The sequence below is a fragment of the Thermodesulfobacterium thermophilum DSM 1276 genome (genome assembly GCF_000421605.1).
Taxonomy (GTDB): Bacteria; Desulfobacterota; Thermodesulfobacteria; order Thermodesulfobacteriales; family Thermodesulfobacteriaceae; genus Thermodesulfobacterium; species Thermodesulfobacterium thermophilum.
Genome location: NZ_ATXI01000010.1, coordinates 1 through 55,488 on the forward strand (window position 1 = coordinate 1; position 55,488 = coordinate 55,488).

Annotated in this window: 57 protein-coding genes, 2 tRNA genes and 1 pseudogene (1 of these 60 only partly in view); 26 read left to right on the forward strand and 34 right to left on the reverse strand. The window is 41.6% G+C overall.

What is annotated here, in order from left to right:
* On the forward strand, positions 1–675 hold a 675-nt coding region (locus H529_RS0105755), incomplete at its 5' end, for a nickel-dependent hydrogenase large subunit (RefSeq protein WP_028843085.1).
* A gap of 81 nt (positions 676–756) precedes the next feature.
* The gene (locus H529_RS0105760; protein ID WP_022855581.1) at positions 757–1,206 is read left to right on the forward strand and encodes a hydrogenase maturation protease; all 450 of its coding nucleotides are present in this window, start codon (positions 757–759) and stop codon (positions 1,204–1,206) included.
* Here H529_RS0105760 and H529_RS0105765 read toward each other — a convergent pair.
* The 4 genes from H529_RS0105765 to H529_RS0105780 form a co-directional block, all read right to left on the reverse strand.
* The gene (locus H529_RS0105765) at positions 1,181–2,122 is read right to left on the reverse strand and encodes an inorganic phosphate transporter (RefSeq protein WP_022855582.1); all 942 of its coding nucleotides are present in this window, start codon (positions 2,120–2,122) and stop codon (positions 1,181–1,183) included. The genes H529_RS0105760 and H529_RS0105765 overlap by 26 nt on opposite strands.
* Positions 2,123–2,135: 13 nt before the next feature.
* Complete coding sequence (locus tag H529_RS0105770; RefSeq protein WP_022855583.1) at positions 2,136–2,792, reverse strand: DUF47 family protein; 657 nt, start codon at positions 2,790–2,792, stop codon at positions 2,136–2,138.
* 15 nt (positions 2,793–2,807) lie between these two features.
* The gene (locus tag H529_RS0105775; RefSeq protein WP_022855584.1) at positions 2,808–3,209 is read right to left on the reverse strand and encodes a CBS domain-containing protein; all 402 of its coding nucleotides are present in this window, start codon (positions 3,207–3,209) and stop codon (positions 2,808–2,810) included.
* 136 nt (positions 3,210–3,345) lie between these two features.
* Positions 3,346–3,417: transfer RNA gene (locus tag H529_RS0105780), tRNA-Val, on the reverse strand.
* 141 nt (positions 3,418–3,558) lie between these two features.
* On the opposite strand from H529_RS0105780, the gene H529_RS10335 reads away from it, so the two are divergent.
* A complete protein-coding gene (locus H529_RS10335; RefSeq protein ID WP_022855585.1) occupies positions 3,559–4,065 on the forward strand; it encodes a hypothetical protein in 507 nt (168 codons plus the stop codon).
* Between the two features lie 79 nt (positions 4,066–4,144).
* Here the strand turns inward: H529_RS10335 and H529_RS0105790 are convergent, their stop codons facing one another.
* From H529_RS0105790 to H529_RS0105830, 8 genes are all read right to left on the reverse strand, one after another.
* Complete coding sequence (locus H529_RS0105790; protein ID WP_028843086.1) at positions 4,145–4,897, reverse strand: rhodanese-like domain-containing protein; 753 nt, start codon at positions 4,895–4,897, stop codon at positions 4,145–4,147.
* A 24-nt stretch (positions 4,898–4,921) separates the two neighbouring features.
* On the reverse strand, positions 4,922–5,443 hold the full coding sequence (locus tag H529_RS11250; protein WP_051132413.1) for a rhodanese-like domain-containing protein: 522 nt from the start codon (positions 5,441–5,443) through the stop codon (positions 4,922–4,924).
* Between the two features lie 116 nt (positions 5,444–5,559).
* Entirely contained in the window at positions 5,560–7,089 is a 1,530-nt protein-coding gene (locus tag H529_RS0105800) for a YifB family Mg chelatase-like AAA ATPase (protein WP_022855586.1), read from the reverse strand.
* A 79-nt stretch (positions 7,090–7,168) separates the two neighbouring features.
* A complete protein-coding gene (gene atpE, locus H529_RS0105810; protein ID WP_022855588.1) occupies positions 7,169–7,543 on the reverse strand; it encodes an ATP synthase F0 subunit C in 375 nt (124 codons plus the stop codon).
* A gap of 83 nt (positions 7,544–7,626) precedes the next feature.
* The gene (atpB, locus tag H529_RS0105815) at positions 7,627–8,379 is read right to left on the reverse strand and encodes a F0F1 ATP synthase subunit A (protein WP_022855589.1); all 753 of its coding nucleotides are present in this window, start codon (positions 8,377–8,379) and stop codon (positions 7,627–7,629) included.
* Positions 8,380–8,390: 11 nt separating this feature from the next.
* Positions 8,391–8,834 (reverse strand): hypothetical protein, encoded by a 444-nt coding sequence (locus H529_RS0105820; RefSeq protein ID WP_022855590.1) that lies wholly within the window; start codon positions 8,832–8,834, stop codon positions 8,391–8,393.
* Entirely contained in the window at positions 8,812–9,081 is a 270-nt protein-coding gene (locus H529_RS0105825; protein WP_000660063.1) for an AtpZ/AtpI family protein, read from the reverse strand. The genes H529_RS0105820 and H529_RS0105825 overlap by 23 nt, the downstream gene beginning before the upstream one ends.
* A gap of 125 nt (positions 9,082–9,206) precedes the next feature.
* Entirely contained in the window at positions 9,207–13,406 is a 4,200-nt protein-coding gene (locus H529_RS0105830) for an acyl-CoA dehydratase activase (protein ID WP_022855592.1), read from the reverse strand.
* Positions 13,407–13,620: 214 nt separating this feature from the next.
* On the opposite strand from H529_RS0105830, the gene H529_RS11255 reads away from it, so the two are divergent.
* Positions 13,621–14,916 carry a class I SAM-dependent RNA methyltransferase gene (locus tag H529_RS11255; protein ID WP_162138238.1) on the forward strand — a complete coding sequence of 432 codons (1,296 nt, stop codon included), beginning with the start codon at positions 13,621–13,623 and terminating at the stop codon, positions 14,914–14,916.
* On the opposite strand, the gene H529_RS0105840 is transcribed toward H529_RS11255, so the two are convergent.
* Together H529_RS0105840 and H529_RS0105845 are read right to left on the reverse strand one after the other, a co-directional pair.
* The gene (locus tag H529_RS0105840) at positions 14,837–15,661 is read right to left on the reverse strand and encodes an RNA methyltransferase (RefSeq protein ID WP_028843087.1); all 825 of its coding nucleotides are present in this window, start codon (positions 15,659–15,661) and stop codon (positions 14,837–14,839) included. The two genes, H529_RS11255 and H529_RS0105840, sit on opposite strands and share 80 nt — an antisense overlap.
* A gap of 30 nt (positions 15,662–15,691) precedes the next feature.
* Positions 15,692–15,764 (reverse strand) — tRNA-Phe (locus tag H529_RS0105845).
* Positions 15,765–16,117: 353 nt separating this feature from the next.
* Here H529_RS0105845 and H529_RS0105855 point away from each other — a divergent pair.
* The 4 genes from H529_RS0105855 to H529_RS11260 all read left to right on the forward strand — a co-directional run bounded on the left by H529_RS0105855 (position 16,118) and on the right by H529_RS11260 (position 19,772).
* On the forward strand, positions 16,118–16,573 hold the full coding sequence (locus H529_RS0105855; RefSeq protein WP_022855595.1) for an RrF2 family transcriptional regulator: 456 nt from the start codon (positions 16,118–16,120) through the stop codon (positions 16,571–16,573).
* Between the two features lie 110 nt (positions 16,574–16,683).
* A complete protein-coding gene (locus H529_RS0105860) occupies positions 16,684–17,241 on the forward strand; it encodes a fumarate hydratase C-terminal domain-containing protein (protein ID WP_022855596.1) in 558 nt (185 codons plus the stop codon).
* Between the two features lie 108 nt (positions 17,242–17,349).
* The gene (locus H529_RS0105865; RefSeq protein WP_022855597.1) at positions 17,350–18,135 is read left to right on the forward strand and encodes a UPF0280 family protein; all 786 of its coding nucleotides are present in this window, start codon (positions 17,350–17,352) and stop codon (positions 18,133–18,135) included.
* Positions 18,136–18,467: 332 nt separating this feature from the next.
* Positions 18,468–19,772 carry a hypothetical protein gene (locus H529_RS11260; protein ID WP_022855598.1) on the forward strand — a complete coding sequence of 435 codons (1,305 nt, stop codon included), beginning with the start codon at positions 18,468–18,470 and terminating at the stop codon, positions 19,770–19,772.
* Between the two features lie 119 nt (positions 19,773–19,891).
* Here the strand turns inward: H529_RS11260 and H529_RS0105875 are convergent, their stop codons facing one another.
* Together H529_RS0105875 and hemW are read right to left on the reverse strand one after the other, a co-directional pair.
* Positions 19,892–20,626, reverse strand: a complete 735-nt coding sequence (locus H529_RS0105875) for a tRNA1(Val) (adenine(37)-N6)-methyltransferase (protein WP_022855599.1) — start codon at positions 20,624–20,626, stop codon at positions 19,892–19,894.
* Positions 20,602–21,744, reverse strand: coding sequence for a radical SAM family heme chaperone HemW (hemW, locus tag H529_RS0105880; RefSeq protein ID WP_022855600.1), 1,143 nt, complete (start codon positions 21,742–21,744; stop codon positions 20,602–20,604). Before hemW ends, H529_RS0105875 begins: the two co-directional genes overlap by 25 nt.
* Before the next feature lie 122 nt (positions 21,745–21,866).
* Between hemW and H529_RS0105885 the strand changes: the two genes are divergently transcribed.
* From H529_RS0105885 to H529_RS0105925, 9 genes are read left to right on the forward strand one after another with little or no spacing between them, the layout of a single operon-like run.
* On the forward strand, positions 21,867–22,967 hold the full coding sequence (locus H529_RS0105885) for an LptF/LptG family permease (RefSeq protein WP_022855601.1): 1,101 nt from the start codon (positions 21,867–21,869) through the stop codon (positions 22,965–22,967).
* Entirely contained in the window at positions 22,964–24,067 is a 1,104-nt protein-coding gene (locus tag H529_RS0105890; RefSeq protein ID WP_022855602.1) for an LptF/LptG family permease, read from the forward strand. Before H529_RS0105885 ends, H529_RS0105890 begins: the two co-directional genes overlap by 4 nt.
* A gap of 28 nt (positions 24,068–24,095) precedes the next feature.
* Complete coding sequence (gene acpP / locus H529_RS0105895; RefSeq protein ID WP_022855603.1) at positions 24,096–24,332, forward strand: acyl carrier protein; 237 nt, start codon at positions 24,096–24,098, stop codon at positions 24,330–24,332.
* A 19-nt stretch (positions 24,333–24,351) separates the two neighbouring features.
* A complete protein-coding gene (gene fabF / locus H529_RS0105900) occupies positions 24,352–25,593 on the forward strand; it encodes a beta-ketoacyl-ACP synthase II (protein WP_022855604.1) in 1,242 nt (413 codons plus the stop codon).
* A gap of 4 nt (positions 25,594–25,597) precedes the next feature.
* Positions 25,598–26,041: a ribose 5-phosphate isomerase B gene (gene rpiB, locus H529_RS0105905; RefSeq protein ID WP_022855605.1), complete on the forward strand. Its 444-nt coding sequence runs from the start codon at positions 25,598–25,600 to the stop codon at positions 26,039–26,041.
* Entirely contained in the window at positions 26,038–26,418 is a 381-nt protein-coding gene (acpS, locus tag H529_RS0105910; protein ID WP_022855606.1) for a holo-ACP synthase, read from the forward strand. Before rpiB ends, acpS begins: the two co-directional genes overlap by 4 nt.
* A gap of 23 nt (positions 26,419–26,441) precedes the next feature.
* Positions 26,442–28,010, forward strand: coding sequence for a bifunctional ADP-dependent NAD(P)H-hydrate dehydratase/NAD(P)H-hydrate epimerase (locus H529_RS0105915; protein WP_022855607.1), 1,569 nt, complete (start codon positions 26,442–26,444; stop codon positions 28,008–28,010).
* Complete coding sequence (locus H529_RS0105920) at positions 27,997–28,377, forward strand: PilZ domain-containing protein (RefSeq protein WP_022855608.1); 381 nt, start codon at positions 27,997–27,999, stop codon at positions 28,375–28,377. The genes H529_RS0105915 and H529_RS0105920 overlap by 14 nt, the downstream gene beginning before the upstream one ends.
* A 6-nt stretch (positions 28,378–28,383) precedes the next feature.
* Entirely contained in the window at positions 28,384–29,184 is an 801-nt protein-coding gene (locus H529_RS0105925) for a prepilin peptidase (protein ID WP_022855609.1), read from the forward strand.
* Here the strand turns inward: H529_RS0105925 and H529_RS0105930 are convergent.
* Genes H529_RS0105930 through ahbB form a run of 3 tightly spaced genes read right to left on the reverse strand, consistent with a single transcriptional unit; the run spans position 29,181 to position 32,291 of the window.
* Entirely contained in the window at positions 29,181–31,283 is a 2,103-nt protein-coding gene (locus H529_RS0105930; RefSeq protein ID WP_022855610.1) for a sensor histidine kinase, read from the reverse strand. The two genes, H529_RS0105925 and H529_RS0105930, sit on opposite strands and share 4 nt — an antisense overlap.
* On the reverse strand, positions 31,261–31,809 hold the full coding sequence (locus tag H529_RS0105935) for a hypothetical protein (RefSeq protein WP_022855611.1): 549 nt from the start codon (positions 31,807–31,809) through the stop codon (positions 31,261–31,263). Before H529_RS0105935 ends, H529_RS0105930 begins: the two co-directional genes overlap by 23 nt.
* Positions 31,806–32,291, reverse strand: a complete 486-nt coding sequence (ahbB, locus tag H529_RS0105940; RefSeq protein ID WP_022855612.1) for a siroheme decarboxylase subunit beta — start codon at positions 32,289–32,291, stop codon at positions 31,806–31,808. Before ahbB ends, H529_RS0105935 begins: the two co-directional genes overlap by 4 nt.
* Before the next feature lie 340 nt (positions 32,292–32,631).
* On the opposite strand from ahbB, the gene exbB reads away from it, so the two are divergent.
* The 4 genes from exbB to H529_RS0105965 are packed head-to-tail and all read left to right on the forward strand — an operon-like array spanning position 32,632 to position 34,941.
* Entirely contained in the window at positions 32,632–33,057 is a 426-nt protein-coding gene (gene exbB / locus H529_RS0105950; protein WP_022855614.1) for a TonB-system energizer ExbB, read from the forward strand.
* 15 nt (positions 33,058–33,072) lie between these two features.
* Positions 33,073–33,453, forward strand: coding sequence for an ExbD/TolR family protein (locus tag H529_RS0105955; RefSeq protein ID WP_022855615.1), 381 nt, complete (start codon positions 33,073–33,075; stop codon positions 33,451–33,453).
* Positions 33,454–34,206, forward strand: a complete 753-nt coding sequence (locus H529_RS0105960; RefSeq protein WP_022855616.1) for an energy transducer TonB — start codon at positions 33,454–33,456, stop codon at positions 34,204–34,206.
* A 39-nt stretch (positions 34,207–34,245) separates the two neighbouring features.
* Positions 34,246–34,941, forward strand: a complete 696-nt coding sequence (locus tag H529_RS0105965) for a thermonuclease family protein (protein ID WP_022855617.1) — start codon at positions 34,246–34,248, stop codon at positions 34,939–34,941.
* On the opposite strand, the gene serS is transcribed toward H529_RS0105965, so the two are convergent.
* Together serS and H529_RS0105975 are read right to left on the reverse strand one after the other, a co-directional pair.
* Entirely contained in the window at positions 34,938–36,227 is a 1,290-nt protein-coding gene (gene serS / locus H529_RS0105970; protein ID WP_022855618.1) for a serine--tRNA ligase, read from the reverse strand. The two genes, H529_RS0105965 and serS, sit on opposite strands and share 4 nt — an antisense overlap.
* Positions 36,228–36,249: 22 nt before the next feature.
* Positions 36,250–37,452 carry a bifunctional 3,4-dihydroxy-2-butanone-4-phosphate synthase/GTP cyclohydrolase II gene (locus H529_RS0105975; RefSeq protein ID WP_022855619.1) on the reverse strand — a complete coding sequence of 401 codons (1,203 nt, stop codon included), beginning with the start codon at positions 37,450–37,452 and terminating at the stop codon, positions 36,250–36,252.
* A gap of 111 nt (positions 37,453–37,563) precedes the next feature.
* Here H529_RS0105975 and murJ point away from each other — a divergent pair, with 111 nt between their 5' ends.
* Genes murJ through H529_RS0105990 form a run of 3 tightly spaced genes read left to right on the forward strand, consistent with a single transcriptional unit; the run spans position 37,564 to position 40,999 of the window.
* Positions 37,564–39,111 carry a murein biosynthesis integral membrane protein MurJ gene (gene murJ, locus H529_RS10355; RefSeq protein ID WP_022855620.1) on the forward strand — a complete coding sequence of 516 codons (1,548 nt, stop codon included), beginning with the start codon at positions 37,564–37,566 and terminating at the stop codon, positions 39,109–39,111.
* Positions 39,112–39,134: 23 nt separating this feature from the next.
* Complete coding sequence (locus H529_RS0105985; protein ID WP_022855621.1) at positions 39,135–40,505, forward strand: phosphomannomutase/phosphoglucomutase; 1,371 nt, start codon at positions 39,135–39,137, stop codon at positions 40,503–40,505.
* Between the two features lie 11 nt (positions 40,506–40,516).
* Complete coding sequence (locus H529_RS0105990) at positions 40,517–40,999, forward strand: DciA family protein (protein WP_022855622.1); 483 nt, start codon at positions 40,517–40,519, stop codon at positions 40,997–40,999.
* Between the two features lie 84 nt (positions 41,000–41,083).
* Here H529_RS0105990 and H529_RS0105995 read toward each other — a convergent pair whose 3' ends face one another.
* The 10 genes and pseudogenes from H529_RS0105995 to ispD form a co-directional block, all read right to left on the reverse strand.
* On the reverse strand, positions 41,084–41,269 hold the full coding sequence (locus tag H529_RS0105995; RefSeq protein WP_022855623.1) for a hypothetical protein: 186 nt from the start codon (positions 41,267–41,269) through the stop codon (positions 41,084–41,086).
* Between the two features lie 174 nt (positions 41,270–41,443).
* Positions 41,444–42,556: pseudogene (locus tag H529_RS11000) on the reverse strand (NAD(P)H-dependent flavin oxidoreductase).
* A 28-nt stretch (positions 42,557–42,584) separates the two neighbouring features.
* Positions 42,585–43,499, reverse strand: a complete 915-nt coding sequence (gene nadA / locus H529_RS0106005) for a quinolinate synthase NadA (protein ID WP_022855624.1) — start codon at positions 43,497–43,499, stop codon at positions 42,585–42,587.
* 50 nt (positions 43,500–43,549) lie between these two features.
* Complete coding sequence (locus H529_RS0106010) at positions 43,550–44,395, reverse strand: PHP domain-containing protein (protein ID WP_022855625.1); 846 nt, start codon at positions 44,393–44,395, stop codon at positions 43,550–43,552.
* A 3-nt stretch (positions 44,396–44,398) separates the two neighbouring features.
* Complete coding sequence (locus H529_RS0106015; RefSeq protein ID WP_022855626.1) at positions 44,399–46,069, reverse strand: CTP synthase; 1,671 nt, start codon at positions 46,067–46,069, stop codon at positions 44,399–44,401.
* A 5-nt stretch (positions 46,070–46,074) separates the two neighbouring features.
* Positions 46,075–47,247 (reverse strand): M24 family metallopeptidase, encoded by a 1,173-nt coding sequence (locus tag H529_RS0106020; RefSeq protein WP_022855627.1) that lies wholly within the window; start codon positions 47,245–47,247, stop codon positions 46,075–46,077.
* Positions 47,228–48,232: a lytic murein transglycosylase gene (locus H529_RS10365; RefSeq protein WP_022855628.1), complete on the reverse strand. Its 1,005-nt coding sequence runs from the start codon at positions 48,230–48,232 to the stop codon at positions 47,228–47,230. Before H529_RS10365 ends, H529_RS0106020 begins: the two co-directional genes overlap by 20 nt.
* On the reverse strand, positions 48,187–50,127 hold the full coding sequence (locus tag H529_RS0106030) for an aconitate hydratase (protein WP_022855629.1): 1,941 nt from the start codon (positions 50,125–50,127) through the stop codon (positions 48,187–48,189). Before H529_RS0106030 ends, H529_RS10365 begins: the two co-directional genes overlap by 46 nt.
* Positions 50,128–50,160: 33 nt before the next feature.
* Positions 50,161–50,838, reverse strand: a complete 678-nt coding sequence (locus tag H529_RS0106035) for a hypothetical protein (RefSeq protein ID WP_022855630.1) — start codon at positions 50,836–50,838, stop codon at positions 50,161–50,163.
* Between the two features lie 29 nt (positions 50,839–50,867).
* Positions 50,868–51,560 (reverse strand): 2-C-methyl-D-erythritol 4-phosphate cytidylyltransferase, encoded by a 693-nt coding sequence (ispD, locus tag H529_RS10370; RefSeq protein WP_162138239.1) that lies wholly within the window; start codon positions 51,558–51,560, stop codon positions 50,868–50,870.
* A 70-nt stretch (positions 51,561–51,630) separates the two neighbouring features.
* On the opposite strand from ispD, the gene aroC reads away from it, so the two are divergent.
* Positions 51,631–52,725, forward strand: a complete 1,095-nt coding sequence (gene aroC, locus H529_RS0106045; protein WP_022855632.1) for a chorismate synthase — start codon at positions 51,631–51,633, stop codon at positions 52,723–52,725.
* A gap of 17 nt (positions 52,726–52,742) precedes the next feature.
* On the opposite strand, the gene ppcA is transcribed toward aroC, so the two are convergent.
* Genes ppcA through H529_RS0106060 form a run of 3 tightly spaced genes read right to left on the reverse strand, consistent with a single transcriptional unit; the run spans position 52,743 to position 54,790 of the window.
* The gene (gene ppcA, locus H529_RS0106050) at positions 52,743–54,224 is read right to left on the reverse strand and encodes a phosphoenolpyruvate carboxylase (RefSeq protein ID WP_022855633.1); all 1,482 of its coding nucleotides are present in this window, start codon (positions 54,222–54,224) and stop codon (positions 52,743–52,745) included.
* A gap of 39 nt (positions 54,225–54,263) precedes the next feature.
* Positions 54,264–54,494 carry a DUF4911 domain-containing protein gene (locus tag H529_RS10375; RefSeq protein ID WP_022855634.1) on the reverse strand — a complete coding sequence of 77 codons (231 nt, stop codon included), beginning with the start codon at positions 54,492–54,494 and terminating at the stop codon, positions 54,264–54,266.
* A gap of 59 nt (positions 54,495–54,553) precedes the next feature.
* Positions 54,554–54,790 (reverse strand): cold-shock protein, encoded by a 237-nt coding sequence (locus H529_RS0106060; RefSeq protein WP_022855635.1) that lies wholly within the window; start codon positions 54,788–54,790, stop codon positions 54,554–54,556.
* 252 nt (positions 54,791–55,042) lie between these two features.
* On the opposite strand from H529_RS0106060, the gene H529_RS0106065 reads away from it, so the two are divergent.
* Positions 55,043–55,488 carry the 5' portion of an MFS transporter gene (locus tag H529_RS0106065; RefSeq protein WP_022855636.1) on the forward strand. 769 nt of this gene lie beyond the right edge of the window, so 446 of the gene's 1,215 nt are visible here — the first part of the coding sequence; the start codon lies at positions 55,043–55,045; the stop codon falls past the right edge of the window.

A 55,488-nucleotide genomic window follows, 5' to 3' on the forward strand; every position in this document is an offset into this window, starting at 1 on the left:
TTGGAGTGGATAGCAGAGAGGACGTTGCCGTGGAGTTATCAGAAGGCACCGTACATTAAGAAGTTAGGTTGGAAGGGGATAGTGGATGGAGAGGGGACGAGTTTATACAGTGTGGGACCGCTTGCGAGGTTTAACGTGGGGAATGGATTTGACACACCTGGTGCGCAGGAGGCGTATGAGGAGATGGTAGAGTTTTTTGGAGGAAAGCCTGTGCATAACATACTGGGTTATCACTGGGCGAGGGCGATAGAGTTGTTGCATTGTGCGGAGAAGGTGAAGGAGCTTGCGTCAGACGAGAGTATCACAGCTCCTGACGTGAGGCAGGAGTTAGGTGAGGCAGTAGGAGAGGGAGTAGGGATTGTTGAGGCAGCGAGAGGAACGCTTATCCATCATTACAAGACAGATAGTAAGGGTATAGTAACTGACGCAAACATCATAGTTGCGACCACCCACAACAAAGGGCCTATGAACATAGCGATCAAGAGGGCGGCAGAGAATTTTATCAAGGAAGGAAAGGTAGATGAGGGAATTTTGAACCTGGTAGAGATAGCTTACAGACCCTATGACCTTTGTTTTGCCTGTTCTACTCACACCTTACCTGGGAAGTTGCCTGTGCAGATAGACATCTACACCAAGGACGGAGAGCTGGTAAAAAGTTTGAGAAACTTTAAATAAGTTGTGTTTCCGTAGGAAGAATTTTTAAAGGGGGCTTTATAGCCCCCTTTTTTATTTTGATAAGTAGTTTATAATTAAACTATGCAGAAAAAGGCCATAGTTATAGGAATAGGCAACCCTAACTTTAAAGACGATGGGGTTGGGTATAAGATAGTAGAACAGCTGGAAGGTTTGGTAGATACTGTTTGTTTGCTTAACACAGACCTAAAGGTAATAGATGCGATGTTAGGGTATGACGTTGCTATCATAGTTGATGGAGTAAAGATAGGAGTTGAACCTGGGACGATAGTTGAGATTGACCCGTTTAAAACCTTTGATAAGGTTTATGCCAGCGGTACTCATAGTCTTACAGTTTTTGAGGTAATAAGGATTGGTTATCAAGTTTTTCAAGAAGAAATGCCTAAGGAGATAAAGATCATCGGGGTAGAGGTAGAAGACATAGATACTTTGGATAGAGATTGTAGCCCTAAGGTTAAGGCAGCCATTCCTAAGGTAGTAGAGATTATCAAAGAATATTTAGGGCTAATTTAGTCAACAGAAACGCAAGGGTTACTGAAGTCGTAAGTGTAAATACCCAGTTGATACCTATTTTTTTGATCAGGTCTAATTTGATGGTTTTAAATCCTTTGGTGAGGCCAACACCAGTTATCCCACCTATGATGCAATAGGTGGTTGAGATAGGCATCCCTAATAAAGTAAAAGAAAAAATACATAATCCTGCCCCAAACTGAGCTACAAAACCTGAAAGAGGGTCTAAAGAGGTAATGCCTTTTCCTACGGTTTCTATTACCCTGTGGCTGAGTAAAACAGCTCCCAGAAAGATAAGGGTTGAGGCGATAAAATAGAGTAATACTTTATTTAAGCTTAATCCTGTATACATCACCGGACCAAGGACTGTTGCCAATTCATTAGCTCCGGTATTATAAGAGATGAGGGAAGAACTTATTAATAAGAAAATCTTTAAAAGGTTTTCTATCCTAAAAAAAGGCAACCTGGAAGTAATCCTGATCACCAGTTTGTATAGAAAAAAGCTTACTAAACAGGCTATTATAGGTGAGATAAGCCAGGAAACCACTATCTTTATTAGAGAAAAAACGTTAACACTGAGGTTTAGAGCCAAACCACTACCGATAAGGCTTCCTATGATAACCTGATGGGTAGATAGAGGAAGTTTTCTCCAGTTGGAAAAAAGTATTAACAATGCCGATAACAGCAGTGAGAGGGTTAAACTAAGAGGAGTGGTTTCTACAAGGGATTTACCTACGGTTTTCATCACTTTATCTCCGTTAAATAAAACCCCAAGAAAAACCAGCACCCCAAAAAGAAGTACAGCCCTTTTAAATCGGATTATCCCTGCTCCGATCGAGATACCAAGAGCGTTTGAAGCGTCGTTTGAACCTATACCAAAGGCAATCAAAAGGCTGGCTATGATGGCAATTTCTATCATAGATAAGGGAGGACTACCTTAAACTAAGGTCTAACAAATAAAGATAATCGCTTGCATCCTCTATGACGTCGCTAACAGACACAAGAGCATCAACAAAGTCAGACATAATCTTTCCTTCCCAGTAGTTAGTAATCTTACATAAGTTGCAATTTCTTATCTTTTCTATAAGTTCCAACTTGATTTCATCTACCTTTTTTTCTAAAATTCTTATGGCAAGATTTCTTTCTCTGATGTTGTCTTTAGTCCAGAGTGCCTCAAAGGATTTTATCAGGATCTGACACATCTCAACGTTGATGTGGGCTATCCTTAAACACTCTTCTTCTATGTTTTTATAGGTGAGTCCATAGAGGTCAGAATTTAAGATGTAGCGATACTCAAAGGCACAAACTTTCATATGGTCAAAGGCTTTTTCGATGATTTCGATAAAGTTGCAAAGGTTAGGTCTTATGTAAGGTAAAAAAGCCCCCTCATAGATGATACCTATGATCTCTCTTTTAAGAGAGTCTGCCTCTCGTTCAAGATTTTCTATACAATAGGTTTGTTCAAAACTCTCTTGAAGCAAGGTCTCTTTTAGACATTCTGTAGCAGCACAAAGGGTTTTAAGGTATTCTTGAATTTTGGTTATGGCTTTTTTTTCTAACTTTCCTCCACCTAAAAGTTTTTCAAGCATATCTTTAACCCTCTCTTATTTTTTAGCCTGTTCTATTAAAACATTGTACAAAACATCAAAAAAAGACACCACCCCTATGATTTTTTTGTTTTCATCAGTGATAAAAACACGCGCTATGTTATGTGAGTTCATGATCTCTAAGATTTTTTCTAAGGGGGTGTCTTGAGAAACACAGAGAACAGGCTTCGAGGCTATGTCACCTATTTTTATCTTATGAGGGTCCAGATTCTTAGCTAATACCTTAAAAATGATATTTCTTACCGTAACTACCCCATAGGAATCATCATGATTTTTAGGTAAGACTAACAACGACCTGATACGTTTGTCAATCAACCTTTCTATAGCATCATAAACCGTAGCGTCTGCAGATATGGTTTCAAGTTTTTTATTCATGATGTCTTTGGCTACTTTTCCCATCTCTCCCCCCATAGTGTTTTAATTGTTTATAAAATACATTATAAATTTGACAAATAAAAAATCAATAAAATACTGAGAAAACTGTGATTTGATAGAAAGGATTTTAAGAGGAAATTAAACAGGAATTTCTAAAGAATGGGCGGAAGAGGATTTGAACCTCTGACCCCCGGCTTGTAAGGCCGATGCTCTCCCCCTGAGCTATCCGCCCGTAAAAAGAATATAGTCTAAAAATAATATAAAATAGGGTTTTGTCAATAGTTTTTTGGTTAAACTATGTATAAGAAACTATTTTTTTGCTTTTGAATAGACCTATAAATGAGAGGATAAAAACTAAAAGAGGTTAGGTTATATGTTTAGAGAAGAGGTTTTTCATCTATTTTTGGTTGAGGCAAGCACCCCTGAGTTAGCCTTCTCTCAGGTTTTAAAATTTCTTTCAACCTATCAGTTAGTAAGATATGATGAAATTAAGGTCCTGGAAAAAGAAACCTTAGGTTTAAGAGACCCTAGTTTTTGGGAAACCTTAGAAAAAGGACTTACAAAAAATTTAGAAGTGTTAAAAAGTTTTGTAGATGATTTAAACCAGGAAGGCTATGTTAATATAAAAGACCTTTTGTTTCTTCCTCAAGGTTATCTTAGCAAGATATTTCACCTGATAGCTCATCTTCTGGACGGGTTTTTTGGGATAGATTTTTATTTTTATAACCTGGTTGAAGACTCTCATTTTATAAGTCATCAACTAAGGCAAAAACTTAAAAAAGAGGAAACAGGCTATTTTCTGGTCCCAGTTAAAGCTTATTTTGACGAAAAAATCTATTCTTTTGAAACTATATCACCTAAGAAATTTTTTAAAATTTAGAGATATGAAAGATAGCTTTTTTATCAGATCTTTTTCCAGGAGAGGTATGTCTAAGAACCTCTCCTGGAAGTTTAGTTTTTTAGTCCTTAGGTTCTATTTTGTATTTTCCGTTTTCAAAACTCACGTTAGCGTTGAGATAATAGGCCTTAAACCCTGCTCTTTTTAAAATATTATAAGCCATTTCAGCCCTAATACCTGTTGCACAATGAATAATTATGGTTTTGTCCTTAGGGATTTCGTTTAATCTTTTTTCAAGTTCTCCCAAGGGGATGTTTACCGCATGGGGGAAGCTACCTTCTTGAGTTTCGTTTACTTCTCTTACGTCAAGGATGAAGTAGTTAGCAGGTAGGGTAGGAGATTTAAGTAGTTTTTTAAACTCTTCCACAGAGAAGGTGCCAGGCCTGGGTTTATGAACATAAACTATCTTAGAGGAGGGTTTCCCTACTTCAACCTTACCTCCTGCTTTTTTCCAGGACTCTAATCCGCCAGGAATGTAGGCTATGTTGGTGTATCCCCAGTTTTTAATGATATTGATAGCTAATAAAGCTCTTTCGTCTTTTTCATCATAAACGAAGATGGGAGCGTTTTTCTGTTTAGGAAATTGCTTTTTAGCAGCTTTAAGTTTTTCAAGAGGAAGGTTTACTGCCCCAGGTATGTAGCCTTTTTCTGCCAAGGTCTTAGGCCTCAGGTCTATAAGCACAAAAGATACTCCCTGAGAAATTTCTGAAAGGATATGTTGAGGTTCTACTGCTACTGGGAGGCCTGCTTTTTTCCAGGCAGGTATACCTTCTACAAAGCCTTTAACGTTTGCATATCCAAGAGAAGCGGCCACACTGACCGCCGCAGGGGTTAACGCTCAGCGTGGACCTTCACAATATACCACAGCTAAAGCTTGCTTATCTTTCAAGACTTCAGGTAGTTTCTTCCCAAACTGAGCCAAAGTAAGGTTGATAGCCCCAGGTATATGTCCTTCAGCATACTTGGCAGGAGGTCTAACATCTATGATCAACGCTGACTTTTGTTCTACCAGTTTCTTGACCTCCTCTAAACCTATTCTTTTTTCTTCTGGAAACTTAACCGGAGGTTTTACTGCTATGATAGAGGCATATCTTTTACCGTCTTTTTCTGTATAGACAACCTTTATAGGGGTGCCTTTGTTAAGTTTGTTTAAAGGTTGGTCCCAGTAAAGCACCTTTACCTTGTCGTCAAAAAACACGTCAAGATTTTGACCGGTATCAAGTTGAAGAAGCCCAGCTTTTTGAGAAATGGAAATAAGATTGCCCCAAAGTTCATTAGGGGCTGAAACCTTGTGACACCCAGGTTGAACACATGAAGGAAGAGCCTGTTTGATCCCTGGCTCTCCTGGAGCAGAAGTCATCTCCTTTATCCCTATACTTAAACTAAAAAATAAAGAGGAGACTCCTAAGGCTACCAGATACTTTTTATTTCATAAAATGGGACCTATAAATGTGGTGTCTATAGAACCAAGAGGTCCTATTCTTGCCAGAGGTTTTTTTCTAAACTGCGGTATTGAATGGCCTCTGTGATGTGATGTTTTAAGATAATCTCAGATTGTTCTAAATCAGCTATCGTTCTTGCTACCTTGAGTATTTTGTGAATGGCCCTTGCAGAGAAACTAAATTTTTCTGCGGCTTTTTCCAAAAACTCCTGAGCCTTAGGTTCTAAGATACAGTATTTTTTGATTTCTTTAGATTTAAGCTTAGCGTTGGTTTTAAGTTGAGTTCCATAGCGTCTTTCTTGGATTTTTCTTGCAGCTAATACCCTTTCTTTTATTTCTGCTGAGCTAATCTGAGGTTTGTCTGCAGTTTTTAGTAGGGCCTTGTAGTCTACAGAGGGGACTTGTAGGTGGATGTCTATTCTATCAAGGATTGGGCCTGAGATTTTGTTTCTATACTTTTTAACCTCCTGAAAGGTGCACTGACAGGGTTTGGTAGGGTGTCCGTAATAACCACACTTACAGGGGTTCATCGCACAAACCAGCATAAACTTAGAAGGATAGGTTACGGTAAAGTTGGCTCTGGTTACGGTAACCTGTCCGTCTTCTAAAGGTTGTCTAAGGGCCTCTATTACGTCTTTTCGAAACTCTGGGAACTCGTCAAGAAAAAGCACTCCATTATGGGCTAAACTTATTTCTCCTGGTTTAGGATGGGTACCTCCTCCTATCATCCCAGCCTCAGAGATACCAAAATGGGGATTTCTAAAAGGACGATGGTTGATAAAAGGTCTTTCAGGGGTTAATAGGCCTGCTACCGAGTAGATCTTGGTGGTTTCAAGTGCTTCTTGATAGGTAATAGGGGGAAGTATGGTAGGGAGCCTTTGGGCAAGCATGGTTTTTCCTGCACCAGGTGGCCCTATCATCAACACGTTGTGCCCACCTGCCGCAGCTACCTCAAGGGCTCTTTTAGCCATCTCCTGACCAAATATTTCTGAGAAATCTTCTTCTAACCTTAGTACCTCAAGGTCAACCTCTTTTTTCGGATGTAAAGGCACAGTTCCTTCTCTTAGGTAATCAACCACCTCTCTTAGGTGGGTTACTCCTACCACCTTAAAATCACGCACCAGAGAAGCTTCTAAATAGTTATCCAGAGGCAACACAATCTCGCAAAACCCCAACTCTTTAGCCTTTAACACAGAGGGTAATATCCCTTTTGTAGCCTTAACCGTTCCGTCAAGGGAAAGCTCTCCTAAAAAGGCTTTGTTAGCTAAAGCCTCCTTAGGGATTATCTCCATACCAGCCAATATCCCCAAGGCCATCGCCAGATCAAATCCACTTCCTTCTTTTTTAAGGTCTGCAGGAGCTAAGTTTATGGTAACCTTTTTTTGAGGAAAACTAAACCCTGAGTTTTTTAAAGCAGACCTGATGCGTTCTCTACTTTCTTTGATAGAGCTGTCTGGAAGCCCTACGATGGTAATCCCTGGAAGGCCTCGCGAAAAATCTACCTCGATGTCTACAGGAAAGGCTTCGATACCTAAAACCGTAAAACTTAAAACCCTGACAAACATCTTAGCCTATCAAAACAAAAAAGAGGACCATAAGGTTTGGCCCTATGGTCCTCTTTTTTATCCTAAACTTATATAGCTGTTAGGCACCCAAACCAAGGATCTGGATGAGTTTGGGTAAAACAGGGTTGGCATAAAGAAGAATAAGAGCGATAACAAGAGCATAAATGGTAAGAGATTCGATAAGAGCGATACCAAGAATCATGGTAACGGTAAGTCTACCGGCAAGCTCAGGGTTTCTGGCGATACCTTCACAAGCACCGCGGGTGGCATGACCCATACCGATACCGCATCCAAGAGCAGCCAAACCAACGCCCACACCAGAGGCTAAAACGATGGCTGCAAAGAAACCAAAACCAGTAACCATCTTAGCAGCGCCAACTTCTTCTGCTAAAGCAGGGTTAGCAGAAAGTAAAGCCACCAAACCTAAAAGCCCTAAAACCATCCACTTTCTCATAAAACCTCCCTCCTTTTAAAAATTTTAATTTTTAAATAAAACACTTGCCAGAAGGCTCAAAAACCCCCTGACAAAGCTTCTTTTTAATGGTGTTCCTCAACAGCACCGGCAAAGTAGGCCAAGCTTAAAAGAACAAAAATCAAAGTCTGAATAAGACTTACCAGCACACCTAATATCATGATCGGAAGAGGAGCAAAAAACTTACCTGCAAGCATCGTAAGAATCCCAAGCAAAAGCTCTTTAGATACTAAGTTTCCAAAAAGTCGGACAGAAAGAGAAATAATCCTTCCCACATGGCTAAAAATTTCAGCAGGAAGCATAAGAGGAGCCAACCAAGGAATAGGACCTAAGAAGGTCTTAAAATAGGCAAGCCCTTTAAACCTTATTCCTAAGAAATGGTAATAAACGATGGTAATTAAGGTTAAACCAAGGGTTACGTTAAGATTAGCGGTGGGAGACATAAACCCAGGTATAAGCCCTAAAAAGTTGCAGAAGAGAATGTAAAGGGCATAAAAAACGATCAAAGGAAAAACCAAAGGCACCAGGTTAGGGCCATGCCCATCACCGTGAGGTACGTTTTCCTTGGTAAAGTTGTAGAGGGTTTCGATCACAAACTCCCAGAAATTCTGAACCCCTTTTGGTATAAACTCCATCTTTCTTGTGCCTATATAGGCTAACACGATAAGCAAAATACACACAAAAAAGCTGTGGACCATGTGAGGAGCAAGCAACTTGGCCAAAGGCCCATAATGGGCTGCCTCTTCATAGTAATGAAACCCAGAAGGAAGACCAAGCTTTTCTAAAATAAGACACAAAAACAGTATAGGATGTTCCATAACCTGACCCCCTAAGTTAATATTTCTTTTTTTTCTTTTTTCATAAACCAGAGGAACTTGATAAAACTATAAACCGTAAGGCTAAGATAAACCAAACCAAACGCAGAAATCAAAAAAACAGGATGAGCCCCAAGATGGGCTATCAAAAAATAAACCACTATGGCAGTTGCCAAAAGTTTAAGATAGATCTTTGCTATGTAGACGTGGCGCTCTTTGTTATAGAGATTTTTCTGGTCTGAAGAAAAGATTTCCTGAATTTTTTTTACAAAGGCAATTCCTTCTTTTTTGGTGGTCCTAAAGTTTAGAAAACCTAAAATCCCACCTGCCAAGAAGGAAAAAGTTTCCACCAGACCACCCCATACTAAATGGATGGAAATCGTCGCAACAACCACCAGCCCAAGGATTAACCTCTCTGCCTCACCAAAAAACCTTTCAGGACTTACTTCCTTTATCATTTTTACCTATATCCTTTGTCCTCTTCTTGGTATACCAGATAAGGTTCTTAATCCCCCCTATCGCCCCAAAAATGATAAAAATAGTCGTAATCCACGGAGAAGTCCTTCCATGTAAAAGCTTCTCCTCTATCAGCCAGCCTACCACCGCTCCTGCTATCACCGAAGAAACTACAGCAATCCCGATGGTAAAACTTTCGGCTAAAACCTCTAACAAAAATTTAAAAGCACTATCCTTCTTCTCTTTCAACTTACATACATTTAAAACATAATTTCTAAAAAATCAACCAGCAAAAAACTACAAAATCAGGCGTATTGTCAAAAATACAATTAATTTTATGTTTTTAATTTTATTTTTTATAAAATTTTTTAAGTTTACTGGGCTGTTCTTTTACTCGCAGAAAATTCCTTTACCTGTTCGGCAAAAGCCTCTATCCTCATCCTGGTGCCAAGGGACTTCTGTCCGTCGCAAGGAACGGTAAGCACAGGCAACCTTTTCCCTTCTCCTTCTTTAATCCTTTTTAACAGGGCAGAAACCACATTCCCTGGCATACAGGCAAAAGGAATAACGTTTACTATTCCCGAAACCCCGTTATGGGAATACTCTACCGCCTTTCCTACAGAAAGCAACACCTCTCCTCCTTCATACCTTATGTCCACATACCTTTGGGTAAGTTTCATCAGCTCCTCAACCGACAACTCTTCAGCCGTATCAAGGATGTCCTTAAAAACAGACACAAACTTTTCTTCTTCCCACCTCAGATATCTGCTTTCAAGCACGTACCTGAAGTAGGTCTTAAAAAGTCCAAGCCTTTTAGCCCAGTTTTTGGAGGTGTAGTTGATAAAATGGATCCACTCGGTGATAGGAGGAAGCCAGACCTCCAAACCTAAGTCCTCTAAAAACCTGTATAGGTCTTCGTTAGCAAACCGGTTGCTTCTAACATAGATCTCTCCTACCACCCCTACCTTGGGCTTTTTCTGGGTATCAACTTCTAAACCGGCAAACCGGTTTTTAAGGTCTAAGAGCACAGAAACCAGGTCTTCTCCTTTTTCTATAGCTTTTTCTATCTGATTAAGACCCTCTTGATATAGCCTTTCTACCTCTTGTTTGTCTTTCGCATATGGTCTTATTTCTCTAAGAAGTTTATTTAGCACGTCTACCGCTACTATCCCTTTCCAGGCAACCTTCATAAAGGTTTTGCCTAAAAGGTCTAAGTCCTGGTAAAAACTCATGTCCTGTTGCAAAGAATAGACAGGAAGTTTAACGTCTAAATCTCGTAAGATCTTCTGGTGAAGTTTGTTATACTGACCAAACCTGCAAGGCCCACCGCTGTTTGGCATAAAAAATACGCTTTTTTCAGGGTCAAACCCTGGTTGATTTATCAGCTTGATGAGGTCCCCTGTGGTAAGGATGGTAGGATAGCACTCCTTGCCTGAGGTATACCTTCTCCCAAGCTCAAGGCTTTGTTCGTCTGGTTCTGGAAGCACCTTGGCCTCAACCCCGCAGGCTCTGAAAGCCGCTGCCAGGGCTACCGCATGGTCGCACATGTAAGGAATGTAGATGGTCCTTTTTTCTTTGGGGGTTGCCTTAAGGAAAGTAAAACTTCTCTTTAGCTCGTAAGGTTTCACCTTATCCCTGATACTGTCTACAAAGGCCTCTAATCTTGTTACCACCCCAGCCTCAGCGCTGTGTTCATCTACCTCTATCTCTATGAAAGGTTTACCTCCCATCAGTTCCTCAAAAAAGTGCTGGATAAAAGAGTCTGGCCCACAAGAGAAGTTGGTAAAAAACACGGGAAAAAGGTTAGGGGTTTCCCTTATAAGATGGGCTGCCAGCAAAAACCTTTGCCCATATTCCCAGTACATCTCCGAAAGAGGTTCAAAGACCTTTGGATTGTCTAACTCTTCTAAAGGTAGCATGTCTACAGGCAGGCCGACTATACCTAATTTTTTAATTTTATAGTGTATGCCTAAGTTAGCACCTGGGTCAAAGGCATTGTAAGGCCTTCCTACGATGACAAGCACCACGTCCTCTTTAAACTGAGACAAAATCTCTTTTCCTCTCTGTTTTAGCCAGTGATGAAACTCTCTCTGGGCTTCCTCTCCTATCTTCCAGGCCCTTTTAGCCTCTTTTTCTGAGACCCCAAGCATCCTTGCCAGGTCTTTAACTTCCTGGTTTATCAAAAAAGCAGGACGCCCTAAGTGCAACACCGGATTTATTACCTTTACCCCAAGGTCTTCGAACCTGAAGGTTGCAGGACTTATCCAAGGAACGCTCTGTACATAGGGACATACCTTGCCTACCTCAAAAGCCGGATGCTCAGGAGGAAGGTCGGTTATCTGCGGAAGAAAAAGGGTTTTAACCCCTTTGTCTAAAAGCTCTTTGATATGCCCTATGGCTATCTTTATAGGAAAACAGGGCTCACCTGGGGTTATCTCACAGCCTACTTTGATGATTTTTTTAGAGGTCTGAGACGAAAGCACCACCTGATAACCTAACTCCTGAAAAAAGGTGGCAAAAAGAGGCAACCACTCATAAAACTGAAGGATAAGAGGAATACCGATGGTTTTGTCCTGGCTTTTTTCTTTTTCCACAGGTTTTACATAGGAGATAAGCTTTTCAAATCGCTCTAAGGTAAGGTTGGGGATGTTTTCCTGAGGTTTTCTCTGGTCAACCTCATACTTTTCGCACCTTCCTCCGTAGTAATAAGGGAGAGACCCATCTATCGTTACCCTGTGGATCTCACACTGGTTAGGACATTCTTTGCACTCAAAGGCCTGGATCTGATAGTTAACCTTGGTTAAGTCAAACCCTTTAAACCGGGTTTGTCCCCGGGTTTCTTCCTTAGCAAGAAGGGCTACTCCAATAGCTCCTGTGACCTCATGGTGAGGAGGCACTATCACCGGTTTGCCAAGCACTTTTTCAAAGGCAGCCACCACCCCCTGGTTAAAAGCCACCGCCCCCTGGAAAAACACCTTTTTCCCTATTCTTCTGTCCTCTACCACCTTATTCAGGTAGTTATGCACTATGGCATAACAAAGCCCTGCAATCAGGTCTTCCTTAGGGAGGCCTTGCTGCTGGTAGTGTAAAAGGTCTGACTGCATAAAAACAGTGCATCTTTCTCCCAGCTTAAGCGGGGCTGAGCTCTTTAAGGCGATTTCTCCAAACTTTTCTATCGGGACCCCAAGCTTTACCGCCTGTTCCTGAAGAAAAGACCCTGTGCCTGCTGCACAGGCTTTGTTCATCGTAAAGTCTGAGATGGTTCCATTTTCTAAGTATATATATTTAGAGTCTTGCCCTCCTATCTCAAAGATGGTGTCAACTTCTGGGTCTATGAAAAGGGCTCCGTAAGCCTGTGCGGTGATCTCATTTCTTACGACATCAGCCCCGATAAAGTCTCCTATCAGGTATCTTCCAGAACCTGTGGTCCCAACACCTTTTACCACCACGTTTTCCGGAAGCTGTTTTTTTAACTCTAAAAGGCCTTTTTTGATGCTTTCAAGAGGTTTTCCCTGATGAAGAAGATAAACCTTGGCTATAAGTTTTCCTTCCTGGTTTATGGCAACAAGCTTGGTGCTTACCGACCCCACATCCACTCCAAGCCATACCTCCTGGGGTTTTCCCGGTGAGGCGGTAGTTTCTATCAAAAACCTCTGTTTAAGCCTTTCTGAGATCTCAAGCGACTTAAAAGGTGTTAACACCTCATACCTTGGCGGAGAATAGGTTCTTTCTTTAAGATAGGCCTTTAAGAGGTCAGACCCTCGATATTCTGACGTAGCTTTACCTTCAAGCCCATAGAGGGCAGCCCCTATCGCCCCCATGATCCTGAAATGCTCGGGGATGATAAGCTCGTTATCTTTTAGCCTTAAGATTTCTTTTATCGCCCTTCTTACCCCTAAGTTTGCCGCAACCCCTCCTTGAAAAACCAAAGGAGGAAGGATCTCCCTTCCCTTGGCCAAGTTGCTTCTCAGGTTTCTGATGATGGCAAAACAAAGCCCTGCGATGATTTCCTGGTCAGGCACCGCTGCCTGCTGAAGGTGTATCATGTCAGACTTGGCAAAAACGGTGCATCTTCCTGCTATTCTTGGCACGTTTTGAGCCTCTACAGCAAGCCTTGAAAACTCCTCTATCGTATACCCAAGCCTTGCAGCCTGTTGCTCTAAAAAAGACCCTGTACCTGCGGCACACAGGGTGTTTAACGCAAAATCTTCTATCTCAGGCACACCCCTTTCATGGGTGATGAAAATAAGCTTTGAGTCTTCCCCTCCGATGTCTATGATCGTCTTTACCTCAGGATGAAAAAAGGTAGCTGCCTTGGCATGGGCCATCACCTCGTTTACAAAGGCACACCCAAGTATCTGAGAGATGGTTTTACCAGCCGTTCCGGTGCAGGTAATCCCAGAGAGACTCTCTTTCCCAAACTCCTTTTCCACCTCGGTTAAAAGCCTTTCTGCCGTTTCTATAGGCTGACCGTGGGTTTTTTCGTACCTCCAGAAAAGAAGGTTTTTATTCTCATCAAGGACTGCTACCTTGGCTGTTCCTGACCCTACGTCAAGCCCTACATATCGTGTCATCAAACACCCCCTTTAAGGGTTTTAAACCTTTTGATTTAAAAATTCTCCCAGTTTAAATTTTAAGTAAAATTTTTTAAGAGTAAAGTTTTAAAAAGTTTGGTCTTTGGGTGGCAAGTTTTTTGATTGTTTATAAGCCTTAGCGTGGTAAAATAAAGATTTTAATAATAAAGATTTAGGCCTTTCGGGGTGAAACCAGAGGGAATTGGGGTTTAAGGTGGAGGCTACAGTTAGGATAGAAAAGGTGGTTTTTGGGGGAGAGGGCTTAGGCAGGCTCTCTGACGGTAAGGTGCTTTTTGTGCCTTATTCCTTGCCTGGGGAACTGGTTAAGGTTCGGGTGGTTAAGGACTTAGGCGATTATGCCGAGGCTGAGATAGTGGATATCTTGGAGCCTTCCCCTGACAGAAGGTCTCCTCTTTGCCCATACTATGGGGTTTGCGGGGGTTGTCAGTTTCAGCATGCAACCTATCAAGCCCAGTTAAGCCTTAAACAGGCCATCCTTTTTGAAACCTTTTCCCGAGCCGGATGGAAGGAGGACATACCTTTAGAAGGAGTGATACCCTCTCCTAAGGAGTTTTTTTACCGCAACAGGCTTAGGCTTCATGTTGAGGCAGATGCCTTTAAGATGGGTTTTGTAAAAAGAAAGTCCCACGAGGTCCTTAAGATAGAAAGGTGCTTTCTTGCAGAAGAGGTGTTAAACAAGGTGCTTTTTGATCTGTATCAAAGTCCTGTCTGGATAAGGCTTTCTGCCTATAGCAAAAGGGTAAAGATAGAGTCTTCTCCTTTAGAAGGCAAGGCTACCCTGATTTTCTGGACGGCTTTAAAGCCAGGTAAAGAGGACCTAAAAGAGCTTGCCTCACTTTCTAGTCTTAAGGCCTGTTTTTACTGGAGGAAAGGGCGTCATCCAGAAGGCCCTTTCCCAGAAGGGGCCTCTTTTGGTGGAAGAAGGCTTTTTAAAGGGTTAGACCACCTGGTTTACTACGTTCAGCCAGGGGTTTTTGTGCAAACCAACTGGGAGATAAACTTAGCCATCATGGACACCATCAGGTCCTGGCGCCTTGATTACGAAACTGTCCTTGACCTACATTGCGGGATGGGAAACTTTATCTTAGCCCTGATATCTTCTGAGACCACCAAAGCCCTCGGGGTAGACACAGACCTGAGGGCCATAGAAGACGGGCTTTACACCGCCGAGAAAAACGGGATAGACGGAAGGCTTGACCTTCGTCAGATGAGCTCAACTGAAGCCCTATATCAGGCGATAAAACAGGGAGAAAGGTTTGACCTCGTTTTAGTTGACCCTCCTCGCGGAGGCTGTAAAGAGATCTTGAGGTTTTTACCTGAGGTAAATAAAAGGTATTTGGTTTATGTTTCTTGCGATGCTCCTACCTTGGTAAGGGACCTTAAGATCTTAAGAGACCTGGGATATCTTCTTAAGAAGGTTTATCTTTTTGACATGTTTCCTCAGACCTATCATTTTGAGGTGCTTTGTCTTCTTGAGAGGAAAGGGTAATCTCTTTTCCCAGCGCCCAGAGGAGTTGTCTGCAAAATCCCTGGATGATTTTTACCTCCTTTGAGGTAAGTTCAAGCCTTGAGAGGAACCTTCGGATGTTTGTGTGCCAGAGCACCTTGTTTTCATGAGGGATGTAGTCTATGGCTTCTAAGGTAGCCTCGATTATTTTATACATGATGGTAAGTTCTTGCTGGGTTGCAAGCTGAGGTTTTGGGAAGATAGGATTGCTTGCATGCTGAAAGATTTCGTAAAGGATGACTACCACAGCCTGGGCTACGTTTAAAGAGGCCTGCTCTGTGGTAGGGATGGTAACCACCTTATCACACAGCCCAAGGTGTTCGTTTGAAAGCCCAAACCTTTCGTTGCCAAAAAGAATGGCGACCCTGTTTTTAACCGAAAGCTCACAGAGATAAGGGGCTATTTCCTTAGGGGTGTGATAGACCATCCTTCTTCTGCCAAGCCTTGCGGTGGTCCCAACCACGTACTGAAAGTCCCTTAACGCTTCTTCAAGGTCCTGAAAGACCTTCATGTTTTCTACTATTGGGAGGCCACCTTTGGTAGCCATGGCTCTTATTTTTTCCTGGTCAAGACTTTCTGGGTTTACCACGATTAGGTTAGGCACCCCGAAGTTGGCACAGGCTCTCGCCGTAGCCCCGATGTTTTCAGGATACATCGGGTTTACCAGCACCACCGCCAAGTTTTCAAGGTTAGCCTTTTCAGGCTTGGCTACAGGACGTACTTGCATCAGGACCTGAGGAAGAAAGAGATTTGGAGGTGCCGGGGCCCGGAATCGAACCAGGGACACGCGGATTTTCAGTCCGCTGCTCTACCGACTGAGCTACCCCGGCGACCTGATATTAAACATACCCTAAAATTGGACTTTTGTCAACTTTTTATCCCCTAAAAACTTACCAAATTTTTGGCAAAAAGTTTTTTTTCTACCCTTGCTCGAGCCTTTCTGTGAAAAATTTTTCCAGATGCCAGCCATCCTATAGATTGAAAGGTTGAAAAACCCTTAGTTTTGCCCTCCCAAAAGTCTTGCTAAAATTTAGTTTAAGAGTATATTTGGCAAGGTTTATTCTGAGTAATTTTTCCAAACATATTTTTTTTAAAAAATATCTTGTAATAACTAAATTTTATATTAAAATAAGCTAAGTATATTTAAATAGATTAAAAACAAACTTAAAAGGGGTGATGGATTATGTTTAAGCTTTCAACCAAGGGCAGGTATGCGGTAAGGGCGATGTATGAGATAGCCAAGGCTTATCCTAACGGGGTGACGTTAGAGGAGATTTCTGCCAGTCAAAACATCTCCCGGGTTTATTTGGCCCAGATTTTAAACCGGTTGCGTCAGTCAAGGCTGATCAAGTCTTCTCGTGGTCCTGGGGGAGGTTATGTTTTAAGAAAGCATCCAGACGAGGTTTCTCTTTATGAGATCCTTGAGCCTCTTGAGGGGCCTGTTTGTATTGCCTCCTGCATCGACCCAGGAGAAGGGTGTGAGGATGTAGAGGAGTGTGTGGCTTATCCCATCTGGAAAAAGATCGGGCAGTACATCGAGTGTTTGCTTAAGCAGGTCAAGCTGGGAGACCTGTTGAGGGTTGAGACTGAGAAGGACAAGAAAAAGCTGGTGGAAACGATTACCGCCGGCTGTTGCTAAGGCCTTGGTTTGGCCCCTGGTTTGTTGAGGTTTTTGAGCCTTAAGTTTTTAAGGTTAGATGTTTTTTTAACCTAAGTAAGGTTGATAGGGGATGTTTTTGAGGGTGAGAGATGGGTAGGTGGTTTAATCAGGTTTTTTCCAGGGCTAAGAGGTTAAGTTTTCCGGTAGAGGATAGAAGGGTTTTGCAGAAACTTTTGCCAGGTGAGCCTGTGGTTATTTCTGGCTGGGTTCTCTGTGGGAGGGATGCTACCCATCGTAGGATTCTTCAGGCTTTACAGGAGGGAAGTTTTCAGTTTGATTTTACCAACCAGGCGATGTATTATGTGGGTCCAACCCCTGCACCAGAGGGAAGGGTGATCGGGGCTTGCGGGCCCACTACCTCAGGCAGGATGGATGCCTACATGGAAGATTTTCTCTCCCTTGGGGTTGCTGCAACCATCGGAAAGGGTAAAAGAAGTCCTCAGGTGGTTGAGCTTATGAAAAGGCATCAAGCGGTTTATCTTGCCACCTTTGGAGGGGCAGGGGCCTTCCTCTCTCAGTTTGTAGAAAAACTGGAGTTTATCGCCTGGGAAGACCTTGGGCCAGAGGCCTTTTTCAGGATAAAGGTAAGGGACTTTCCTGCGGTGGTGATAAACACCGTTTCTGGGGAAGACTTTTATTCTTTTTGAGGGTAAGGTATATTGCTTTGCGCCTTAAAAGAAGAGGTGTCTTTAAGAGGTTTGGAAAAGGTTTTATAAAAAGGTTTAAATCTTTTTGCGAGGTTTTTTTCCCGGGTTATGAGCCAAAGTCAGGAGGAAGAAAAGCAGGCTTCTTTAGACCCTTACGGTCAGGTTCCCTTTTATCGCACCTTAGTTGCCACAGACCTTTGTAAGTTCCGGGTGGTTTACAGGCAGACAGACCTTCTGGTTCTGGCAGAAAGGGACTTGAGCTTAGAGGTGGGAAGGATTGTGAGGGAGGTAAGGCTTCCTCTTGAGTCTTATGTCCTTACTCATCCTGAGTTTTTGGTGAGTCTGAGTCCTTTGCCTGTTGACCCTGAGGCACCTGAGGTGGTTAAGGAGATGTTTTTTGCAGGGAGGGTGGCAGGGGTTGGGCCGATGGCGGCGGTGGCTGGGGTGATTGCTGAGAAGGTGGGAAGGGCTGTCCTGGAGAGAGGGCTTAGCTCTCAGGTGGTGGTAGAAAACGGGGGAGATGTGTTTTTGTGGTTGAAAAAGGAGGCAAGGGTTTGTTTGTTTGCCGGCATTGATTCTCCCTTTTCTAACAAGGTATGTGTGGTTGTGCCTGCCAGGTTTATGCCCTGTGGGGTTTGTACCTCATCAGGCAAAATCGGGCATAGTTTAAGTTTGGGTAAGGCTGACGCTATAACGGTTATCCATAAAAAGGCCTCGATAGCCGATGCCCTGGCTACAGCTCTGGGAAATTTGTTAAGAAAAGAGCAGGATTTTGAAAAGGTTTTAAATCAGGCCAGGAAGGTAGAAGGGATTTTAGGGGTTATAGGGGTTTTGGGAGAAAAACTTTTTGTTTGGGGAAAAGGCATAAGGCTTGAACCCCTCAAAATTTATTAATCTAAAAATAGGTATGGCTAAAAATTTAAGAAAAAAGGTTAATTTTGGCAAAAAATGAAGGATGATAAGTGTAACGGCTTTTAAGATGGATTTTTTTGTTGTTATTTAAGGAAAACTCGCTAAAATGCTTCTTGACAAAATGTTTTGTGTGTAGTATAAAGCAACGTATGGAATGTGATCTGTTCTTTGGAAGGATGTAGGGTTAGGAAGAAGGTTTGGTTTTTACAGGGTTGACAAAAAGAGGTTTTGTGTTTAATTTTTAACGAGGTGTTTGTTTTTTAAGGGTTTGAAAGCTAGGGTTTAAAAAAAAGAAAAAATAAAGGAGGTGTGGCATGAAGGTAGCAAGATGGAAGGTTTTAGGTGTGGCAGGTGCTTTGGTTTTGGGCTATGCAGCCACCACCCAGGCTGCTCAGATCAAGGTGGATGAGGATACCTTTGCAGACTTTGGTTACAATATGAAGATCATGTATCAGAAGTTTGATGAAAGAGAAAAGGGAGATGCAGGTTGGAAAAAGAATGTTTTTGACATCAAGGATTCTCGTTTTTACATCTCCGGTCAGGTAAGCAAGATGGTTCAGTTCTACGGAGAGTGGAATGCCTCTGGTGCTTATAAAGAGCCAACTGCTGGATATGCTAAAGACAACAAGGTAGGTTTAGGAGAGGCTGGGGTTAACTTTGTGTTTATGCCTGAGCTTCAGGTAAGGGCTGGTAAGGTTAGGGTGCCTTTTACCAGGTATCAGATGACCTCAGGTTACAGCCTTATCATCCCTACTGACGCCTGGTATGATAAGGGTGGTGCAGGAGCTAACGGAGTCTTTAAGAATATTATAAAGGATATTGCAGAGGATAAGGATAGAGGTATTGAGTTTACCAATCCTTTAGATCTTATCGGTAAGGCAGACGGTGGTTTGGTTGTGCATGGAGACATCGCAAACGGAATGTTCAGGTATAACGTGGGTGTGTTTAACGAGGATAAGAGAAAAGATGAGGCTTTTAAAGGGTTGCAGTGGGTTGCCAGGGTTGAGTTTACTCCAACTATGCTTGGGTATGCCCCAGAGTCCACCACCTCTCCTCACGGAAAGGTTAAGGATACCTACCTTGGTAAAAAGGACGTCCTTACCATAGGTTTGGGATATTACAAAGAAAAATTGTATGATAAAGAATATACAAATTACAAATCTTTAGAGGTTGATGGTTGGACGGCAGACCTTTTCTTTGAAAAGAAGTTTGGCTGCTGGGTGCCTAACCTTCAGATCGGCTACATCAAGTTAAACGACAGCCATTTCTATAACGATATAAGTTCAAATGTATGGAAAAAAGGAGATACCAGTCTCTGGTATGCCCAGGGACAGCTTCTTTATGATGCGGTGGTTGGGTTTGGAAAGCCAGCCCTTGCCATCAGGTATGAAAACGTAGAGGCAGATGGCGTTTATACTACAAATTATACTACAAAGAAAGACTTTGCCTTTGACCGCTGGGGGGTTGCTTTTAACTACTATCTCAAAGGCCAGGCTGCAAAGGTGTCCCTTGGGTTTGACAAGGTAGAATACGACGACGCTGCCAAGGCTTTCTTGAAGTATTCTGAATACGAAGACTCCATTACTGACTACTACCTCTACATCCAGACGATGTTCTAAAGAGGAAGTTTAAAAGGCAGGCCCTGGCCTGCCTTACTCTTAAGATTTTAAAGGGGGCAACTTTGGTTGCCCCCTTTTTTGTTTTTAATCCTTTTTTTACCTCTTTCTTGATCCCTCTTTTAAACCTCTTCCAACATCTCCCTTACCTCGGTGGTGTAAGGGCCACCTTTTTCCTGGTAGATAAAAAGAGGAGGTAAGACCAGGGTTTCTTCTCCTGCCTGTTTTACCGCCTCAACGAGCAAAAACCGAGCCTGATCTCCTGGATAGGAATGGACAAACCTTAACACCTTGGGCTCAAGCCTTGCCTGTTTAAGTCCTGCTATAAGCTCAGCTGTCCTTAAGGCGGTAAAGATTAAATACAACCTCCCCCGGTTTTTCAAGACCCCTGCCACAGCCTTTAAAAACTCCTTTAGCCCTGCCCTGGTCTCCCTTTTGGCAAGGTTTTTAAGTTCATCTGGGCTTTGTCTTCCACATCCAGGTTTGAAATAAGGTGGGTTTGAAAAAACCACGTCAAAAACTTCATTTTTGAAGGGATTTTTTCCGATATCCCCTTTTACCGGAAAAATCGAGTTTTCTAAAAGATTTTTCTCTGCGTTAAGTCTTAAGCACCGCAAAAACAGAGGGTCAAGTTCAACGGCAAAGATCCTGGCCTTAGGTTGTTTTAGGGCTGCCATCAGGGAGATGATCCCAGACCCTGCCCCAACCTCAAGGGCCTTTTCTCCAGGCTTAACCTTGAGAAAATGTCCTAAGAGCACAGAGTCTATCCCAAACCTAAAGCCCTTTTCTGGCTGGTAGACCTTGAGTTTTCCCTTAAAAAACAGGGTAAGACTTAAGCCTTTTCCATCGTTTTCCATAGGAGTTTTACCACCTGGTTGTGAAAAAGCCTTCCTTGGGAGGTCAGGCTAACCCTGTTTCCCTTTCTTTCTATCAGTCCTTTTTCGATAAGGTTTTTTAAAACCCAAGGGTCTAAGTAGTAGCCAAACTTTGCACTCAGGGTCCTGAGGTCAATCCCTTTTTTCAGCCTTAGTCCCATAAAAACATACTCTTTGGCAAACTCAAGGGGGGTTAGGGTTTCTAAAGGGGTTAGGGGAAGTTTTTTTTGGTTAAGCAAGGTTTCTACATAGGCTTTTAGGTCTTGAGGGTTTTGCCATCTCAGGTTTGCTATCCTGGAAACCGCAGAAGGCCCAAGCCCAACATAGGGCTTTACCTCCCAGTAAAAGAGGTTGTGCTTGCACTCAAAACCTGGCCTTGCATAGTTTGAGATTTCGTATCTCACATATCCCTGGGATTCTAAGGTGTGTTCTATAAACCGGTAGAAAAGGTCTACCGGCTTGTTAGGAGAAAAGCCAGAAAAAGAGACGTCATGCTCAAGGGTTAGCTCGTAAAAGGAGAGATGGGTGGGAGAAAAGCTTAAGGCCTTTTTTATCTCCTCCTCTAAGGTCTTTAGTCCCTGGCCTTTCCATCCAAAGATAAAGTCTACAGAAAGGTTTGAGAAAAGGGAGGAGGCATTCTCAAGGGCCTTTAAGGCGGTTTTAAGATGATAGGTTCTTTTTAAGGTTTTTAGTCCCTTTTCTGAGAGGCTTTGCACCCCTAAGCTTAACCGGTTAAACCCGGTCTCAACAAAACCTTTTAGTTTTTCAGGGGTTATGGTGTCAGGGTTTGCCTCAAGAGTTAACTCAACCGGGGTGAACCTAAACTGAGAGGAAAGAAACTCAAAGAACTCCTGATAAAACCCTGGTGACAGAAGGGAAGGGGTGCCTCCTCCTGCATAGAAGGTGGTGATGTTAAGGGCCGTTCCTGAGAGTTTTTCCACAAAGTCTTTGAGGTATAAGACCTCGGTCTTTACAGCCTTAAGGTAGGTTTTTTCCTCTTCAGATGAAGGGACATGTGGAAGAGAATAAAAGTCGCAATAAGGACACTTTTTTACACAAAAGGGAACGTGCAGATAAAGGGCAACCCTGATAAAGGCCATGAGGTTTTTTACTTTTTATTATAGGCTACCCCTTTTAGTTTAGCAAGGTTTTCACAGGGGCTTTTTCTTAAATTTTTACCTTGCTATTTTAAAATCGGCAAAAAGGTTATAAAATAGAAAAGATGAAGACCTTTTTTCGGTATCACCTTAGAGAATATCTGTTTTATACTTCTGTTTTTTTCTTTCTTTTTAGTGTTATCATCACCCTGGTAAAGGGCATCTTTGGGCTTCAGAAGTTTTTTGAGTTAAACCCGAGTTTAAAAGAGATGTTTTTAAACTTTGGGCTCCTTTTTCTTCAGCTTACCTCTTTTATCTTGCCTCTTTCTGTTTTTTTGGGGGTGATGTTTGGGGTTCACAGGTTTAAGGAGGACCGGGAGCTTCTGGGGTTTTTTAGCCTGGGGTTCAGGTTTAGCGATTTTCTGAAACCTTTGTGTGCCTTTATGCTTTTAGGGTTTGTGCTGCTTTTTTTGGCCCATTTCTTGCTAGTACCTTATGCCAAAAAACTACAGAAAACGATGAGGTTTGAACTTACCAAAAGGCAGTTTGAAGAGCCTTTGCCAGAAAAACGGGCTATACCTCTGGGAGAAAACCATGTGATCTATGTGGAAAAGGCAAAAAAGCAGGATAAAGCACACGAGTTTGAGAGGGTGTTTCTTGTAGAAAAGGGGGCTGAAAAAAAGCAGGTTTTTCTGGCAGAAAAAGGAAGGTTAGACCCTAAGGAAGGGGTTTTTACCCTTTATCAGGGAGAAGGCTTTTCTCTGGGTAAGGACAAAACGGTTGAGGTTTTCAGGTTTGGGGAGTATCAGTTTTTTCTGATGGTAAAAGAAGGTGAGCAAATGGTTGAGTTTGGAAGGGGGGAGCTCAGTTTTCCAGAGCTTAAGGCAAGGTTAAAGGAGGTTGAGAAAAACAGGCGTCAGTGGTTTAGATATCTTACCGAATACTGGGACAGGTTTTTCTATCCGTTAAGTTTGTTTCTGGTGGTTTTTCAGGGGTTTTTGGCGGCAATTTTTATGAAAACCCACAACCGGTTTCTGGTGTTTTTCACCGCGGTAGCCCTTTATGTGGTGTTTTATGTGGGGTATCAGCTGTGCCATTCTCTGGCAGAAAATGGAAGGGTCTATCCGGTGGTAAGTTTTCTGGTGTTTTATCTGGTGTTTGGGGCTCTGGTGGGGTTGGAGGCCTGGTTTTTGTTTAAAAAGAAACGTCATCAGGTTTACCTATGAGGCTTAAGCCAAGGACTTATCAACTTTATGTATGGCAAGAGGTTTTCAGGGTTTCGCTGGTGTTACTGTCTATCTTTCTTGGTTTTTATCTGGTGATAGACTTTTTTGAGAGGTTAGGGGATTTTCTTAAGTTTGGCAAGCCTTTTTATCTGTTTGGAAGGTATGTCTTCTGGAAGAACCTGGTTAACCTTTATGAGGTTTTCCCGTTTGTGGTGGGGTTTTCTGGGGTTTTAACCCTTTTTATCTGGGCTAAGACCAACGAGCTTCTGGGTTTTCTTTCCTTAGGTGTGGCTAAGGGGGTGTTGCTAAGAGAGACAGGAAAGGCCCTTTTAGGCATAGGGATTTTGGGAGGGGTGTTTCTTAACCTTGTTTTGCCTTATGCCACGTTTAATGCTCTTTATACCTGGGAGTATAAGATCGTTGGCAAAAAGAAACAGCAGGTAGTTTTGGGAGACCAGATTTTTTTTACAGGGGATGACTGTTATCTTATAGCCAAGCCTCTTGAGCCCAAAGGGGAATACTTAGGTGAGGTTACGGTTGTGGTTTATGATAAGGATAAAAGGGTTTTAAGTCTGATCTGGGCAGAAAGCGGGTATTATAGCCAAGGAAGGTGGGTATTAAAAGAGGTGGTGCAACAGAGGAGGGAAAAGGGGTTTTCTCCTGAGTTTTTGCCTCAGGCTTTTTACCGGTTTTCCTTTGAGCCAGACACCTTAACCACGGTGAAAAAGCCTGTCTATTTTCTTTCTATCCCGGAGCTTATAGAAAGGGCAAGGTTTTTAGCCAAGATAGACAGTCCTTATCAGGAGGTGGTGGCAGAACTATTTCTTAAAGGGTTCTATTTGTTTGTGCCTTTTTTACTTGCGGTGTTTTCTGTTTTTGCCTTTTTAAAGTTTTTTGTGCCAAACGACTGGAAAAAGGGGGCCTTTTTAAGTATAGGGCTTTTCTTTTTGAATTTGGTGTATTTTCTGTTTTTTCAGACCTTGCTTAGAAAGGGGTTTATGGTAGGGATTCCGGCTCTTGTTGTCTGGGGTTTAGCTGGTCTTTTCTGGTATTTTTGGCAGGCTTATCTTGTTTTTTTGAAAAAATCTGGTAAAAATTAGAGAAAATCTTGCAACAGGAGGGCTTTTTATGTCTATAGAAGAAAAGGTGATTGACATCATCGCTCAAAAACTTAATCTTTCTAAAGATCAGGTCAAACCAGAGGCTTCTTTTATCGAGGACTTAGGGGCTGATTCCCTTGATTTGGTAGAGCTTGTTATGGCTATGGAAGAGGCCTTTGGGATGGAGGTGCCTGACGAGGATGCCGAAAAGTTAAGAACCGTGCAGGATGTCATCGACTATGTAAAAGCCAAGGTAGGAAACTAAGGGGTTTAGGAGATTAAACGTGAGAAAGCGGGTAGTAGTCACCGGTGTTGGGACGGTTAACCCTCTTGGGATAGGGGTTGAAGAGACCTGGAAAAACATCAAGGCAGGTAAATCTGGTATCGGCAGGATTACCAAGTTTGACCCGTCTTCTCTTCCCAGCCAGATTGCTGGGGAGGTAAAGGGGTTTAAACCTGAAGAGTTTATGTCTTCAAAGCTGGTATCTCGTATAGATACCTTTATTCAATATGCTTTGGCCTCAGCCAGGATGGCTTTAGAGGATGCAGGTCTTCCTTTAGAGGACCTTGGGCCTGAGGTGGGCTCAGTCATCGGGGTAGGGATGGGTGGAATAGGTCAGGTAGAATACTACACCCGTATTTTTGACGAAAAGGGATACAAAAGGGTGAGTCCCTTTTTTATCCCTATGATCATCCCTAACATGGCAGCAGGTCAGGTGGCCATCAACTTTGGGGCCAAAGGGCCTAATCTTGCGGTATGTACCGCCTGTGCAGCAGGCAACCATGCGATAGGAGAGGCCTATCGGTTGATAAGAGAAGGGCAGGCAACCATCATGATCTGTGGGGGGACAGAGAGCATGATCACCCCCTTGACCATAGCAGGTTTTTCTGTGATCAAGGCCCTTTCTACCAGAAATGATGAGCCTGAAAGGGCTTCTCGGCCTTTTGATGCCAGCCGGGATGGTTTTGTGATTGCAGAAGGATGTGGAATTTTAGTCCTTGAGGAGCTTGAGCATGCCTTAAAAAGAGGGGCCAAGATATATGCAGAGCTGATAGGCTATGGGTTAAACGCAGATGCCTATCACATGACCGCACCTTCTCCTGACGGCGAAGGGGCGGCAAGATGCATGGAGCTTGCGTTAAAGGACGCAGGGATCTTGCCTCAACAGGTAGACTACATCAACGCCCATGGCACAAGCACACCTCTTAACGATGTGGCAGAGACCAAGGCCATAAAAAAGGTTTTTGGAGATCATGCCTACAAGCTTATGGTTTCTTCCACCAAGTCTATGACAGGACATCTTCTTGGGGGTGCCGGGGGGCTTGAGGCGGTTTTAACGGTTATGGCTGTTTATGAGGGGATAGCACCTCCTACGATCAACCTTGAAAACCCAGACCCTGAGTGTGACCTTGACTATGTGCCTAACCAGGCAAGAAAGGCAGATATCAGGATAGCCATGTCAAATGCCTTTGGTTTTGGAGGCACCAACGCCACGCTGGTTTTTAAAAAATGGGAGGGAAAATAAACCGATGAAGATTGCCATTGCTTCAGACCATGCCGGATATTTTTTAAAAGAAAAGATAAAAGATTTTTTAGCCAAAGAAGGGCATGAGGTGGTAGATGTAGGGTGTTATTCTCATGTGGCGGTGGATTATCCTGAGTATGGGGTTAAGGCAGTGGAGAAGGTGTTACAGGGTGAGGTGGAAAGGGGGATCCTTATCTGCGGGACAGGGATAGGGATGAGTATTGTGGCCAACCGGTTTTCTGGGATAAGGGCAGCCCTTTGTCATGAGCCCTTTTCTGCCAAGATGGCAAGGCTTCACAACGACGCCAACGTGCTTGTCCTTGGCGGAAGGATGATTGGGGACGGGATGGCGGTTGAGATCGTAAAAATCTTTTTAGAAACACCTTTTGAGGGAGGAAGACACGAGCGCAGGCTCGAACTTATAGAAAAACTTAAAAACCTTAGATGAACCTAATTGGCATAGGGGTAGACTTAGTATACTTACCAAGGATAGAGAAAATTTATTCTACCTATCCACAGCGGTTTTTAGAGAAGGTCTTTCATCCTAAAGAGGTATCCTTAGCGTTAAAACGCAAAGATATCTCGGTCTATTTAGCTTCATGCTTTGCGGCTAAAGAGGCCTTTTACAAGGCTTTAGGTGGGTATCAACCCTTTGTCTGGCAAGAGATAAGCCTTCTCAGAGACCCCCAAACAAGAAAGCCGTTCATAGAGTTAGAAGGCAGGGCTTTAGAGGTTTTTAAAGATAGAGGCGGGAAGGACTGTGTGGTTAGCCTTTCTCATGAAAAGGATTATGTGGTATGTATGGTAGTAATAACTGGAGGATAACTGGATAGGAGAGGGGTAGGGTTATGCAGGTGGTAAAGGCCTCTGAGATGAAGGAACTTGACGAATGGTTTATAAAGGAGGTAGGGGTTCCGGCTGAGGTGTTGATGGAAAGGGCGGGGCTTTCTGTGGCTGAGGCTATTTTTGAGACCTATCCGGTAGAAACCTACGGCAGTGTGCTTGTGGTGTGCGGGCCAGGAAATAACGGTGGAGACGGGATGGTATGTGCCAGGCACCTGGTAAACCTTGGCTATGAGGTCGAGGTGGTGCTTCTTGCAGAAAAGGAAACCTATCAGGGGGAGGCCTTGACCAATCTTAAGGTCCTTGAAAACTTAGGTTTTATGCCAGAAGAGGTGGGGTATATCGTTGAGTTTAGAAAGGTGCTTTATGATTTTTCTCCTGAGATAATAGTGGATGCCATCTTTGGGACAGGGCTTAAAAGGCCTATCGAGGGAAATCTGGCTGCCATCGTTGAGGAAATAAACCTTTATCGAGAAAACAGAGGTTGTAAGGTGGTTGCGGTAGACATGCCTTCTGGGGTGTGTGCTGATACAGGTGAGGTTCTTGGAACAGCTGTAAAGGCAGACCTTACCGTTACGTTTGAGCTTCCCAAGTTAGGACAGTTTTTTTATCCGGGAAAAGAGTATGTAGGAAGGCTTAAGGTTTGTCCTATTGGGTTTTTCAAACCTTTGGTGGAAAAGAAGGCGCCTAAGAGGTATTTGATAGATTTGGAGTGGGCCAAAAAGGTATTCAGGCCGCGTAAAGGTTATACCCATAAAGGGCTTTTTGGACATCTTCTTGTGTTAGCAGGAAGCAAGGGTAAGAGTGGGGCTGGGTTGCTTTCTGCTCTGGGTGGTTTAAGGGCAGGGGCTGGGCTTGTGACCTTGGCCTCAACCAGGAGTCTTCAGCCGGTATATGCATCTATGCTACCTGAGGCTCTGACTGCAGGGCTTGAAGAAGGCCCGAGAGGAGAGGTTAGTTATGCCAATCTTGAGTCCTTGCTTGACCTTTGCGAAAAGAAAACCGCCTTGGTGGTAGGCCCTGGACTTGGTTTAGGGGAAGAGGTAAAAAGGCTTTTCTGGGAGTTGTTAGAAAGGGTCAAGGTTCCGGTGTTGATCGATGCAGACGGGTTAACCATAGCCTCTGAAAAACCAGAAAGACTTAAAGAGCTTCCCTGTCCAAAGGTGCTTACTCCCCATCCTGGAGAGGCTGAAAGGTTACTTAAACTTTCTAAGAGAGAAATCCTCAGAGATCCTGTTACTGCGGCTAAAAAACTGGTTGAACTTACAGGTGCGGTGGTGGTGCTAAAGGGACCACATACGGTGATTTCTTCCCCTGACGGAAGAGAGGGGATTTCTGTCTGGGATGTGCCTGGGCTTTCTCAGGGAGGCACAGGGGATGTGCTTTCTGGGGTGATAGGAGCCTTGATGTCTCAAAGGTATGACCTTTTTGAGGCAGCTTGCTTGGGGGTGTTTTTACATGGATGGGCAGGAGAGAAGCTTGCCTCTGAAAAAGGGCCTTTCGGGTATCTGGCTTCAGAGGTAGCTAACAAAATCCCAGAAGTTTTAAAGGAGTTAAATAATGATAGACCTTAGAAGGTTTCCAAGATGCCCTACCAGGATTAAGGCTTATTTGCCGGGGTCTGAAGAGGCATACGAGGTGCTTAATGTTTCTTACAAGGGATGTTTTATCCGAACCGATAAGCTTATTCCTTTACGGAAGATGATTCTTTTTGAGATAGAAATCCCTGAGGTAGGGGTGATCCCTATTTATGGGCTGGTGGTCCATCATGGCACAGAAGAGCAGCCAGGGTTAGGGATAGAGATCCTGGACATCGAACGAGAGGTTTTACCGGTGTGGAACTATTATCTAAAAGCTCTTTTAAACATAGAGGAGGCCAAAAAGGTTTATCAAAGATATTTGAAAACCTCTCAAAAGGTTGAAAATCCTCAGTCTGAGTAAGGTTTGATGTTTAGTTTACTCGAGGTCTCTTTGATAGCGGTCTTGGGTTTAGCATTAGGTAGTTTTTTAAACGTGGTTATCTACCGGTGGTCAGAGGGTTTGTCTGTACTAAGGCCTGTCAGGTCTTTTTGTCCAAGGTGTAAAACTGAGCTTAAATGGTACCACAACATTCCTGTTTTGTCTTATGTCCTTCTTAAAGGACGGTGTGGCTTTTGTCAAAATCCAATACCTCTCACCTATCCTCTGGTAGAGGTCCTAACCGCGGTGGTTGGAGTAGCTGCTTATTTAAAGTTTAAACCCTGGTATGGCTGGGCTACCTTTTTGGTTTTCTGGGTTTGGTTGATAATCCTTCTGGTGATAAGTTTTATCGACCTGAGGGTTAAGGAAATACCAGATAAGCTCAGTTTTGGTTTGATGTTGGCAGGACTTACGGCAAGTTTGTTAGGACTAAACCCTCTGGTTGGTTTTGAAGAAAGTGTGGTTGGGATGTTAGCAGGGGCAGGCCTTCTTTTTCTGATAAACGAGGTATACTATCTTTTTGCTAAAAGAGATGGGCTTGGGATGGGAGATTTTAAGCTGATGGCTGGGATAGGGGCATTTTTGGGGTATAAAAGTTTTTACTGGGTGGTGTTGATAGCCTCTTTTTCAGGGATCTTAGCCTTTTTTTTGGCAGTTCTGTGGTATCGATTAAAAGGGAAGTCTAAAGACTTAAGCTTAAAGGCAGAAATTCCTTTTGGGCCTTTTTTAGCCCTTGGGGCTGGTGTCTACACCTTTTTTGCAGAATTTTTTAAGACTTTTCTATCTTAATTTGCCTTAACAAGGTTTTCTTGAGAAGGAATTTTGATCACGATCGAGGTTCCTCTATCTTTCTTTCTGTAGAAATTTATGGTTCCTTTATGAAGGTCTATGATGGAGTATACCATGATAAGGCCTGTCCCTAAGTCTTTCAGGCTTAAAAGGTCTCCTTGGTTTATCTTTTCCACGACCTCTTGAGGCACTCCTTCTCCTGTGTCCTCTATTTTTAAGATTACCCAGCCTTCTTCTCTGGCAAGGGAGATTGAGAGTTCTCCTTTTTCCTGCATAGCCTTGATGGAGTTGTCAAACAGGTTTACCCATACACGTTTTAACTGAAACTTATCAAACCAGCATTCTCCTTCGTCCTCTACCTTAAGCCTAAATTTTACCTCAGGATAGGCTATCTCATACAGAGAGATTACCTCTAACAGGCTTTCTAAGAGGGTGCCTTTTTCCAGATTTAGCTCAGGTTTTTTGGTAAAGTAATGAAAGTCTGTGGCAAGTTTGCGAAGTTCTTCGATGTATTTTTCGATGATGTTGGTGGTTCTAAGTAAGACCTCTTTTTTCTCTCCTTCTAAGGTTTTTTCAAGCTGTCTTTTCAACCTTTCTACAGAGAGTTTGATAGGGGTTAAAGGATTTTTTATCTCATGGGATACCCTTAAGGCTACCTCCTTCCAGAAAGAAAGTCTTTTTAGGCGTTCCTTTTCCTCTAAGTTTTCTACGATCAGAAGGTATTCGTAGGTTTTTAAAAATTCAAGCTTAAGAAGGGTAATCCCTAAGCTAAACTCTTTCTGTTCTGTAGACCAGGAAAGGGTGGTGTAAAAGGGGTTGATTAGGTCTATCTGGGATAAAAGGGCAGGAAGGTTGAGTTTGTCTATCAGGTCTTGCGGGGTGTTAACCTCATAGTTTTTTAAAAGATGGTTAAGACTCTGGTTAGAGAACTTTACGGTTAGGTCAGGGGTAAGGACCAAGATCCCTACAGGCAGATTGTTAAGTACAGAAAGAAGGTAGCGGTTGTAGTTTTGGACCTCCTCTTCGTATTCTTTGATCTTCTTTGTCATCTCGTTAAAAGCCTCTACCAGCCTTCCTACCTCGTCATCCAAAGGGGTAATACTTTTGAGTTCTTCCAAGTTGAAATCTTTTTTAGAAATCTTTTGGGCTGCGATCACCAGGTTTTGTAAAGGTTCAGTAAGGTTTCTACCAAGTTTACTTCCTACCCATACCCCTACAAAAACCACCAAAAGTAAAACCAGAGCCCCTGCAGTCATCAAAAACTGTTTAAAGGTTCTAAAGTATCTTTTTTCTACCAGTTCCTTTTCTCCTGAAAACTCTTCTAACCTTAGAAATTTACCGATGGCTAAGATAAGGGGTTGGCCTTTTGGGTCGTAAAAGGGGATAAACACCCTTAGATAAGGGCTTGAGTTAACCAGAGAGATTTCAGAAAGAGGGCTTTTAGAGGTTTTTAGTCTTTCAAGAAAAGAAGGGGCAATCCCGATCTTTTGAGAAATCTCAGAGGAATAGGTTCTCTTTTTTAGGTTGCCTTGCCAGTCAAAAACCTCTATAGAGTCTACCCTCATAAAATAACGATACCTTTCTCTCAGGACAGAGCTTTTAATTTCTTCGGTTTGGGAAAGATAATCGGTTATGATCTGTTGCCCTTTGCCAAGAAGGTCTCTTTCAAGGTCTTTTATGTAGTCCTCAGGTTTTAGAAGAACGGTTAACACCCTTTCTTCGAAAAATTCTTTAAGCCAGTAGTCTAAGGTTTTTTTAAAGAAAAGGAAACTTCCAAGCACAAGCACAACCGAAGGAAAAACGATAGAGATAAAGTAGATAAGAAAAAGCTTTACCTTAAGGCTTTTAGACACCTTTTTTATCTGGATTTCATAGAAAATCTTGATAACATACCTGAAGATAAAGTAAAGAAGAAGTAAGATAAGGATAAGGTTTATCTGAAACAGGAAAAACAGAAAAAGATTTTTTTGAGAGGTAGAAAACAAGGAAAAGTCAAAAAGGTTAAACTCAACCCATAGAGAAAGGGTGAGGACTACCAGAAGTCCTAAAAAAACTTTGTGTTTCTTACAAAAAGCCTTAATCCTTGCGGTAGATAACATCGAAAGGAAGGGTGTTTTCTGCCTTTAAACGGATTTTATGCTGTTTTTTGGTAAACCTTAAGTCTTTAGAAAGATGGGTTTGGTAGGTAATTTCTACGTTGGTTTTAAGATAAAGGTTTGAGAGGTCGTTTTTAACCTGAAACCTTAAGGGATAGGAGTCTAAAAACTGGATTTTTAACACCAGGTCTTCTGGATTTTCAAAGCTTTGTATTCCAAAGTTGTCTTCTAAAAAATAGAGGTTTTCTTCTGGGCTGTAATAGAGCTTTTGCACATATAACTCTTTATGGATGAGAACGTCAGGTAAAAGAAAACGTTTTTTAAACACATCAAAGGAAAACCTGAGGTAAACCGGATTTTTCTGTTCCTTTAGAGACAAAAGTATCTCCTGTGTGGGAAAATCCTGGTAGAAAAGACTCAGGATAAGCTGATTTTGAAAACGGTAAACCTTGATCTTAGCTATCTTAAACCCAAACGCAGGGCTGATAAAACAGAAAAAGAGGATGAGGGTTAAGAGAATTTTCTTCATAGGGTTAAGTCATACCTTGCGTGTTGTCTTACGATTTCCTTTTGGGTAAAAAGAACTTCATATTCTTTAAGTCCAAACTCCTCGGAAATCCCTTTTATAAGAGATAAAACCTCTTCTCTGGATTTGCCGTGGACCATCGTGTAAAGGTTATAAGGCCAGTCAGGATAGGTTTTTCTAAGGTAGCAATGGGAGATATAGGGTCTTTGAGCTAAGGCTTGGCCTACCTCTTCTGCCCTTTCTTCTTCTACCTTCCAGGCAACCATGGCGTTACCTTCTATACCTGCAAGGTTGTGCCTTAAAGTAATCCCAAGTCTGGTGATTACCTTTTTTTGGAAAAGACTTTTTATAGCCTCAAAAACCTCTTTCTGAGAAAGGTTGTGCTTTTTAGCTATCTCCAAAAAGGGCTTTTTACAAATCGGAAGCCCAGCAATCAACTCTTTTAAAACCAGTAACTCTGTCTGAGAAAGCTCGAGCTTCTTCAAAGGTACCACCTTTTTGTATTTTAAGATAGCATCTAACTAAGATTTTTCAACCAACAAAGACAAGGCTCTAAAATCTAAACTAATCTACAACCTCCTTTTTTATTTTCTTTAAACCAAGACAAAAGACTTTTGGTAGGCTATCCCATTTCTTTTTATCTATAACCCATAACCCTATAATCAGCTGATTTTGGTAGGTATGCTCAAGTTGGGTCATCCCTATTGACAAAAAACTGTTTCTGTATTAACCTCCTTTTAGTAATACTTTTTAACAATTTTTGTGTTTTAGTGTTAGGGGTTTTTCCGGGTTGGTCGAGAAATAAGCTTATTTGGAGGAGGCAGGATGGAGTATCTTAGTTGGTTGGTAGATTATGGGATCATCGGGTTTTTACTGGTGTTAAGTGTGATATCTATAGCGATAGGTATAGAGAGAGTGGGTTATTATAAAAGGGTTGACCTTGCTAATTATAAACATCCCAAGGAGCTTGAGGTGGACTTAACGAGAGGACTTTATGTGATCGCTACCGTAGGTGCCAACGCCCCTTATATCGGGCTTTTAGGGACAGTTTTAGGCATTATGTTTACCTTTTATACCATCGGTCAGGAAGGGATGGTTGACAGCAAAAGAATCATGGTAGGTCTGGCTTTAGCATTAAAGGCAACGGCTGTGGGGCTCCTGGTAGCCATCCCCTCTACGGCTTTTTACAACTATCTTTTAAGAAAGGTTAAAGAAAAGATAGCCTTATGGGAGATCCAGTCTAATCGATAACCAAAGGGTGTTTTGATGGAAGAAAAAGAGTTTGACTACATAAACGTGATTCCTTTGGTAGACATCATGCTGGTTCTTTTAACGATAGTTCTTGTTACCGCTACCTTTATCGTGCAGGGCAGTATTCCTGTAAACCTTCCTAAGGCCAAAAACGTTGAGACTTCTGAGATAAGAAGTTATCAGATAACCCTTACTAAAGAAGGAGAGGTATTTTTTGAAGGAAGAAAGGTAACCCTGAAAGAGCTTGAGGACCTGGTAGGAAGTTTAAAAGGAGAGGTTCAGATTTCTATCTTAGCGGATAGATCCTCTCAGGTGCAAGGGTTGGTTGACCTCCTTGACTTGTTTAAAAAACACGATATAAAAAGGGTTTCTATAAAAACCGAAGTAATAAGATAGATGGTTTCGATAAAACATTTTTCTACATCCTTTTTTTTGCATCTTTTTATTTTGCTAAGTTTTTTAACATTTTTCAGGCTAAGTGAAATAGGAAGGGCTAAATACATAGAAATAGACCTTGAAGCCTATTCAGGCTCTCAGCTTACCCAAGAAAAATCCAAGCAGGCGTTAACTACCGAAAAAACTGCAAAACCTTTTCAACCAACCCAAAACCAACAAGAAAAGTCTCTTTCTGTAAAAGAAGAAGTAACTCATTTTACTCCTAAAGAAGAAAATGCAGTTTCTGAGGTTGTCCCATCTAAAGAGAGTAGAATACCTAAGGAAACTTTTTCTCAAACGTCTTCTTCTCATGGATCAGGTAGTGGAGTTTCTCAGTTTGTTAGTTCAGCTAAAGAAAGGACTTCTAAACCGAGTGAGGGGCAGGAAGGTTTTTCTGGCTATTCAGAGAAAAAAGATCAAGAGAAGATAGCCCAGCATTTTCTTTCCCAAAAGTTTTCTATCATCTCTGACATCGTAAGAAAACATCTGCAATATCCCTATTTAGCAAGAAGGATGGGATGGGAGGGTAAGGTGGTAATTTCCTTTGTGCTAACCAGACAGGGAGAAGTAAAAGAGGTTAGGGTGGTTAACTCTTCTGGTTATAAGGTTTTAGACGAAAATACTCTTGCTACTTTGCAGGGGTGTGCTAAATATTTCCCGGTACCACCGGTAGACGTAAAAATTACCCTTCCTGTAGTCTATAGATTGAATTAAAATAAGTATTAGCTTTTTTAAAAAACCAGGGAAGAGTTGATGAGGTTGTCAGGGTTTAGGCTTTGTATAAAACAGATAATTCTTTTCTTCTGGGTTTTCTTTTTAGTCTGTGGGATAGGGCTTGCAGGATGTAAAAAAGATAAAGAGGAAAGGCTTTCAGAAAATACCGTAAAGGTAGTAAGGGCTTTAGACGGAGATACGGTTTTACTTCATAACGGAGAAAAACTCAGGTATGCAGGGGTTGATACCCCAGAGTTAAACCGTGGTAAAGGATTGCCCCCTCAACCTTTTGCTGAAGAGGCCTACAGTTTAAACCGGCAACTAACTGAAGGGAAGGTTTTTAGGGTTGAGTTTGCCCTTAAGGAAAGAGACCATTATGGCAGGCTTTTGGGGGACCTTTATTTTGAAAACGGAACCTCAGTTTCAGAAATACTGGTTAAAGAAGGATTGGCGCTGGTTTGTTATTTTTCAGGAAGTGCAGAGGCTTATCATAAACTGCTTCCTCTACAGACAGAGGTAGTAAAAAAGAGAAAGGGGTTTTTCTCGCTAATTGATAAACAACCCCAAGGGGTGGTCTATGTGGGAAATAAACAATCTAAAAGGTTTCACCACCCAGACTGCCCAGAGGTAAAGAAAATAAAAAAGAAGGTTTATTTTAAAAGTTTAGAAGAGGCCTTTTTAGAAGGATATTGCCCTTCCAGGGAGTGTTTTGATAGGATCTTCCCGGTCCGTTAGGCTTTCTTAGGGGTTATTTTTTCAAGCCCTCCCATGTAGGGTCTTAACACCTCAGGGATGAGGACAGAACCGTCTGCTTGCTGGTAGTTTTCAAGGATAGCCATTACCGTCCTTCCTATGGCTAATCCAGAACCGTTTAGGGTATGAACAAATCTTGGTTTTCCTCCGTCTTTAGGGCGATATCTGATGTTGGCCCTTCTTGCCTGAAAGTCTTCAAAGTTGGAGCAGGAAGAGATTTCTACATACCTTTTTTGTCCTGGTGCCCAGACCTCTATGTCATAGGTTTTGGCAGAGGCAAACCCTAAGTCTCCTGTACAAAGGGCTACCACCCGATAATGTAGTCCAAGGAGCTGTAAAACCTCTTCGGCATCCAAAAGAAGGCTTTCTAACTCTTCATAAGAAGTTTCTGGGACCACAAATTTTACCAGTTCTACCTTGTTAAACTGGTGTTGTCTTACGATACCTCGGGTATCTCTGCCATGGGACCCAGCCTCAGAGCGAAAACAAGGGGTGTAGGCGGTGTAATAAAGAGGAAGGTCTTCTTCACGTAAAATTTCATCTCTGTGAAGATTGGTTACAGGCACCTCGGCTGTGGGAATAAGGTAGTAGTTCCAGCCTTCAAGCTTAAAAAGGTCTTCTTTAAACTTGGGAAGCTGGGCTGTGCCTATAAGAGAGGTTTCGTTAACGATAAAAGGAGGCAATACCTCTTTATACCCGTGTTTTTTAACATGGAGGTCTAACATAAAGTTGATCAAAGCCCTTTCTAAAAGGGCTCCTTCGTTAAAATATACCACAAACCTTGACCCCGTAATTTTTGCAGCCCTTTCAAAATCAAGAATTCCTAAATTTTCTCCTATTTCCCAGTGAGGTTTGGGTTCAAACCCAAATTCTGGAGGTTCTCCCCATCTTTTTACCACCACGTTTTCCGAATCGTCTTTACCTATAGGCACGGTTTCATGAGGAATGTTCGGAAGATAGAGGAGTTTTTCCTGTAGGTTGTTTTCTACCTGAGAAAGTTCTGCTTCCAAGGTCTTAAGCTCTTCCCCTAATTTTTTTACCTCTTGAGCTAAAAGGTTGGCCTCCTCGTCTTTTCCCTGTTTTTTTAACCTACCGATTTGTTCAGACTTTTCCTTTCTCAGATGTCTTAAGGATTCCACTTTTTGCAAAAGCTCTCTTCTTTGCTGGTCTAAAGAAAGTATCTCTTCTACAGGGAAGTCTTGCCCCCGGGTGCTTAGCCTAGCTTTAACCCATTCAGGCTTTTCTCTTATCAGTTTTAAGTCAAGCATTTATCCTTCTCCCTAAATAAGTTTATTTTAAGCAGGAAATAAGGTGGCCAAGTTTTTCTTTTTTGGTTTTAAGGTAGTTGTAGTTTTCTGGTCTGGGAGGTATTTCTATAGGAACTCTTTCTACTATCTTCATTCCATACCCTTCAAGTCCTATGATTTTCCTTGGGTTGTTAGTCATGAGCCTTATTTGTTTTATACCAAGGTCTCTTAAGATCTGGGCTCCTATTCCGTAGTCTCTAAGGTCTGGTTTGAACCCTAACGCTAAGTTGGCTTCTACTGTATCTTTTCCTTCGTCTTGAAGTTTATAAGCCTTTAATTTGTTTAAAAGACCTATTCCTCTTCCCTCTTGTCTGAGATAAAGGATAACCCCTTTTCCTTCTTTGCCTATCATTTCCATAGCTTTTTTAAGTTGAGGCCCGCAATCGCATCTCAGTGAGCCAAAAACATCTCCGGTTAGACATTCAGAATGCACCCTTACCAAGATGGGATTTTCGTCTATCTCCCCCATGACCAAGGCTATGTGGGTGGCGTTATCTATAAAGTTTGAGTAGGCTATCAACTTAAAGGTACCAAAGGCAGTAGGCAATAAGGTCTCTACCTCTCTTTTAACCAAAGATTCGTTTTGGATACGGTAGGCTATAAGGTCTTTGATGGTGATTATTTTTAGCCCAAATTCTTCGGCAAATTTTTCTAAGTCAGGAAGTCTTGCCATGGTGCCGTCGTCTTTCATAACCTCGCAGATAACTCCAGCTGGTTTGAGACCAGCAAGTCTTGCCAGGTCTACGGCAGCTTCTGTATGTCCAGCCCTAACCAGAACCCCTCCTTTTCTGGCTATGATGGGAAAAACATGACCAGGGGTAATAAAGTCCTGAGGGGTACTTTTATCGTCGATAACCAGCTTTATGGTATAAGCCCTGTCATAGGCAGAAATCCCTGTGGTGATCCCATGCCTTGCGTCTATAGATACCGTAAAGGCAGTTCCAAAAGGGTCTATCCCTCTTCTTGGTTGTAAAGGAAGTTGAAGCCTTTCTGCGATTTCCTGGGTGATGGCTAAACAGATAAGACCTCTTCCATATTTAGCCATAAAATTGATGGCCTCAGGGGTTACCTTTTCAGCAGCCAAAATAAGGTCTCCTTCGTTCTCTCTGTCCTCATCATCTACCACGATGATAAGCTTACCCTGCTTTAAGTCTTCTAACGCTTCTTCCACAGTGCTTATAGGCATCTACTTTGCCTCCTTATTCTTTTAGAGGTTGTTTTAGGTTTTAATTTTGAAAAATCGTTTTAATATAATAAAACTCAATTAAATTTTAGCAACCATAAGCTTATGCAAAAAATGAAAAAGATAGAAAGTTTAACCAAGTCTGCAACCTCTGTAACCATAGCAGTCTTTATCAGTCGTATTTTAGGGCTGGTAAGGGAACAGGTTCTTGCCTATTTTTTTGGGGCAGGAAAAAGTATGGATGCCTATGTGGTAGGTTATCGCATCCCTAACCTTCTAAGAGACCTTTTTGCTGAGGGGGCACTTGGGTCAGCTTTTGTTAAGGTTTTCAGCTCTACCTTAGAAAAAGAAGGGCCTGAAAAAAGTTTTAAGATAGCTCAAGTCATTCTTTCTAACCTCCTTTTGATTTTAGGGGGGATAGTAATCCTTGGGATGTTTAGTGCTGACTGGATAGTAGGGCTTATTGCCCCTGAGTTTACCAAAGATCCGGCTAAGTTTGACCTAACGGTAAAACTTACTCAGGTTATGATGCCCTTTCTTCTTTTTATAAGCCTTTCCTCAGTTTTGGCAGGGATGCTTAATTCCTTAGGGGTGTTTTTTTTACCTGCCTTTTCGTCAAGTATCTTTAACATAACCTCAGTCTTAGTAGGGGTTTTAGGCTATTTTTTGTGTATAAGCCTTAACCTAAATCCTATCTATGCCATGGCAGTAGGGGTCACCTTGGGCGGGTTTTTACAGTTCTATTTTCAATATCCTGAGGTGAGAAAAAGAGGTTTTTCTTTCAGGTTTTCTCCTGATTTTAAGGACCCTTATTTTAAAGAAGTTTGCAGGTTGATCTTACCGGTAATACTTGGGCTTTCAGCCGTCCAGATAAACATCTTTATCAACACCTTTTTCGCCACCTCTTGCGGAGAAGGAGCGGTTTCTTGGTATAGTTATGCCTTCAGGATTATGTATGTGCCTTTAGGACTTTTTGGGGTAGGGCTCTCACAGGCCTTACTTCCTGAGCTTTCAAGGGCTGTTGCCAGGAAAGATTTTGCCTCTGCCAAAGACACCTTTTCTCGTGCGTTGGTGGTTTCTCTAAGCCTTTCTTTACCTTCAGCAGTGGGGCTTTACTTCTTGGCTCAGCCGGTGGTAGAGGTGCTCTTTGAAAGAGGAAAGTTTAGCAGTTTAGATACGATAAACACCGCAGAGATTTTAAAGATTTTAGCCCTGTCTTTGCCTTTTTACGGGCTCTCAAAAACTGCGGTCCCACTTTTTTATTCCTTAGGCAAAACGCTCATACCTTCTTTAGGAAGCATCCTTTCAGTGGTTGCAAATTTAATTGTAATACTTCTTACCATCAAAACCTTAGGGATAAAGGGAGTAGCTTTAGGAACCTCTCTTTCTATGGTTTTTCAGTGCATGTTTTTGCTTTTGGTTAGCTCCTTGCTTTTCAAACAAATTCCTTTAAAATTTTTATTAAGAAGTCTTTTTACCCTTGGGATAGCAGTTTTAGCCTTAAGTGGGATTTTAATTTTTTTAGCACATTTGGAATTTAACAGCTGGGTTTACCTTATTACAGCCATACCCTTAGGGGCCATCGTATTTTTAGGGACTTGTAAGATTTTAGGGCCTCAAGAGACCTACCTTTTTTGGGTTAAGCTGCTTAAAAGACGATAAATATAAAAAATAAGGAGGTCAAAATGAAAGTAAGTCCCTATATTTTTAGGGAATACGACATTCGCGGAAAGGTGGGGGAAGATTTTACCGAAGAGATAGTAAGAGAAATAGGAAGGGCCTATGGGACGATGGTTAGACGTAGTGGAGGAAAAAGGGTGGTTAGTGGAAGAGACGGAAGGCTTTCTTCAGAAGCCCTTCAAAGGTCTTTGATAGAAGGGATTTTATCTACCGGGGTAGAGGTTTTAAACATCGGGCTTACTCCTACTCCGGTGATGTATTATTCCCTTTTTCGTTTGTCAGAAGTTGACGGCGGTATACAGGTTACCGGTTCTCACAACCCACCAGAGTTTAACGGGTTAAAGATCTGCTTAGGTAAAGATACCCTTTTTGGCAAACAAATTCAAGCCTTAAGAGACCTGATAGAAAAGAAAGACTATGAAAAAGGTGAAGGGAAGGTGGAAACGATAGAGGTGCTTTCTGATTACGTAGAATATGTTAGTTCAAACGTTGAACTTAAGAGACCGGTAAAGGTATGTCTTGACCCTGGTAACGGGGTTTGTGCTCTGACAGCACCAGAGATTTTTAAACGTTTAAACTGCGAGGTTGAATGTCTTTTTTGTGAGATAGACGGAAACTTTCCTCACCATTTCCCAGACCCAGTCGTTCCAGAAAATCTGAAATGGCTAAAAGAAAAGGTAGTTTCTGAAGGGTATGAAGCTGGTTTTGGGTATGACGGAGATGGAGATAGGCTTGGGGTAATAGATGAAAAAGGTAACATCATCTGGGGAGACAGGCTTCTTTATGTGTTTGCCAAGTTTTTACTTAAAAAACATCCTGGAGCTAAGGTTATCGCTGAGGTTAAGTGCTCGAGAACTTTGTTTGAAGGGGTAAAAAAGTTGGGAGGCCATCCTATCATGTGGAAAACAGGGCATTCCTTGATAAAAAACAAGATGAAAGAGGAGGGGGCTCTTCTTGCAGGAGAGATGAGCGGACACATGTTTTTTGCAGACAAATGGTTTGGTTTTGACGATGGGGTTTATGCCTCTCTCAGGCTGGCAGAAATCCTTTCTCAAACAGAACAGCCTCTATCTGAAATCCTTAAAGAACTACCGGTTATGTATGCTACCCCAGAGATAAGGGTTGAATGCCCAGATGAGGTTAAGTTTAAGGTGGTGGAAAGGTTGGTGGCTAAGTTTAAACAAGAAGGACTTAACGTAATAGACATAGATGGTGCAAGGGTTGAATTTCCTGAAGGATGGGCCTTGGTTAGAGCCTCAAACACCCAACCGGTGTTGGTCCTAAGGTTTGAAGCTGAAACAGAAGGGTTTCTTGAAACTTTAAAACAGAAAGTTTATCAAGCCTTAGACGAAGTTTTAAAAGAAATAAACCCCTAAAAAGGAGTCTGATGGAATCCTTCGAGCATCTACTCCAAATTCTTCCTATTCCTTACAAAACCAAAAAGGCCATACAAGCCTTGAAACTGGCTAAGTCTTTGTGGTCTAAGGTTTTAGACAGCGAATTAGTCTTATGCTCAAATCCTATAAGGTATGAAGAAGGTACCTTGGTTGTAGAGACCTCTGACTATTACCATCTTCAACAGCTCCAACTAAAAGGTAGAGAAATTATCGAAGCTCTTGAAAAAGAAGTGCCTAAAAGAGAAAAACCTCTATTTGTTGATCTTAAGGTGGTGATAAATCCTTTGATCTTCGAAAGATTAGCTAAAAATAAACGGTTGGTAAATTCAAAAGATGGATTTTTAAAGATAAATCCCGAAGACATTAAAGAACTTGAAAAAACCTTACAAAACCTGAAAGACCCTGAACTTGCTAAGTTTTTTAAAGGATTATTAAAGACTTACTTCAAGGCTAAAAAGATTCAAAAAATTTAACAAAATCAAACTTTCCAACCCAAAAACTTATAGATTTGATAAAAACCCCTGGGGTAACCCCCAGGGGAAGATGTCTAAGAAAGCTTACTTCTTTTCAGGAGCGGCTGCAGGAGCAGCTTCTTTCTTTTCTTCGGCTTTCTTATCGGCTTTCTTAGCTTTCTTGGCTTTCTTTTCTACCTTCTTTTCAGCTGCAGGGGCAGCCTGTTCAGCTGCAAAAACAGGAGATACTAAAAGAGCTAAAGCTGCAACTAAACCTAATACCTTTTTCATAACCTACCTCCCTCCTTAAAGTTTTTTGTCTTGTATATTGGCAAAAAGGATGCCCAAATTTTTGAGGTTTGAAAATTAGGTTTTAAAAGGGGTTTTTACTGAGTAGAGGTTTGAAAAAAAGGGGTTTTGCAAAAATTGCACAGAGGTTTTTATGCAAAAATTACACAAGGTTAATTATTGCAAGGTTGGGTCTTCTTTTTGTCCGGTAAGGATGGCTATAAGGTCTTTTACACTGATGATCCCTTGTTTTTTAAGCAGATGTCCGTTTGCTCCGCTTATAAAGATACCTTCTTCGTAGTTTCCCATCCAGGCAGCACTCAGTTTCTCAGCTATACAAAAACCTACCTGAGAGGCCTTTTCTCCTTTTTTGCAAGGGGTTAAACAGTTAGAGACACAACCTTTAAAATCCCGGTATCCTGCAAGGAATTTTTCTATAAAGGGGGTTTTGACTACCCTTAAAGGATATCCTACAGGTGAGTTGATCAGGATTATGTCTTCTGGGTTAAGTTTAAGGAGTATTTCTTTATAAATCTGAGGGGCGTCACACTCATAGGTACAGATAAACCGGGTAGCAATCTGAACCCCTGAAGCTCCCAGTTCTCAATACTTCTTGATATCTTGATAGCTCCAAACCCCACCGGCTACGATAACCTTAAGGTCTCCCCAGTTTTTGGCTTCTTCAAGCACCTCTGGTAACAAACTTTCTAATTGATATTCCTTTTTAAAGCAATCTTCTTTATGAAATCCTTGATGTCCTCCTGAAAGAGGCCCTTCTAACACCACGGCATCTGGTAGTCTTTGGTAGCGTTTTTCCCAGGTTTGACAGATAAGCTTTAAAGCTCTGGCAGAAGAGACGATAGGTATCAGGGCTATGTCAAAACCTTTTACGTATTCTGGGAGTTTCAGAGGTAGCCCTGCTCCTGAGATGATAGCATCAGCCCCTGCCTCAGCAGCGTCTCTTACCACCCTTGGGTAATCTGTGATCGCACAAAGCACATTTACCCCGATAGCACCTCTACCTTGAGAAAGCTCTTTAGCCCTTTGAACAATCCTTTTTAGTGCCTCTCGGCTGTGGGTGTTTTCAGGTCCTATGGGTCTACCAAATTTGTCTTTTTTAACCAGCTCAGGAAAGCGATACCCTGTACCTACGGCTGAAACAACCCCCATCGCTCCTTCTTTAGCCACAGCTCCTGCTAAATTTTCCCAGGAGATCCCTACCCCCATCCCTCCTTGGATGATAGGCACATCTAAGGTGATTTTTCCTATGGTAAGTTTAGGTAAAGTCATAACCGTTTTTTCTCCTTACAAAACCATTTTATACTATTTCTAGCATCCTTTTTACCGCATTGTAAGCCTTTATCCTTATTTCTTCTTCTACCACTACCTCAAACTCAAGGTTTTCTAAAGAGGCCAAAAGGTTTTCTAAGCTGATTTTTTTCATCGAAGGGCAAATCATCTTTTCTGGGGCAGGATGATAAAATTTTTTGTCAGGGTTTTGTTGAGATAAAGGGTAGAGTAGACCTACCTCAGTTCCTATGATAAACTCCTTATTTGGGAGTTCTTTAGCTAATCTTAGCATTCCGCTGGTTGAGGCTACCCTGTCTGCCAAGTCTATAACCTCAGGTCTACACTCAGGATGGGCGATAAAAAGGGCCTGAGGATGAGTTTTTTTGGCCTCTAACACCTCTTCAGGGGTAAGAAGATGATGAAAAGGGCAAAAACCTTCAAAGTAAACGATCTGTTTGTCAGGGTAAAACCTCTGGGTATAACGGGCAAGGTTCATGTCTGGAAGCATGATAATCTGTTTTTCTTTAAACGTCCCTACTACTTTTATTGCATTAGCAGAGGTACAGCATACATCACTTAAAGCCTTCACCTCTGCGGTTGAGTTAACATAGGTGACAACCGGTGCATCTGGATAGGCCTCTTTTAGGCGTAACACATCCTCTGGGGTTATCATGTCAGCCATCTCACAACAGGCACTTCCTACAGGTAAGAGGACCTTCTTTTTGGGTGATACGATTTTAGCGGTTTCTGCCATAAAATAAACACCACAAAAAACGATAACCTCAGCGTCGGTTTTACTGGCTTTAAGACTTAACTCTAAGGAATCTCCTCTTAAGTCTGCAATGTCCTGTATCTCAGGAGGTTGATAGTTGTGAGCCAAAATGATAGCCTTTCTTTTTTCCTTTAACTCAAGGATTCGCTCTATGAGCCTCTGCCTTTCCATCAAGCCTCCTTAAAGACTTAAATTTATCATTTTAGTAAAAATATACGATTTTAATTTATTTTTTCAAGCAAGTTTTTAAGGTTTTGGTAGCAGGAAAAAGGAACAGAGAGGTTGTTAAGCCCTTTACCAAGCTTTATGTCAGGTTTGTTAGCTCCGTGAAAATCACTTCCTCCGGTAACGATAAGGTCAAGTTTTTGGGCTGTTTCCAGCAAAAATCGGGTAAAATCCTGGTTATGTTCGGTATAGTAGGCTTCAACCCCCATCAAACCTATATCTTTCAGCCAGGATAAGTATTTATAAAGGTCGGTATAAGAGAGTTTTAAGGTAAAAGGGTGGGCTAAAACAGGTATACCTTTGGCCTGTTTGATTTGGTTGATTGCTTCTTCAGGAGAAAGTAAAGCCTTGGGTACATAAGCTAAGGCCCCCTTTTTTAGATATTTTTGAAAGGCTTCTTCAAAGGTTTTCACCACTCCCTTTTTAACCAGAAGGTTGGCAATATGAGGTCTTCCTATCTCTCCTTGGGCGATTTCTTCTAACTCTTCTAAGGTAATCTCTATTCCTGCTTGTTGAAGTTTTTCTATCATTTTTTGGTTACGGGTCTCTCTGGCTTTTTGTAAGACCTCTAAGGTAGACTGTATTTCAGGGACATCTGGTTGTAAAAAATAACCTAACAGATGAAAATGTCCTGGGCCTTCAAACTTAACGCTTATCTCTACACCACAGAGAAAAGGAAGGTCTACTTCTTTAGCAGTAAGATAGGCCTCATGAAGCCCTTGTGTGGTGTCATGGTCTGTAAGGGCTAAGGCTTGTAATCCCTCTTTCTTGGCTAAAATTATCAATTCCTTAGGGGAAAAGGTTCCGTCAGAGGCGGTAGAATGGGTGTGAAGGTCAACCAAAATCTAACCCCCTTTTTTCTTGTTTTGATAAGAGGCTTTGATAAAGGCCTTAAAAAGAGGATGGGGGGCAATAGGTTTAGATTTAAACTCAGGATGAAACTGCACCCCTACAAACCAGGGATGGTCTGAGATTTCTACTATCTCTACCAGCTCTTCGTCAGGAGAAGTCCCTGTGATCTTAAGCCCGGCTTTTTCTAATTCCTCTCGATACCGATTGTTAAACTCATAACGATGTCTGTGTCTCTCAAAAATCTCATCTTGTTGATAAGCCTCCCAGGCTTTTGAACCTTTTAAGAGTCTGCAAGGATAAGCCCCAAGGCGCATCGTCCCACCAAAATCACAACCTTCTTCTCTTATTTCTATCTTGCCTGTGCGATAGTTATACCATTCTTTCATAAGATAGATTACCGGGTAAGGGGTTTGGGGGTCAAACTCCGTAGAGTTTGCTCCTTTCCACCCAAGGACATTTCTTGCAAAATCTATCACCGAAAGCTGCATCCCTAAACAGATCCCAAAAAAGGGAATTCCCTTTTCTCTGGCATACTTGATGGCTAAAAGTTTACCTTCAACCCCCCTTACTCCAAATCCTCCTGGGACAAGAATCCCGTCGGCATCTTTTAGGATAGAGGCTATGTTTCCCTCGGTAAGTTCATCTGAGTTTACAAACTTTAGGTTTACTCTTAGCTTGTTAGCGATGCCTCCATGCACTAAAGCCTCGTTAAGGGACTTATAAGAATCTTTCAGGTTTACGTATTTTCCCACGATGGCTATGGTTACTTCGTCCTCAGGGTTTTTATAGATTTTTACTATCTCTTCCCAAAGGGAAAGGTCAGGCTCTCTGGTCCACATGTTTAGATATTCTATGATCTTTTTATCTAACCCTTCTTGATAAAATACCAGGGGTATTTCGTAGATACATTCTACGTCTTTGGCAGTGATCACGGCATCGTCTTCTACGTTACAGAAAAGGGCTATCTTTTTCTTGATATCTGTAGGTAAAAACCTGTCAGTCCTGCATAGAAGGATGTCAGGTTGAATTCCGATGGCTCTTAGTTCTTTGACGCTGTGCTGGGTAGGTTTGGTTTTTAACTCCCCTGCGGTTTTGATGTAAGGTACATAGGTGAGATGGATAAAAAGGGCGTTATCTTTACCAAGCTCATAGCCTAACTGTCTTATAGCCTCAAGAAAAGGAAGGCTTTCGATGTCTCCTACCGTTCCTCCTATCTCTACGATAGCTACGTCTACGTTGTCTTCTGCTAAACTTAAAATAGCTTGTTTGATTTCGTCGGTAACATGGGGTATGATCTGGACGGTGCCACCCAAGTATTCCCCTTTTCTTTCTTTGGTGATGACTGAATAGTAGATTTTACCTGAGGTGTAGTTGTTTTTACTTCCCATCTGAGCCTGGGTAAATCGTTCGTAGTGGCCTAAGTCAAGGTCTGTTTCAGCTCCGTCTTCAGTAACATAAACCTCTCCGTGTTGAAAGGGGTTCATCGTCCCAGGGTCTACGTTGATATAAGGGTCAAGTTTTTGGAAGGTAACTCTTAAACCTCTTGCCTCAAGTAAAGCCCCTATAGCAGCCGCAGCAAGCCCTTTTCCTAAGGAGGAAAGTACTCCTCCTGTGATAAAAATAAACTTGGTATGGACTTTTATCCTGTTTCTTGGCTTTCTCATGGTTTCTACACCTCTTTAAGAATTTTCCATTTGGTTGAGGTGGTGTTTAAACTTTTCAACCCGTCCTTGGTTACTAAAAAGGTTTCTTCAACCCCTATCACCCCAACCTCAGGAATGTGAAATTTAGGTTCTAAGGCTATCACCATGTTTTCTCTTATGGTCATTTTTTGTTTTTTCCCAAGGACAGGAGGTTCATCTATCTGTAAACCTACCCCATGGCCTATAAAACCTAAGTCTCCGTCAGAATACATAAAATAACTGCCAAGACCGGTTTTTTCAGCTAACTCCTTAGCTTTAGTAAAGATCTCATCTCCGTTTAAACCTGGCTTTATGAAGTGCTTGAGTTCCTTTAAAATATAAAGACTTCCCTGATAAACCTCTTGGGCATAAGGCAGTTTTTTAAAACTAACCATCCTGGTCTGGTCTATGTAGTAGCCCTGGTAATAACCACTGAAGTCTATAAGAATAGGCTCATCTTCTTTTAAGATTTTCTTATAACTTGCCCCTCCCGGAAAACAAGGTACTCCCTCTCCTCCTTCTCCTGTATAAGAGGGAGTAGCTTTAAGACTTTCTTTACCCGAGATAAGGTATCCAAAGGTAAGTTCAAACCCGTTTAAAGACCTGGTAAAGCCTGGATGACCCAAAAGTCTCAGTTCTTTTTCCAAGATAGCACTTGCTTCTAATTCTTTAATTCCTGGTTTGAACTGAGGTAAAGCCCTTTTAAGAGCTTTATCAAGCATCTTGCCTGCTTTTCGGATACATTCGATCTCATAGGGGGTTTTAACCGCCCTTGTTTCTAAGATAAGTTGGTCTATGGCAATAAAAGAATAACCCTCAAGCAGTGCCTGATATCTTAAAAATTCTCTTGCAGGGATGTTTTCTTTTTCTATGCCTAACGAGCCCTTAGAACGAAGAGAAGAGATGATTAAAGGTAGTTCTTTTAAGCTTTTTATGGGTTCACAGGGAATTAACGTTTCCTTTCTGGCCCTCTCCCAAGGACGATTTACTAAAAGCTTAACTTCCTTAGGGCTTATCAAAAGAAATCCTTTGGCAAAGGTTCCGCTAAAATAAAAGATGTTGAGAGGGTTTATAATCAAGGCTAAATCGATTTGGTGCTGGTTAAGAAGTTGTTGAAACCTTTGGAGACGGAACTTTACTTCATCGGTTTGCAGGTTCATCTTTTTTTTCTTGTTCCTTTTGTTCTGTTTGTGAAGAGGCTTCTTGTTCTGTTTTTTTTAACCTTTCGGCGATGGCTAAAACGGTGTTAGCATAGGGTTCACTTATGTTGTATTTCATGATAACTGTCTTTTTTTGTTCGATCGTGCCGTTAAAGGTATAGCCTTCTTTTTTTAGATAGTTCGCTATGCTGGCTAAGGCGTCTTCCATATTAAAGAGGTCTACCCTGCCGTCCTGATCCCAATCATAACCATAGATTACATAACTTTTGGGTACAAACTGGGGATAACCAAAGGCTCCAAAAATAGACCCTTTGATAGAAAAAGGATCCCATTGGTTTTGATAGCAGATGGTAAGAAAGTATAAAAGCTCGTTATAAGCCCAGTTACTTCTTTTAGCGATGATGTTTGAGTTTCTTTCGTCATCCAAAGAAATGGTTTCGTCATACACAAAGTTTTTAAGCAAATCTTTGTTCCCTGAAAGGGTAAGGCTAAAAAACACGTTAAATACAGGAAATTTTCCGGTGTTTTGTCCAAGATTGGTTTCAACCAAAAAAATCGCCACTATTACCTCTTTATCAACCCCAAAGGTTTTTTCCAAGTTTTCGAGAAACTCTAAGTTCTCTTTTAAAAAGTTTTTAGCCCGCTCAACCCTCTGGTCTTCTAAAAACTGGTGGTAAGGTAATTTGACTTCTTTCCAGGTAAGTCTTTTTATCATCAGGTTTGGAAGATAGGTAAGCTCAGGAGAAGAAAAAACCTCTTCTATATATTCTTCAGGAACTTTACCTTTTAGGTCAATTTTTATGCGGTTTTTAAGGTCTTCTACATAAGGTTTAAGCAAAGGATCGTTAGCCAGAACTTTTACAGGTTTTACGGCAGGGTGAAAAAGGGTAGCTAACAGCCCTAATAATAACCCTAAAATTATTAGGGAAAAGCTCCAGACTACCCTGCTTTGGCTAAGTTGAGTAAAGAGCCCTTTAATATGCATTCTCTTTCCCTTTCTGTAAGTTCAGCTACTGCCCAAACCTCGCCTTTCCCTTTGATTATAATTTTAACCCTTTTTTCCCCTTTTTCTATCAAGTTTCGGATGTTTTCTATGATAAAACTATCTCCCTGAGAGATTTTTTCATAGTCTGCCGGGTTTTCAAAGGTAAGAGGGAGGATGCCAAAGTTAATCAGGTTGCTTCTGTGGATCCTGGCAAAGGTTTTGGCTAACTTTACCCTTACCCCTAAATACCTTGGGGCTAAGGCTGCATGTTCTCTTGAAGAACCTTGCCCATAGTTTTCTCCTCCCACAATCCCTACAGCCAATCCTTTTTCTTTGATTTCTAAAGATTTTTTAGCAAAATCTGGGTCTACGTTTTTGTAAACAAACTGGCTGATTGCCGGTAGGTTACTTCTTAAAGGTAAAATCTGGGCTCCAGCAGGCATGATATGGTCGGTGGTGATGTTATCTCCTACCTTTAACACAAAAACCCCTTCTAAGGTCTCAGGAATGGGATCAAACGGTGGAAGAGGAGCTATGTTAGGGCCTCTTATGATTTCTACCTTTTTGGCCTCATCTTCTGGTAGAGGAGGTATCAAAAGGGTGTCGTTTATAAGAAATTTTTCTGGAAGAACTACCTCTGGATATTCTCCTAATTCTCTTGGGTCGGTTATTACCCCTTTGATGGCAGAGGCTACCGCGGTTTCAGGAGAGACTAAATATACGAGATCAGGGCTTGTGCCAGAACGCCCTGGGAAGTTTCTGGTAAAAGTTCTGAGAGAGATGGAGTTGGTAGGAGGGGCTTGCCCCATACCGATACAACCTAAGCATCCACTTTGGTGAAGCCTTGTGCCTCCCTCTAACAGGGATTTTAATCCTGAAAGTACTACCAGGTTTTCAAGCACTTGAAGAGAACCAGGGTTTACCTCAAAGGAGACCTCAGGATGAACTTTATACTTCTCAAGTACCTTTGCCACAACTAGTAGGTCTTTTAACGAAGAATTGGCACAGGACCCTATGATAACCTGGGCCACAGGTTTACCTGCCTCTTCTGCAACTCTTTTTACGTTGTCAGGAGAAGAGGGACAGGCGCAAAGAGGTTCTAACTTGGAAAGGTCAACCTCTATGATTTCGTCATACTGAGCGTTTTCGTCAGGCAAAAGTTCTACAAAGTCCTGTTCTCTTCCCTGAGCTATCAGCCATTTACGGGTAATTTCATCAGATGGGAAAATACTGGTGGTTGCTCCCATTTCTGTACCTAAATTACAGATGGTAGCCCTTTCAGGTACGCTAAGATACTTTATCCCAGGGCCAAAATACTCTAAAATTTTCCCTAAACCACCTTTTACCGTAAGTTTAGAAAGAAGATAAAGGGCGATATCTCGTGCCGTTACCCAAGGCTGAAGCTTTCCTTCTAAGTAGATTCCTACTATTTTTGGAGTTCTAAGATAAAAGGGCTTTCCTGCCATAGCCATGGCCACGTCAAGGCCACCTGCACCTATGGCAATCATTCCACATCCGCCAGCAGTAGGGGTATGGCTGTCAGAACCTAACAAGGTTTTACCAGGCCTGGCAAACCTTTCCAAATGCACCTGATGACAGATCCCGTTCCCTGGCTTAGAAAACCAAATCCCATAACGTTTGGCTATACTTTGTAAAAATCTGTGGTCGTCTGCGTTTTTAAAATCACTTTGTAAAATGTTATGGTCTACATAAGATACCGAAAGTTCAGTTTTTATTCTGTCTATACCTATGGCTTCAAACTCAAGATAAGCCATCGTCCCGGTTGCATCTTGAGTAAGGGTTTGGTCTATCTTGATGGCGATTTCTTCTCCAGGCACTAAACGTCCAGACACTAAATGGTTTTCTAAAATTTTGTAAGCCAAAGGTTTCCCCATCTTTTCCTCCTTAGAAGATTTACTGAGGTTGTTTTACAACTCTCCAAAACACTCTGGGAAAAGGGCCTTAAATTTTTCTAAGGTCTTTTCTACTTCCGGTTGTATTGACTTGAATTTTTCAGTTTTTAGCGAAAAAAGAACAAATTCAGAGATAGAAAAAGAGGTGTAAAGACAAAACTCTTTAGGTTTAGGCTCAAAAACAAAGAAAAAGTTGGTAAGATAGGGGGTAATTTTTAGCAAGTCTTCGCTGTTACCATCTATCCTCAGGTTAAGGATTATATGTTTCGCCTTTAAAAAGGCAGGAAGCTCGGTTTTTCCTTCTGTGGTTAAAAGCTCTAAAAGGATATCTTGAGACACAACGATAGAATGTTTGGGAGAAACATCCATTAAAAACTCCGAAGGAAGATCTTTAGAAAGAAAGAGATAAAGATTTTTAACCAGTTTTAAGTCTATATGCTGAGAAATGATCTCCCTTAAGGCGTAAACAGAAAGGGTAAGTAAATACTCCCTTTTCCCGATTTCGTCAAACTTTATTCCGGTGGGGGTACGTTCTAAAAATTTATAAACCGGGCTATCACTTGAGGCCTTTATCCTTAATGTAAGATAGAAAAGCTTAAAGGCCTCTTCTAAAGGCAGTTTCAGCTGTTGCTTAACTACCGACAAAAACTCCTTTGGCTTTTCTGGCAAGCTACCTATCCAGTTAAACTTCATGATGCCATACAATCCTTAATAAAATAAGATTAAAATAATGTTTCTATTTTACAATCAATTAACTTTTCTGCAAGGATGAGGTCCTCTTTAAAGGTGATTTTAAAATTTAACCACGAACCTTCCACTACATAAACAGGATGGCCAAAATAGGTTAAAAGAGAGCTTTCGTCTGTGAACTCTAACCCCTTGGCTATGGCCTCATCAAGACAGGTTTTCAAAAGATTAGCCTTTATTCCCTGAGGGGTTTGGATATGAAATAGATTTTCTCTGGGGACGTTAGCTTTTACGAGTTTATCTTCCACTAAGTTTAGGGTATCCCTTACAGGGATAGCCGGAATAGAGGCCCCGTAAGAAAGAGTAGCTTCTATCACATTATTTATAACAGATTCTGGAACAAAAGGCCTTACGGCATCATGCACAAGGAGGACTTTTGTTTCTGGAGGGGCTGTTTTAACCGCCTGATAAACCGACCTCTGTCTGGTTGTGCCACCTTCTACGATTTTTAACACCTTTCTGAGGTTAAAGCTTTTGATCAGGTTTTTGGTATGTTCTAAATAAAGTGGGTGGGTAGCTATGATTATCCCGTCTACCTGAGGGGTCTTTTCAAAAGCTAAAAGGGTTCTTACTAAAAGAGGTATTCCCTTCAGGTCTAAGAACTGTTTGGGGAGGGATTCTCCCAGCCTTTCTCCTTTTCCTGCAGCAGGGAGTATAGCAACTACCATATGCCTTCTGATTTGTTTTTTTAGGTTTAGAATTATAATAAACAAAAACAGAAAATAAAGGGGAAAAGACATGTCAGGAAATAGTTTTGGGGTTTTATTTAGGGTTACCACCTTTGGAGAATCCCATGGTAAGGCCCTGGGGGCGGTGGTAGAGGGATGTCCACCTGGTTTAACTCTGTCAGAGGAGTATATCCAGAAAGAGGTGGATAAAAGGCGGTCTAAGGAGTTTATCGGGCAAACCCCCCGTAAAGAAAAGGATCGGGTGGAAATTCTTTCTGGAGTTTTTGAAGGATATACGACAGGAACTCCGATAGGAATTGTAGTATATAACACCGACGTTAAATCTTCTGCTTATCAAAATCTTAAAGAGGTATTTAGACCAGGCCATGCAGATTTTACCTATCATATGAAATACGGAGGTTTTAGAGACTACAGGGGGGGAGGAAGAAGTAGCGGAAGAGAAACGGTGGTGAGAGTAGCTGCCGGAGCTATAGCTAAAAGAGTGCTTGAAGAATATGGAATTTCTGTGGTAGCCTATACCATAGCTCTTGGTGGGGTAGTTGCTGAAAAAAGAGACCTTGAGTTTATTTATCAAAATCATCTTTATTGCCCTGATGAGGAGGCCTATTTAAGGATGTGCCAAAAGATTGAAGAAGCTGTTAAAGAGGGAGACTCTTTAGGCGGTGTGGTAGAGGTTTTAGCCAGGGGAGTCCCTGCAGGACTTGGAGAGCCAGTTTTTGATAAACTTGAGGCTGATTTAGCTAAGGGTTTGATGAGTATAGGGGCGGTAAAAGGGGTAGAGGTGGGAACTGGTTTTAAGGCTGCTCAACTGAAAGGCTCTGAAAATAACGACCCTATCTCTTCTAAGGGATTTTTAAAAAACGATGCCGGAGGGATCTTAGGAGGGATTTCTTCAGGGCAAGATATAGTTTTAAGGGTTGCGGTAAAACCTATTCCCAGTATAAGAAAATCTCAAAAGACGATAAATCTCCAAAAAGAAGAGGTAGACCTTATCATAGAAGGAAGACACGATGTTTCTGCCATACCAAGGATCGTTCCTGTGGTAGAGGCTATGGTGAGGATGGTTCTTGCAGACCATCTTTTAAGACAGTTAGCCTATCTTGCCTTTCAGCAAAGATTACGTTTCCCTAACTTTTGGGGTTAAAGGTTTTTTAGGTTGGTTTAGCCTAAAAATTTACGCAGGTAACCTGCTTCTACTATCAAGCTGGTGGCTTGAGAAGAAAGTCCTTTTTTAAGGTTTTTAAGCAGGGTAGAAGTTACTTCTTTATGTTCCTCGTTTGGCTCATAGTTAAGATTTAAGGTGTTTAGAAGGTTTAGGGTTTTGATAAGTTTGTTTTTGACCTCTTCCGGCATAAGGTCTAAACATTTGGGATTAAAATATTGTAGAGATTTAGAAAAGTCAAACTCTAAGTTATGGTAGTAGTTTTTAAGTTCATGTAACTCTTCTTTGGTTAAAGCGTTTAACCCAAAGATTTCAGGGGGAAGACCTATAGAATAACAGGCAGCACAAAAGCTTATGACCCTTGGGAGCACTATCCCATGGAGGCTTCTTGAGTAACCAAAAAGGCCGATGTGTAGTTTTCTCATCCTTCTTCTCGGCACAAATTTAGCTAATTCGTTTATCGCAGGAGCAATCGGGGCGATGGTAGCTTTATACTCTTCGGAAACTTTTTGGATTATTCCTTGACAAAATTCAAAGTCTACGTCTGAGATAGGATGTCTGATAAAAGTTTTTACTTTTTTGACCCCTGCAATCACATCCTCTACCGGAAAGTCATATTTAAAGGCAGACTGAACGGTAAAGGTTTCTACCGAAGAATACTCAGAAAGAACCTTTTCTACGGTGTAAGGGGAAAAGTTTCCTCTAAAAACAGGAGTTCCTACCCCTAAAATAGGATAAACCTCTATGTCATGCTTTAAGGCAAAATTTTCTAATTTTTTTAAAGCAACTTTAACCCCTAAAACAGCACTTATAAGCCCATAGTTTAACGCTGGGTCAGATCGAGCTAAAAACACCCGAAGATAAGGTAAATTTTTGTTTTGAACATACTCTTCTAAGATTTGATCTATGTTGAAAAAGGATTCGATGTTTTCAAAAAGTGGAATAACGTTGATACTTTCAGGTAAAAAATCACCTACCCATTCAGCTACCGTGATGTCTCCTGGGTAAATAGGTTGATGTTGGAGACCAGCGATAAAGTTTTTGTAGTAATAATAAACCCGGTTAAGTTCCTTGGCTGAGGTGGTCATCGGAAGGATTACCTCAAAAATCGGAGGAGGATGGTCCTTTAAAAAGATACGGGCTGCATCCATAGACCGAGGTATACTTTCTAAGGCCTCAACTAGGATTTTTGCCTCATCCTTTTCCACAGTAGGGTTAGGGATTCTAAGGGTGATAAAACAGTCTTTGCCTAAAAGATGCTTTTTAAAAAAATTAGGATATTTACTATAAAGCTTTTTGACCACAAAGTCGTCTACCTCTTTGCCTTCACTGTCCCACATCTGTTCGTCGCAACCTAAATGAGAAAAGGCATAATAGGCCTCTTGGATCTCGTCTTCACCTGACATGTCAGGATGCTCTGCAAAAAAAGGCATGGAAACGTTGTCTGGATGTTGAGTAGACATCACCCTTGGAATCCTCATAACCACCTCTATAATAAAAAGTTTTTTTGAGGTTTCCGTTTAGTTAAAACTAACAGATGTTTTTAGTATTTCAAGCTCAATTTTCTCTTTAAGATGTTCCAGTAAATCGTTTACAAAAACAAGGTTGTTAGGGTGAAAATAGATTTTAGTCAAACCAGATTTAGGATCTAAGATGGTTAGACTTGAGAGATGGTCGTAGCCTTCAAGGATGAACTTGAAAAAGGCAATCTGAGAAGGATTAACCTTAACCAGAAACCACGCACTACACATTTAGTAAAAAGAAGGGGGGGGAGACCCCCTTCTGTGATTTTAAAAGTCAGAACTATGATTTATTCGCTTTCAGGTGATCTTCCTGGATTGCCGCTGTTGACGACCTTTACCTTTGAAGCTTGCTCGCCTTTAGGACCTTGGACTACCTCAAACTCTACTACCTGTCCTTCTTTAAGGGTTTTAAATCCAGACATTTCTATGGCAGAGTAATGCACGAAAACATCTCCACCATCATCCTTGGAAATGAAACCATACCCCTTCTTCTCATCAAACCACTTAACCTTACCTCTAAACATGTTACTAAAACCTCCTTTAAGTTTTTCTATTAACCATACTTAACCTCAAAAAAAATATTTGTAAAGGGGTAAATTTTAAAATTTTAAAAATTTTTAAAAATAGTTTAAAACTGAGGGTTTGTGTGGGATTGAGAAAAAGGTTGTCGTTTGATGAGTCTGAGAGGTATTTTTTTAGATTTGTTTAAACAGATTGCTATTTAAAAAAATAAAGCTAAAATTTTAAAATAAATGGAAATTGGTATAAGGAACTTTTTGGCTTTTTTAGACTTTTCTGAAAATCCGATTAAGATTAAAAATTTCAGATATTTTATTTTAGGACACTTTATTTCTTTTACCGGTTCTTGGACTTATAACACTGCTATTGTTTGGCTGGTTTATGAGCTAACCCGGTCTTCTTTTTATTTAGGTATCTTTAGTTTGTTTAACTCTTTACCTACCTTTGTTTTTAGTTTTTTGGCAGGATTAATCATAGACCGATTTGACCGAAAAAAACTTTTAACCTGGGTGGTGTTTTTAGGGATTTTGCCTTCAGTTTTGTTGGGTTTCATTACTCAAGAGGGAAGGTTAAGTTTTTGGCTGGTAGTGTTGATAAACATGTTGGCTGTTAGTCTTGCTTCGGTGGATACCCCTTTGAGACAGGTGTTTATCAGCGAAATAGTTCCGTCAAACTACCTTACCAAAGCTATATCCTTCCAGGC

Bases quoted from the DNA above. Each gene is read 5' to 3' on its own strand.
- H529_RS10365 (WP_022855628.1), bottom strand. From the start codon at position 48,232: ATGCATATTAAAGGGCTCTTTACTCAACTTAGCCAAAGCAGGGTAGTC.
- serS (WP_022855618.1), bottom strand. From the start codon at position 36,227: ATGCTTGACTTAAAACTGATAAGAGAAAAGCCTGAATGGGTTAAAGCT.
- H529_RS0105800 (WP_022855586.1), bottom strand. From the start codon at position 7,089: ATGTTTGTCAGGGTTTTAAGTTTTACGGTTTTAGGTATCGAAGCCTTT.
- H529_RS0106030 (WP_022855629.1), bottom strand. From the start codon at position 50,127: ATGGGGAAACCTTTGGCTTACAAAATTTTAGAAAACCATTTAGTGTCT.
- H529_RS0105990 (WP_022855622.1), top strand. From the start codon at position 40,517: ATGGAATCCTTCGAGCATCTACTCCAAATTCTTCCTATTCCTTACAAA.
- hemW (WP_022855600.1), bottom strand. From the start codon at position 21,744: ATGGCCTTTATCAGGGTTGCCCTTTATCTGCACGTTCCCTTTTGTGTA.
- H529_RS11250 (WP_051132413.1), bottom strand. From the start codon at position 5,443: ATGACTTCTGCTCCAGGAGAGCCAGGGATCAAACAGGCTCTTCCTTCA.
- H529_RS0105830 (WP_022855592.1), bottom strand. From the start codon at position 13,406: ATGACACGATATGTAGGGCTTGACGTAGGGTCAGGAACAGCCAAGGTA.
- H529_RS0106035 (WP_022855630.1), bottom strand. From the start codon at position 50,838: ATGAAGTTTAACTGGATAGGTAGCTTGCCAGAAAAGCCAAAGGAGTTT.
- H529_RS0105775 (WP_022855584.1), bottom strand. From the start codon at position 3,209: ATGGGAAAAGTAGCCAAAGACATCATGAATAAAAAACTTGAAACCATA.
- H529_RS0105865 (WP_022855597.1), top strand. From the start codon at position 17,350: ATGAGCCAAAGTCAGGAGGAAGAAAAGCAGGCTTCTTTAGACCCTTAC.
- rpiB (WP_022855605.1), top strand. From the start codon at position 25,598: ATGAAGATTGCCATTGCTTCAGACCATGCCGGATATTTTTTAAAAGAA.
- aroC (WP_022855632.1), top strand. From the start codon at position 51,631: ATGTCAGGAAATAGTTTTGGGGTTTTATTTAGGGTTACCACCTTTGGA.
- H529_RS0105885 (WP_022855601.1), top strand. From the start codon at position 21,867: ATGAAGACCTTTTTTCGGTATCACCTTAGAGAATATCTGTTTTATACT.
- H529_RS0106015 (WP_022855626.1), bottom strand. From the start codon at position 46,069: ATGAGAAAGCCAAGAAACAGGATAAAAGTCCATACCAAGTTTATTTTT.
- H529_RS0105960 (WP_022855616.1), top strand. From the start codon at position 33,454: ATGGTTTCGATAAAACATTTTTCTACATCCTTTTTTTTGCATCTTTTT.
- acpP (WP_022855603.1), top strand. From the start codon at position 24,096: ATGTCTATAGAAGAAAAGGTGATTGACATCATCGCTCAAAAACTTAAT.
- H529_RS0105840 (WP_028843087.1), bottom strand. From the start codon at position 15,661: ATGCAAGTACGTCCTGTAGCCAAGCCTGAAAAGGCTAACCTTGAAAAC.
- nadA (WP_022855624.1), bottom strand. From the start codon at position 43,499: ATGGAAAGGCAGAGGCTCATAGAGCGAATCCTTGAGTTAAAGGAAAAA.
- H529_RS0105920 (WP_022855608.1), top strand. From the start codon at position 27,997: ATGATAGACCTTAGAAGGTTTCCAAGATGCCCTACCAGGATTAAGGCT.
- H529_RS10375 (WP_022855634.1), bottom strand. From the start codon at position 54,494: ATGTGTAGTGCGTGGTTTCTGGTTAAGGTTAATCCTTCTCAGATTGCC.
- H529_RS0105765 (WP_022855582.1), bottom strand. From the start codon at position 2,122: ATGATAGAAATTGCCATCATAGCCAGCCTTTTGATTGCCTTTGGTATA.
- ppcA (WP_022855633.1), bottom strand. From the start codon at position 54,224: ATGAGGATTCCAAGGGTGATGTCTACTCAACATCCAGACAACGTTTCC.
- H529_RS0105875 (WP_022855599.1), bottom strand. From the start codon at position 20,626: ATGGAAAACGATGGAAAAGGCTTAAGTCTTACCCTGTTTTTTAAGGGA.
- H529_RS0105995 (WP_022855623.1), bottom strand. From the start codon at position 41,269: ATGAAAAAGGTATTAGGTTTAGTTGCAGCTTTAGCTCTTTTAGTATCT.
- H529_RS0105930 (WP_022855610.1), bottom strand. From the start codon at position 31,283: ATGTTATCTACCGCAAGGATTAAGGCTTTTTGTAAGAAACACAAAGTT.
- murJ (WP_022855620.1), top strand. From the start codon at position 37,564: ATGAAAAAGATAGAAAGTTTAACCAAGTCTGCAACCTCTGTAACCATA.
- ispD (WP_162138239.1), bottom strand. From the start codon at position 51,560: ATGGTAGTTGCTATACTCCCTGCTGCAGGAAAAGGAGAAAGGCTGGGA.
- exbB (WP_022855614.1), top strand. From the start codon at position 32,632: ATGGAGTATCTTAGTTGGTTGGTAGATTATGGGATCATCGGGTTTTTA.
- H529_RS0105965 (WP_022855617.1), top strand. From the start codon at position 34,246: ATGAGGTTGTCAGGGTTTAGGCTTTGTATAAAACAGATAATTCTTTTC.
- acpS (WP_022855606.1), top strand. From the start codon at position 26,038: ATGAACCTAATTGGCATAGGGGTAGACTTAGTATACTTACCAAGGATA.
- H529_RS0105820 (WP_022855590.1), bottom strand. From the start codon at position 8,834: ATGATAAAGGAAGTAAGTCCTGAAAGGTTTTTTGGTGAGGCAGAGAGG.
- H529_RS0105915 (WP_022855607.1), top strand. From the start codon at position 26,442: ATGCAGGTGGTAAAGGCCTCTGAGATGAAGGAACTTGACGAATGGTTT.
- atpB (WP_022855589.1), bottom strand. From the start codon at position 8,379: ATGGAACATCCTATACTGTTTTTGTGTCTTATTTTAGAAAAGCTTGGT.
- H529_RS0105935 (WP_022855611.1), bottom strand. From the start codon at position 31,809: ATGAAGAAAATTCTCTTAACCCTCATCCTCTTTTTCTGTTTTATCAGC.
- H529_RS0105855 (WP_022855595.1), top strand. From the start codon at position 16,118: ATGTTTAAGCTTTCAACCAAGGGCAGGTATGCGGTAAGGGCGATGTAT.
- H529_RS0105860 (WP_022855596.1), top strand. From the start codon at position 16,684: ATGGGTAGGTGGTTTAATCAGGTTTTTTCCAGGGCTAAGAGGTTAAGT.
- H529_RS0105955 (WP_022855615.1), top strand. From the start codon at position 33,073: ATGGAAGAAAAAGAGTTTGACTACATAAACGTGATTCCTTTGGTAGAC.
- H529_RS0106020 (WP_022855627.1), bottom strand. From the start codon at position 47,247: ATGAACCTGCAAACCGATGAAGTAAAGTTCCGTCTCCAAAGGTTTCAA.
- atpE (WP_022855588.1), bottom strand. From the start codon at position 7,543: ATGAGAAAGTGGATGGTTTTAGGGCTTTTAGGTTTGGTGGCTTTACTT.
- H529_RS0105890 (WP_022855602.1), top strand. From the start codon at position 22,964: ATGAGGCTTAAGCCAAGGACTTATCAACTTTATGTATGGCAAGAGGTT.
- H529_RS10335 (WP_022855585.1), top strand. From the start codon at position 3,559: ATGTTTAGAGAAGAGGTTTTTCATCTATTTTTGGTTGAGGCAAGCACC.
- H529_RS0105985 (WP_022855621.1), top strand. From the start codon at position 39,135: ATGAAAGTAAGTCCCTATATTTTTAGGGAATACGACATTCGCGGAAAG.
- H529_RS11260 (WP_022855598.1), top strand. From the start codon at position 18,468: ATGAAGGTAGCAAGATGGAAGGTTTTAGGTGTGGCAGGTGCTTTGGTT.
- H529_RS0105760 (WP_022855581.1), top strand. From the start codon at position 757: ATGCAGAAAAAGGCCATAGTTATAGGAATAGGCAACCCTAACTTTAAA.
- H529_RS0105975 (WP_022855619.1), bottom strand. From the start codon at position 37,452: ATGCCTATAAGCACTGTGGAAGAAGCGTTAGAAGACTTAAAGCAGGGT.
- H529_RS0105770 (WP_022855583.1), bottom strand. From the start codon at position 2,792: ATGCTTGAAAAACTTTTAGGTGGAGGAAAGTTAGAAAAAAAAGCCATA.
- H529_RS0105925 (WP_022855609.1), top strand. From the start codon at position 28,384: ATGTTTAGTTTACTCGAGGTCTCTTTGATAGCGGTCTTGGGTTTAGCA.
- H529_RS0106060 (WP_022855635.1), bottom strand. From the start codon at position 54,790: ATGTTTAGAGGTAAGGTTAAGTGGTTTGATGAGAAGAAGGGGTATGGT.